Consider the following 48,691-nt stretch of genomic DNA (forward strand, 5'->3'; position numbering starts at 1 on the left):
CTGGACGCCGGCCTGATCTGGATCGGCCCGCCCCCGCAGGCCATCCGCGACCTCGGTGACAAGGTCGCCGCCCGGCACATCGCGCAACGCGCCGGTGCTCCGCTCGTCGCCGGTACGCCGGATCCGGTGTCGGGTGCCGACGAGGTCGTCGCCTTCGCCGAGGAACACGGCCTGCCGATCGCGATCAAGGCCGCCTTCGGTGGCGGCGGCCGCGGCCTGAAGGTCGCCCGCACCCTGGACGAGGTGCCCGAGCTGTACGACTCGGCGGTGCGCGAGGCCGTCGCCGCGTTCGGCCGCGGCGAGTGCTTCGTGGAGCGCTACCTCGACAAGCCGCGCCACGTCGAGACCCAGTGCCTGGCCGACTCCCACGGCAACGTGGTGGTCGTGTCGACCCGTGACTGCTCGCTGCAGCGCCGCCACCAAAAGCTCGTCGAGGAGGCGCCCGCGCCGTTCCTGTCCGACGCGCAGGTCGAGGAGCTGTACGCGGCCTCGAAGGCGATCTTGAAGGAGGCCGGCTACGTCGGCGCCGGCACGGTCGAGTTCCTGGTCGGCGCCGACGGCACGATCTCCTTCCTGGAGGTCAACACGCGCCTCCAGGTCGAGCACCCGGTCACCGAGGAAGTCGCCGGGATCGACCTGGTCCGGGAGATGTTCCGGATCGCCGACGGTGAGGAACTCGGCTACGGCGACCCGCAGTTGCGCGGGCACTCCTTCGAGTTCCGTATCAACGGCGAGGACCCGGGGCGGGGCTTCCTGCCCGCGCCCGGCACCGTCACCAAGTTCGAGGCGCCCACCGGCCCCGGGGTGCGCCTGGACGCCGGTGTCGAGTCCGGGTCGGTCATCGGCCCGGCCTGGGACTCGCTGCTCGCGAAGCTGATCGTCACCGGCCGCACCCGTAAGGAGGCCCTGGAGCGGGCCGCCCGCGCGCTGGCGGAGTTCGACGTCGAGGGCATGGCGACCGCCATCCCCTTCCACCGCAAGGTCGTGACCGATCCGGCGTTCGCCCCGGAACTGACCGGCTCCGCCGAGCCGTTCACCATCTTCACCCGGTGGATCGAGACGGAGTTCGTCAACGACATCAAGCCGTTCGCGCCGGGTGGCGCGGACGCCGATGACGAGGACGGGGACCGCGAGACGATCGTCGTCGAGGTCGGCGGCAAGCGTCTTGAGGTCTCGCTGCCCGCCGGGATGGGCATGTCGTTGGCCCGCACCGGCCTGTCGGCGGGTGCCAAGCCCAAGCGCCGCGCGGCCAAGAAGTCCGGCCCCGCCGCCTCCGGCGACACCCTCGCCTCCCCGATGCAGGGCACCATCGTCAAGGTCGCCGTCGAGGAGGGCCAGGAGGTCAAGGAAGGCGACCTCGTCGTCGTCCTGGAAGCCATGAAGATGGAACAGCCCCTCAACGCGCACAAGTCCGGCACCATCAAGGGCCTGTCCGCCGAGGTCGGCGGCTCCCTCACCTCCGGCGCCGCCATCTGCGAGATCAAGGACTGACGCCGCTCGACCGGCATACAGGAAGGGCCCGTTGAACCGACACCGGTTCAGCGGGCCCTTTCCCGTTCCCCCTGGAAAGCTCAGGTCTGCGCGACGCGTGCCCAGCCGGTGCCGTTGCGGGCGATGGACAGGCCCACCGCGCCGAAGCCCACGGCCAGGGCGGCGAACCCGACGATGGCCAGCGCCTCCACGCCGCTGATCCATCCGGCGACGTTGAGGGGCATCGCCACGATCACCGCCCACGCGGCCCACACCGGGACGGCCCGGCTGCGCAGCAGCGCGACGCCCATCAGGATCGATCCGATGACGTGGCCGGCGACGAACCCGATGATGGCGACGTTCAGTTGGGGCAGCGACTCGATGCCCTTCTGGAGGGTGAGCAGGGCCGGTTGGTCGATCCCCTTGTCGAGACCCGCGAGGGTGACGGCGTCGGTGGACGGGGTGCCGTTGATGAGGAGGACGGCGCCGCCGAACAACAGCGTCGCGGCGAGGCCGAGTTTCGGCGAGCGGGCCATCGCGTAGACGCCGACGACGAGGACGGCTGCGGTGAGCACCAGCGAGGCGGCCAGCCAGATCCACAGGTCGGCCTTCATCTGCCCGGTGTGCTCGGCGATGCCCCGCACCATCCCCTTGTCGTCCGCGTCGAGCCCGTACGGCTCGAAGAGGAACGCCAGGATGAACAGGACGGGCCCCAGGAGCGCCACCACGGCCATGGTGGTGCGGGCGGGGCCCACCCGTCCGGCGGTGGCTCCGGAGCGGGCCGCTGGTACGTGCGCGGGCGACGGTGTGGCGGTCATGGCGTTCCCCCTGTGCCTTGATGCCCTCGGTGCCTTGAGGCCTTGGCTGCCACCAGTGAAGCCGCGCCCTCCCGCCCGGGCCATCCGTCAATTCTGAGGGGCGCCCGCGGCCCGCGCGCGGTGCGGGGCTCACTCCCCGAGCAGCCCCAACTCCCGTCCCGTGCGCAGTAGTGCGGCGGTGTGACCCGCCGCCAGCTTGCGGTGCAGGGATGCCACATAGCCTCGTACGGTCGTCAGGGAGATGCCCATCGCGCGGGCGGCCTCGGCCGGGGTGCGGCCCGCGTCGATGTGTTCCAGCGTGCGGTGCTCGCGCTCGGTGAGGCCGAGGCGCCGGGCGGCTGCGCGGCCCGGCGCCAGGTCGTGCAGGAGCACCAGGCGCGGCACGCCGGGCACCGCGCACGGCACGACCCGCACACGCGTGTGCGCCACCCGGAACGTGCCGGGGGCGGCAAGGCGCGGATCGTCGCGCACGAGCGGCAGCAGGGCCTCGGCGACGCTGTCCAGGGGCTGGAGGGAGCCGTCCTCCCCCGCGGCGACCGCACCGTGGCCGGGGCGTCCGACGGAGTCGAGCGCGGCGGCGGCCAGGGCGAGCATCCGCTGCCGCTCCAGGAGCAGCCGCTCGGCGGCGGCGATGCGCGGGTGGGCGTAGCCGAGCAGCTCGCGCTGGTGCTCGGTGAAGTCGCTGCCGCCGCGCACCAGGGCGTAGCCGACGACGCCGGCCGGCTCGCGGCTGCTGGCGACGAGGTGGCGGCGCATGCCGAAGGGGCGGAAGTCGAGGTTGTAGCAGTGGGTGCGCTGCCAGTCGAGGTCGGCCGCGACATCGCTGACCCGCCAGGCGCCGCCGGTCCCCGCGACGAGCATGGCCTCGGTCAGCGGGTGGTCCACGGGGTGCTCGTAGATCACGGTCGGGTCGGCGTGGAAGGACTCGGCGGGCAGCGCGAGCGCGCGCACGCCGGGGGCGTGCTCCGCGAACTGGTACCACTGGCCGCCGTCGGCGGGGATGAGGCGGACGAGTTCGCGCACCGCGAGCGCCCGCAACTCCTCGACGTCACCGGTCTGTTCGAGTTCCCGTACGAGCTGCCGCACACCCCGTACGTCGTCGGCGCTGATGTCCATCCCGCACTCCAGGACGTTCCCTGAGTCGACGCTACTGCGGTGGCCGTCCCTCCGCACCGGGCCGGTCGTACCATCAGGCATCCTTGAAGGCCCCGTGCATGCCCAGGGAGGCCCGATGACGTCCGGTACCGAGCAGGACCGTGCCCGTCCCATGCGTGCGGACGCGCGCCGCAACTACGAGCGGCTGCTCGTCCAGGCGCGCAAGGCGTTCGCCGAGCACGGCACCGGGGCGTCCCTGGAGGACGTGGCCCGGGCTGCCGGGGTCGGTATCGGGACGCTGTACCGGCACTTTCCGAACCGGTACGCGCTGATGAGCGCCGTCTTCGAGGACGCGGTCAGCGATCTGCTCGACCGGGCGCGGGCTCTCCTCGACGCTCCGCAGCCGTGTTCGGCGCTCGTGACGTGGCTGCGCGGGATCATCACCCACGCGAGCGAGTACCGCGGGCTTTCGCGGGCCCTCATGTCGGCGTCGCAGGACGCCAGTTCGGCGCTGTCGCGGTGCAGTGATCCGATGCGGGAGGCGGGGCAGGCGCTGCTGTCCCGGGCCCAGGAGTCGGGCGCGGTACGCCATGACGTGTCCATCTCGGACCTCCTGCAACTCACCAATGCGATCGCGCTGGCCGCTGAGGAGACGCCGTCGGACCCGGACCTGGCGGACCGCCTCCTGCGCCTCACGCTGCGGGGTATTACAGCCCCGTGAGGGGCGCGGGGAACTGCGCGACCAGCCACGACGGCGTTGTAGGTGCCGACGAAAGCTCCACCGGCAACGGTGCTGAGCCCTGGGGCTCTGCCCCAGACCCCGCTGCTCAATCGCCGCAGGGGCTTGAATGGCTCAACCGGCACCGGAAGGGCTCAAAAGCATGACTTACCGGCGCCGGAGATCCGCGACCCGGGCTGAACGTTCAGGACCAGCGTCCAGCGTCGCCGCGTTCCTCAACGGGTGGCCCCCGCCGGGGAGTTGGCTTCGGCGCTGGACCGGCAGGGGGACATCCCGGCGCTGCTGGCGCGCCGGGACGGAATCACCGCCCCCGGCCGAGGCCGAGCCCGGACCTGACCCCGCGACGGCGATCTGCACGCCCTGATCGGCCAGCGCCTGCAGTTCCGTGGCGGCGCGGTCGTCATGAGCCGGCGGCTCGTCGGTGACGAGACGCGTGATCACGTCCGTGGGCACGGTCTGGAACATGGTGTCCGTACCGAGCTTGGAGTGATCGGCCAGCACCACGACCTCGGCCGCGGCCTGCACAAGGGCACGGTCGACGGAGGCCGACAGCATGTTGGACGTGGAGAGCCCGCGCTCGGCCGTGAGACCGCTGCCGGACAGGAACGCCCGGGACACTCTCAGGCCTTGCAGGGACTGCTCCGCACCGCTGCCGACCAGTGCGTAGTTGGAGCCCCGCAGCGTGCCACCGGTCATGACGACCTCGACCCGGTTGGCATGGGCCAACGCCTGGGCGACGAGGAGCGAGTTGGTGACGACGGTCAGGCCCGGCACACGCGCGAGCCGGCGGGCCAGCTCCTGCGTGGTCGTCCCCGCGCCCACCACGATGGCCTCGCCCTCTTCGACGAGACCCGCGGCGAGATCGGCGATGGCCGTCTTCTCTGCGGTCGCGAGATGTGATTTCTGCGGAAAGCCGGACTCCCGCGTGAATCCGCCCGGCAATACCGCACCGCCGTGTCGGCGGTCGAGGAGTCCTTCTGCCTCCAGTGCGCGCACGTCCCGCCGTACGGTCACTTCGGAGGTCTGGACGACGCGGGCGAGCTCCCGGAGCGATACCGCTCCGTTGGCCCGCACCATTTCGAGGATCAATTGACGACGTTCTGCAGCGAACACGAAACTGACAGTAACCCCAACGACCGTCTGCTTTCAGCAGTTTGCGCCGAATTACAGGTTCTGTTCGCACAACAACCCTGGAAGTGGTATAGGCGCGACAGGGGTGCCTACCCGTCGCGCCTATGCCGCCCGCATGGGCCGCAACTCACCGTGACCTGCACGGAGTTGATCCCCGCAGGGAGGGATCAGCTCTCCTCGGCGACCTTCCGCGTGTGCAGCTGTCGGGCCACTTCGGCGATCGAGCCCGACAGCGAGGGGTACACGGTGAACGCGTTCGCGATCTGTTCCACCGTCAGATTGTTATCGACCGCGATCGAGATGGGGTGGATCAGTTCCGAAGCGCGCGGCGCGACGACCACACCGCCGACGACGATCCCGGTACCCGGACGGCAGAAGATCTTGACGAAGCCGTCCCGGATGCCCTGCATCTTCGCGCGCGGGTTGCGCAGCAGCGGCAGCTTGACGACGCGGGCGTCGAACTTGCCGGAGTCGACGTCCGCCTGCGAGACGCCGACGGTGGCGATCTCGGGGTCGGTGAAGACGTTCGACGACACCGTCTTCAGGTTGAGCGGCGCCACCGCGTCGCCCAGGAAGTGGTACATCGCGATGCGGCCCTGCATCGCCGCCACGGAGGCGAGGGCGAAGACCCCGGTCACGTCCCCGGCCGCGTACACGCCGGGAGCGGTCGTCCGGGAGACCTTGTCGGTCCAGATGTGCCCGGACTCCTTCACCTTGACGCCGGCACCCTCCAGGCCGAGGCCCTCGCTGTTGGGGATCGCGCCGACCGCCATCAGGCAGTGGGTGCCGGAGATGACCCGGCCGTCGTTCAGGGTGACCTCGACACGGTCGCCGACGCGCTTGGCGGAGGCGGCGCGCGAGCGGGCCATGACGTTCATGCCGCGGCGCCGGAAGACGTCCTCCAGGACGGCAGCCGCGTCCGGGTCCTCGCCGGGCAGCACGCGGTCGCGGGACGAGACGAGGGTGACCTTGGAGCCGAGGGCCTGGTAGGCGCCCGCGAACTCGGCGCCCGTGACACCGGAGCCGACCACGATGAGCTCCTCGGGGAGCTCCTCCATGTCGTAGACCTGCGTCCAGTTGAAGATGCGCTCGCCGTCGGGCTGCGCGTCGGGGACCTCGCGCGGGTGGCCGCCGGTCGCGAGCAGCACGGCGTCGGCGACGAGGGTCTCCTCGCTGCCGTCGGCGGCGGTGACGATCACCTTGCGGGAGCCGTCGAGGTCCTGCTGTCCGTCGAGCCGGCCGCGGCCGCGCAGCACGCGGGCGCCCGCGCGGGTGACGGAGGCGGTGATGTCGTGGGACTGGGCGAGCGCGAGGCGCTTCACACGGCGGTTGACCTTGCCGAGGTCGACGCCGACCACGCGGGCCGGGGAGTCCGGGTCCGGGGTGTCGTCCTCGACGATGATGCCGAGCTCCTCGTACGAGGAGTCGAAGGTGGTCATCACCTCGGCCGTGGCGATCAGGGTCTTCGACGGCACGCAGTCGGTGAGCACCGACGCCCCGCCCAGACCGTCGCAGTCGACGACGGTCACCTCCGCGCCGAGCGAAGCGGCCACCAGTGCCGCCTCGTATCCGCCAGGTCCGCCACCGATGATCACGATCCGAGTCACATGCCCCATTGTCCCGCACGCTTCAAGCCCGCACCGAGCCGGGGCCCCCGTCCGGGTGCCGTCCGCGCGTATCCCCTCTTAAGAGGGCTGGTTCGGTTACCGAGGAGACGGGTGAGCCGTCTGACGTACCCTCGGTCTCATGTCGCTCTACGCCGCGTACGCCGGCAATCTCGACCCGCGGCTCATGACGCGCCGCGCTCCGCACTCGCCGCTGCGCGCGACGGGCTGGCTGAACGGCTGGCGGCTGACGTTCGGGGGCGAGCACATGGGCTGGGAAGGCGCGCTCGCCACCGTCGTGGAGGCGCCCCGGTCGCAGGTCTTCGTCGCGCTCTTCGACATCGCCCCGATGGACGAGGAGTCGATGGACCGCTGGGAGGGTGTCGGGCTCGACATCTACCGGCGGATGCGGGTGCGGGTCGACACCCTTGAGGGCGAGGAGCCCGCCTGGGTCTACGTACTGAACGGGTACGAGGGGGGCCTCCCCTCGGCGCGGTACCTCGGCGAGATCGCCGACGCAGCGGAATCGGCGGGCGCCCCGCACGACTACGTGATGGAGCTCCGCAAGCGCCCGTGCTGATGTGACCGGGGTGCTTTGTCGTCGGGTGCGGGTCCGGTGGGGGCTGGTCGCGCCCCGCGGCGGAGCCGCTAATGACACAGCCCCGCGCCCCTGAAATGCCGACGCTTCGCGTCGCATTTCCCCGATCAAGGCTGAGGCCATCGGGGAGATGCCGCACCGAAGGTGCGCATCTCAGGGGCGCGGGGAACTGCGCGACCAGCCCCCCACCCACCCGCACCCGCCCACGACGGCCCCGCCCCACGGCGCTGAATTCCCGCCCCCAGCGGAGCGCATTCGTCGGAAACGACAAGACAACGATCCCAATCCCGTGAGCCTTGTCATCTACGCGCGTAGGACTTGACCGGCTACCCTCAACCGCGTGAACGCATCTGTGACTCCGGACCACCTCCAGGGCGACCCCTACGCCGCCGCCGACGCCGCCGCCGCCCGCCTGCGCGAGCTCACCGGCGCCGAGACCCACGACGTCGCCCTCGTGATGGGCTCCGGCTGGGCGCCCGCCGCCGAGGCGCTGGGCGCGCCCGCCGCCGAGTTCCCCTTCACCGAGCTGCCCGGTTTCACCGGCGCGGCGGTGGCGGGCCACGGCGGCAAGGTGCGCTCGTACCAGGTCGGCGAGAAGCGCGCCCTGGTCTTCCTGGGCCGCACCCACTACTACGAGGGCCGCGGCGTCGCCTCGGTCGCGCACGGCGTGCGCACGGCCGCCGCGGCGGGCTGCAAGACCATCGTGCTGACCAACGGCTGCGGCGGTCTGCGCCAGGGCATGCGCCCGGGCCAGCCGGTCCTCATCTCGGACCACATCAACCTGACGGCGACGTCGCCGATCGTCGGCGCGAACTTCGTCGACCTCACGGACCTGTACTCGCCGCGCCTGCGCCAGCTGTGCCAGGAGATCGACCCGACGCTGGAAGAGGGCGTGTACGCCCAGTTCCCCGGCCCGCACTACGAGACCCCGGCCGAGGTCCGCATGGCGGGCATCCTCGGCGCCGACCTGGTCGGCATGTCCACCACGCTGGAGGCCATCGCGGCCCGTGAGGCGGGCGCCGAGGTCCTGGGTATCTCCCTGGTGACGAACCTGGCCGCGGGCCTGTCCGGCGAGCCGCTCAACCACGAGGAAGTCCTCCAGGCCGGCCGCGACTCCGCCGTCCGCATGGGCGAGCTCCTGACCCAGGTCCTCGCCAAGATCTGATCCCCGTACGACTCCCCGTACGACTCTCCGTACGCGACTGACGTCCGAAGGAATGCGAACCGTGACCGTATCTGGCAGCGAACTGCTCGACCGGGCCAAGACCTGGCTGGCGGAGGACCCCGACGCCGAGACCCGTGAGGAGCTGGCCAAGCTCATCGAGGCCGGCGATCTGGAGGCCATCGGCGAGCGTTTCTCGGGAACGCTGCAGTTCGGCACGGCGGGTCTGCGCGGTGAGCTGGGCGCGGGCCCCATGCGGATGAACCGCGCGGTGGTCATCCGCGCGGCCGCGGGCCTGGCCGCGTACCTGAAGGCCAAGGGGCAGACGGACGGCGTGGTCGTGATCGGCTACGACGCGCGCCACAAGTCGGCGGACTTCGCGCGGGACACGGCTGCGGTCATGGTGGGTGCCGGGCTGCGCGCCGCGGTGCTCCCCCGCCCGCTGCCCACGCCCGTCCTCGCCTTCGCCATACGGCACCTGGGCGCGGTGGCGGGTGTGGAGGTCACGGCCTCGCACAACCCTCCCCGCGACAACGGCTACAAGGTGTACCTCGGCGACGGCTCGCAGATCGTGCCGCCCGCGGACGCGGAGATCGCCGCCGAGATCGACGCGGTGGTCTCGCTGAACGACGTACCGCGTCCTGACAGCGGCTGGGAGACCCTCGGTGACGAGGTTCTGGAGGCCTACCTGGCGCGTACGGACGCGGTCCTGGCCCCCGGGTCCGCCCGCACCGCACGCACCGTCTACACGGCGATGCACGGCGTCGGCAAGGAGACCCTGCTCGCCGCGTTCGCCCGCGCGGGCTTCCCCGCGCCGGTGCTGGTCGCCGAGCAGGCCGAGCCCGACCCGGACTTCCCGACGGTCGCCTTCCCGAACCCGGAGGAGCCGGGCGCGATGGACCTGTCGTTCGCGACCGCCCGCGCGCTGCCCGAGGCCCCCGACCTGATCATCGCCAACGACCCGGACGCGGACCGCTGCGCCGTGGCCGTCGCGGACGGCGGCGACTGGCGCATGCTGCGCGGCGACGAGGTCGGCGCGCTGCTCGCCGCCCACCTGGTCAAGCGCGGTGTCACCGGCGTGCTCGCCGAGTCGATCGTGTCGTCGTCGCTGCTCGGCCGGATCGCCGAGGCCGCGTCGCTCCCGTACGAGGAGACGCTGACCGGCTTCAAGTGGATCGCCCGCGTCGAGGGCCTGCGCTACGGCTACGAGGAGGCGCTCGGCTACTGCGTCGACCCCGAGGGCGTGCGCGACAAGGACGGCATCACGGCCGCGCTGCTCGTCACCGAGCTGGCGAGCGAGCTGAAGGAGCGGGGGCGCACGCTCCTGGACGCGCTCGACGACCTGGCCCTCGCGCACGGTCTGCACGCCACGGACCAGCTGAGCGTGCGCGTCGAGGACCTGACGGTCATCGCGGACGCCATGCGCCGGCTGCGCGAGCAGCCCCCGGCGCGGCTCGCGGGCCTGGCCGTGACGAAGGCCGAGGACCTGACGGAGGGTGCGAACGGGCTGCCCCCGACGGACGGCCTGCGCTACACCCTGGACGGCGCGCGCGTCATCGTCCGCCCGTCCGGCACGGAGCCCAAGCTGAAGTGCTACCTGGAGGTCGTCGTGTCGGTCGCGGACCGCGCGGGGCTTCCGGCGGCGCGCGAGGCGGCGGCGGAGCGGCTTGCGGAGATCAAGCGGGACCTGTCGGCGGCCGCCGGGATCTGAGGCGCGGCTCCGCGTCACCGGAGGCCCTCCGGGGCACTCCAACGGGTGATTTCTGCGGGTCAGTTGACGCAAGGCGGGGCGACAAGGGCGGGGCGCGACGGGAACGTTGCCCCCGCCCTTGTCGCTTCCCCGACTCCGTCCTGACTCCGTCACCCAACAGACTCCCAGGAGCCGCCGACGTGCCCCCGACCGCCACCGAGGCCCCTCTCCTCCCCCCGGCCCGGCGCAGCCGCCCCACCACGTCGCTCACGTTCGACGGGATCCGCTCCCGCGCCGCCCGCTCCCTGCGCCAGGCCGCCCCCGCGCTGCTCGCGTACACGGCGGTCCGCGTCTTCGCGCTGCTCGTGCTCGGCGTGTGGGCGCACAAGGAGGGCCACGGCATCTGGCCGACGCTCGCCGCCGACTGGGACTCGAAGTGGTACCTGGGCATCGCCGACCACGGCTACGCACGGGAGCTCGGCACCGAGTACGACGCCAACAACCTGGCGTTCTTCCCGCTGTACCCGTACCTCGTGAAGGGCTTCGCGGTCGTGACGCCGGGCTCGCGCGCGAGCGTCGGCCTCGTCCTCGCGGTGGTCTGCTCGTTCCCGGCCGCGTGGGGCGTCTTCGCGGTCGGCAACCGGCTGTACGGCCGCCGCGTCGGCACCCTGCTGACCTTCCTGTGGGCATGCCTGCCGGTCGGCCTGGTCGAGTGGATGGGCTACACCGAGTCGCTGTTCACCGCGTTCGCGGCGTGGTCCCTCTACGCGGTCCTCACCGGACGGTGGCTGTGGGCCGGATCCCTCGCCGCGCTCTCCGGCCTGACCCGGCCCACCGGCATCGCGCTCGCCGCCGCGGTGAGCCTGTGCGGACTCCTCGCCCTGCGCCGCCACTTCTCCTGGCGGGTCCTCACGGGCGCACTGATCGCCCCGCTGGGCTGGCTCGCGTACGTGGGATGGGTCGGGCTGCGGCTCGGCCGCTGGGACGGCTACTTCGCCGTGCAGAAGCTCTGGCACAACGAGCTGGACGGCGGCGTCGAGACGCTGCGCCGGATGCGGGAGTTCCTCGCGTACGACTCGACGCCCGAACTCTTCCTGGTGATCGTGACGGCCACGCTGCTCGCGTCGGTGGTGCTGTTCGCGCTGTCGGTCTGGGACCGTCAGCCGCTGCCCCTGCTGATCTTCACCGGCGTGCTGCTCGCGATCGTGCTCGGCAGCGGCGGCGTCTACTTCTCCCGGGCCCGCTTCCTGCTGCCCGCGTTCCCGCTGCTGCTGCCTCTGGCGCTGGTGATGGCACGGGCGTCGCGGCGGTTCCTGGTGCTCGGGGTGACCGGCGCGGTGCTGTGCGGGGCGTACTGCGGCGCGTACATGGTGCTCGTATGGCCGAGCGCGCCTTAGCCGTTATCCGAGGGCGGCGACGATCACGAGCAGGACCGCGCCCGCGATCGCCGGGGCGATGATCTCGTACGCCCAGCGCACGGTCGGCTCGCCCTGCGACGTGGTGGCCCGCGCGCGGGCCTCGCACAGCTCCCGCAGCTCGTTCATGGCCTGGTCGGCGGAGGGGCGGGGCGCCGGCGGCTCCGGGGTGGCCGAGGGATTGCGGGCCGCCTTGGTCTCGGCGCGCATCTGGCTGCGCTGCGCCTTGCGGCGGGCGCGCAGGGAGACCGGGATCGACCAGAGCTGGTACTTGGCGCCCTGCTGGTCGAGCACCTCGTTCGAGTAGCTGGAGCGGAAGCCTCCGACGGCGGCCCACGGGAGCGTGATCACGCGGAACGGGTTGCGGATGCGGAGGCGGTCGTCGTTGCCGTAGACGGCGGGGCGGATGGTGAACGCGATCACCAGCGGCACGGCGAACAGCAGCCCCGCGAGGGCCAGCCACGGGGTGCGGCCGTCGCCGCTCACCACCGCGTCGAACCCGAGCCAGGCGCCGATGACGAGCAGCACGACGCCTCCGGCGATGCCGGCGGGTGACCGGTAGATGCGGTCCGGGGACGTGGTTTTGCTCTCCATGCCCCCGATTCTGCCTGACGCTGCGCTGAGCTGGAGCAGTCGGGCCCGGACGCCGGCCCCCTCCCACCTCCGCGCCCCCGCATCGGCCCCATCAAGCCCTCCGGCGCCTGCGCAGCGGACCTGGGCCAATCAAGCCCTCCGGCGCCTGCGCAGCGGGCCTGGGCAAATCAAGCCCCTGCGGCGATTGAGCAGCGGGGTCCGGGGCAGAGCCCCGGGCCTCAGCGCCGTTGCCGGGTGCCCTTTCGTCGGCGGGTGCCACTCCGTCGTGGCTGGTCGCGCAGTTCCCCGCGCCCCTGGCGGGGCGATTGAGCCGCGGGGTCTGGGCGGAGCCCCCAGGCCTCAGCGCCGTTGCCGGGTGCCCTTCGTCGGCGGGTGGCACGCCGTCGTGGCTGAGCGCGCAGTTCCCCGCGCCCCTGGCGGGGCCGGCCGCAAGCCCCGCACATAGCGGAGCGCCCCTGTACAGCCGCTACGCGCGTAGATATGCTCCCCTCGTGACCATGCCCACTGCACCCGCAACCGCCAAAGAACACGCGCTGGCCGACGCCACCGCCTCCGAGGCCACTCTGCGCCGATTCCTCCAGGGACTGCCTGGCGTCGACGCGGTGGGCCTGGAGGCGCGGGCCGCTGCCCTGGGGACCCGTTCCATCAAGGCCGCGGCGAAGGCGTACGCCATCGACCTCGCCATCTCGATGATCGACCTGACGACCCTTGAGGGCGCCGACACCCCGGGCAAGGTCCGGGCCCTCGGCGCGAAGGCCGTCAACCCGGACCCGACGGACCGCTCGACCCCGCGCACCGCGGCCGTCTGCGTCTACCCCGACATGGTGGCCACCGCGAAGGCCGCCGTCGCCGGCACCGACGTGAAGGTCGCCTCCGTCGCCACCGCCTTCCCGGCGGGCCGCGCCGCGCTCGACGTGAAGCTGGCCGACGTGCAGGACGCCGTCGAGGCAGGGGCCGACGAGATCGACATGGTCATCGACCGCGGCGCCTTCCTCGCCGGCCACTACATGAAGGTCTACGAGGAGATCCGCGCCGTGAAGGAGGCCTCCGGGTCCGCCCGGCTCAAGGTCATCTTCGAGACCGGCGAGCTGTCGACGTACGACAACATCCGGCGCGCGAGCTGGATCGGCATGCTGGCCGGGGCGGACTTCATCAAGACGTCGACGGGCAAGGTCGGGGTGAACGCCACTCCCGCCAATACCCTCCTCATGCTGGAGGCCGTGCGCGACTTCCGCGCCGCCACCGGCATCCAGATCGGCGTGAAGCCCGCCGGCGGCATCCGTACCTCGAAGGACGCCGTGAAGTTCCTCGTGCTCGTGAACGAGACGGCGGGCGAGGACTGGCTCGACAACCACTGGTTCCGGTTCGGCGCCTCCAGCCTCCTGAACGACCTGCTGATGCAGCGTCAGAAGCTGGCCACCGGACGCTACTCCGGTCCCGACTACGTGACGGTGGACTGATCACCCATGGCAAACGCATTTGAGTACGCGCCCGCGCCCGAGTCGCGGTCCGTCGTCGACATCGCACCCTCGTACGGGCTCTTCATCGACGGCGAGTTCACCGAGGCCGCCGACGGCAAGGTCTTCAAGACCGTCTCGCCGTCGACCGAGGAGGTCCTCTCCGAGGTCGCGCAGGCCGGCGAGGCCGACGTGGAGCGTGCCGTGAAGGCCGCCCGCAAGGCGTTCGAGAAGTGGAGCGCCCTGCCGGGCGCCGAGCGCGGCAAGTACCTGTTCCGCATCGCGCGCATCATCCAGGAGCGCGGCCGCGAGCTGGCCGTCCTGGAGACGCTCGACAACGGCAAGCCGATCAAGGAGACCCGCGACGCGGACCTCCCCCTGGTCGCCGCGCACTTCTTCTACTACGCGGGCTGGGCCGACAAGCTCGACCACGCGGGCTTCGGCCCGAACCCGGCGCCGCTCGGCGTCGCCGGCCAGGTCATCCCGTGGAACTTCCCGCTGCTCATGCTGGCGTGGAAGATCGCCCCGGCGCTCGCCACGGGCAACACGGTGGTCCTCAAGCCCGCCGAGACGACCCCGCTGTCCGCGCTCTTCTTCGCCGACATCTGCCGCCAGGCGGGCTTGCCGAAGGGCGTCGTCAACATCCTTCCGGGATACGGCGACGCGGGCGCCGCGCTCGTCGCGCACCCGGACGTGAACAAGGTCGCGTTCACCGGCTCCACCGCCGTCGGCAAGCAGATCGCCCGTACCGTCGCCGGTACGGACAAGAAGCTGACCCTGGAGCTCGGCGGCAAGGGCGCCAACATCGTCTTCGACGACGCCCCGATCGACCAGGCCGTCGAGGGCATCGTCACGGGCATCTTCTTCAACCAGGGCCAGGTCTGCTGCGCGGGTTCACGCCTGCTCGTCCAGGAGTCCGTGCAGGACGAGGTGCTCGACGCGCTCAAGCGGCGCCTGTCGACCCTGCGCCTCGGCGACCCGCTCGACAAGAACACCGACATCGGCGCGATCAACTCCGCGGAGCAGCTCGCCCGGATCACCGCGCTCGCCGAGACCGGTGAGGCGGAGGGCGCGGAGCGCTGGTCCGCGCCGTGCGAACTCCCGTCGTCCGGCTACTGGTTCGCGCCGACGCTCTTCACGAACGTCACGCAGGCGCACACCGTCGCCCGCGACGAGATCTTCGGCCCGGTCCTGTCGGTCCTGACGTTCCGTACGCCGGAAGAGGCCGTCGCCAAGGCGAACAACACGCAGTACGGGCTCTCGGCCGGCATCTGGACCGAGAAGGGGTCGCGGATCCTCGCTGTCGCCAACAAGCTGCGCGCGGGTGTCGTCTGGGCCAACACGTTCAACAAGTTCGACCCGACCTCGCCCTTCGGCGGCTACAAGGAGTCGGGCTTCGGCCGCGAGGGCGGCCGTCACGGCCTGGAGGGGTACCTCAGTGTCTGACCGTTTGAGTGTCCTCAAGACCTACAAGCTGTACGTGGGCGGGAAGTTCCCGCGTTCCGAGAGCGGCCGGGTGTACGAAGTGACCTCCAGCAAGGGTGAGTGGCTCGCCAACGCCCCTCTCTCCTCCCGCAAGGACGGCCGCGACGCCGTCGTCGCCGCGCGCAAGGCGTTCGGCGGCTGGTCGGGCGCGACCGCGTACAACCGCGGCCAGGTCCTCTACCGCGTCGCCGAGATGCTGGAGGGCCGCCGCGAGCAGTTCGTGCGCGAGGTGTCCGAGGCGGAGGGCATCGGCAAGTCGAAGGCGGCGGCCGTCGTCGACGCGGCCGTCGACCGCTGGGTCTGGTACGCGGGCTGGACCGACAAGATCGGGCAGGTCGTGGGCGGGGCGAACCCGGTCGCGGGCCCGTTCTTCAACCTCTCCACGCCGGAGCCGACGGGCGTCGTCACCGTCCTCGCGCCGCAGGAGTCGTCCTTCCTGGGCCTGGTCTCCGTGATCGCGCCGGTCATCGCCACCGGCAGCACGGTCGTCGTGATCGCGTCGGAGAAGGCCCCGCTGCCCGCGCTCTCGCTCGGCGAGGTGCTCGCCACGTCGGACGTGCCCGGCGGCGTCGTCAACATCCTGTCCGGCAAGGCCGCGGAGATCGCGCCGTCGCTCGCCGCGCACCAGGACGTCAACGGCATCGACCTGACCGGCGCCGGCGCGGAGCTCGCGAAGGAGCTGGAGATCGCGGCGGCGGACAACCTGAAGCGGGTGCGTCGTCCCCAGCCTGTGGAGGACTTCACGGCGGACCCGGGCACGGACCGCCTGACGTACTTCCTGGAGACCAAGACGGTCTGGCACCCGACGGGTTCGCTGGGCGCGTCCGGGTCCTCGTACTAGCGGCCCCTCCCTCAGGTCCCGAGGCCCCTGCCCCTCCTCCGTCCAGGAGGGGCAGGGGCCTCGCCGCTTTCCGCGGAGTCAGATCTCCAGGCGCCGCGCGATCCCGTCGAGCACGCAGTCGAGGCCGAACTCGAAGGCCCAGGCGGGGTCGTCCTTGCGGGTCGCGCTGTGCGCGTAGGCGCGGTAGACCGGGTAACGGCCGGTGTCCAGCAGGTAGTTCATCTGCGGCGCGAGTTCCCGCCGGGTCTCGTCGCCGCTGCCCCACCCGTGCTCCTCCATGAACCGGGCGAGGGCCACCTCCGACTGCGTCGCCCCGTGGACGTACGAGGCGACGGTGCGGAACGCGGCCATCATCGCGTCGGCGTCGAGCCCCAGGCCGTCGAGGGACGCCAACTGTCGCTCCGCGACGGCCATCCGCGTCGGTGTGAGCACGAAGAGCGGCGCGGGCAGCTGGATCATCCACGGGTGGCGCAGGGTCACGTCCCGCGTCCGTACGGCGAACGTGCGCAGCACCTCCCGCCAGCCGGTCACGTCGTCGGGGATCACCAGCTCCGCCGAGACCCCGTCCACCATCAGCGCGAGCAGGTCGTCCTTGCCGGAGACGTGGCGGTAGGCGGCCATGGGCGCGACGCCGAGTTCCGTGGCGATCCGGCGCATGGTCACGGCCGCGAACCCCTCCGCGTCCGCCACGGCGACGGCGACCTCGGCGATCCGCCGCGCGGTGAGCCCGGCGCGCGGCGCGGCAGGCCGCTCGACGCGCTCCCAGAGGGACACGTCGGGCGCTGCCGTCTTCTTCGTGGCCACCGGCGGGCTCCTCGGGTTCGGTCGGTTCGGTCGGTTCGGTCAGGCATGCGGGCGTGTACATCGTATCCACGGTGGACGCCGTACACATCGATGTGTACGTTGTACGCACAGCAGAGTGTACGCCGTACACATACAGGGGGTTCCCATGTCCAGCTCCGATCCGCTGCGCGTCGCCGTCCTCGTCGGCTCCACTCGCGAGGGCCGCTTCGCGCCGGTCGTCACGCGGTGGCTGACCGGCCAACTCGCCCAGCGCGCCGATCTGTTCGCCGACGTCGTCGACCTCGCCGAGACACCGCTGCCGACCGTCCTGCCGGCCTTCGGCGAGCAGCCGCCGCCCGGCACGGCCGAGGCCCTCGCGACGGTCTCGCCGCGCCTCGCCGCCGCCGACGCGTTCGTCCTCGTCACGCCCGAGTACAACCACAGCTTCCCGGCGTCCCTGAAGAACGCGATCGACTGGCACAACACGGAGTGGCACGGCAAGCCGGTCGCCTTCGTCTCGTACGGGGGCCTGTCCGGCGGCCTGCGCGCGGTCGAGCAACTGCGCGTCGTCATGGCCGAGTTGAACGCCACGACCATCCGCAACACGGTCAGCTTCCACAACGCCTACGGGGCCTTCGACGCCGACGGCCGCGTCGACGACCCGGCCGTGGACGCCGCGGCCAAGGCGATGCTCGACCAGCTGACCTGGTGGGCGCACGCCCTGCGCGACGCCAAGTCCCGTCGCCCGTACGCGGCTTGAGGGCGGCCATGACGACGCTCATGGAGCAGACGGCCGAGGAGCGGGCGACACCGCCCCGGTTCGTGATCGCCGGACTGCTGCTCGGCATCGTGCTCGCCACCCTGGACGGCACGATCGTCGGCACGGCCCTGCCCGTCATCGTCGACGACCTCGGCGGCCTCGACCACCTGTCGTGGGTGGTCACCGCCTACCTCCTCGCCACGGCCGTGACCACCCCGCTGTGGGGCAAGGCCGGCGACCTCTACGGCCGCAAGGGCGGTTACCTCGCCTCGATCGCCGTCTTCCTCGCCGGGTCCGTGCTGTGCGGACTCGCCCAGGACATGGGGCAGTTGATCGCGTTCCGGGCGGTGCAGGGCGTCGGCGCGGGCGGCCTGTTCGTCGGGGCGCTCTCGCTCGTCGGCACGCTGCTCGGGCCCGCGGGGGCGGGGCGCTCGCAGTCCGTCATCGGCGTCCTGCTGCCCGCCGCGATGATCGGCGGACCGCTGCTCGGCGGCTTCCTCACCGACCACCTGGACTGGCGGTGGGTGTTCTACGTCAATGTGCCCGTCGGGGCCCTCGCCCTCGCTGTCGTCGGGGTGGGCGTGCGGGTGCGCACCGAGCGCGTGAAGGCCCGCGCCGACCTCGCGGGCGCGGCGCTGCTCACCGCCGCGATCCTCGCCCTGACACTGCTGTCGTCGTGGGCGGGGACGACGTACGCCTGGCTGTCACCGCCGATCGGGGCGCTCGCCCTGGTCTCGGTGGCGGCGCTCGCGGGGTTCGTCGCGGTGGAGCGGCGCGCGGCCGAGCCGGTGATCCCGCCCCGTCTGTTCCGCGACCGCAACTTCGGGGTGGCGCAGGTACTGAGCTTCACCGCGGGGGCGGCCATGCTCGCGGCCGCCACCTATCTGCCGCAGTACACGCAGCACGTACGGGGCATGTCGGCGACCGGGAGCGGGCTGCTGCTGCTCCCGCTGATGCTCGGCATGATGGGCGCCCAGCTGACCATCGGGCGGCGGGTGGGCGACGGCGGCCGCTACCGGCACTATCCGCTCGCGGGCGGCGCCGTGGCGACGGCCGGCGCACTGGCCCTGCTGCTGCTCGGCACGGGGACGGCGACCTGGGCGGCGTCCGCCCTGACGCTGGTCCTGGGCGTCGGCCTCGGCTGCCTGCTCCAGCCCGCGCTGCTGATCACCATGAACAGCGCCGAGCCCCGCGACATCGGCGCGGCGAGCGGCACGCAGACGCTGCTGCGGACCGTCGGGGGCTCGCTCGGGGTCGCGGTGCTCGGGTCGGTGTTCGCCCAGCGGGCGCACGAGGGCTCCGGCCCCGCGGGCATCGTCGCCGGCCTGCACGGGGTCGCGGTCGGCACGGCGGCGCTGTGCGCGGTGGCGTTCGCGGCGGCCGCCCTCGTACGGGAAGTCCCTCTGCGTGCCCGGCGCGCCTGAGATCAGCCGGGCAGCAGGCCGGTGGCGGGGCCGACCACCGGCAGGTCGTCCAGCGAGCCGCCCGACGTCAGCGGGGCCGTGACCGCGGCCGTGCTGACCGGCTTGAAGTCGGCGACCTGGGTGCCGAGGGAGTTGTCGAGCGGGTCGACGGCCGTGCCGGCCAGCGGGTCGAGCCGCAGGGTCTTGGCGGGGGCGAGGCCGCCCGCGGTCGACGCGTGGAGCGCGCCGGTCAGCGCCTGGCCCGCGCCCACGGAGCCGCCGTCCCCGCCCGGCGCGGACAGGCCGGCCGCCTGCGCCGGGTGCAGGGGCTCGGCGCTCGCGGCGGCGCCGCCCGCACCCACGGCGGCACCCGCCGCGGCCAGGGTCAGACCGGCGCACAGCAGTGAACGCCGGGAGCCGGAAAGGGACTTGGGGGCTGCGTGTCGAGCCATGATGTTTCCGCCTGAGCCTCTCGGAGGACGAGTAACCGTATGGCGACGTAGCGTAGTTGACGTGGTCCGCGCCACAACGCCACCACGCGGGGTCGGCGTTCCGCCCCGGATGCCGCACACTGTTCTCTCGTGAGTTCGCATCCTCCGATACCGACCCGGGTCGTCCTGCTCGCCGGCCCCTCCGGGTCGGGCAAGTCGTCGTTCGCCACCCGCTCCGGGCTGCCCGTGCTCTGCCTCGACGACTTCTACAAGGAGGCCGGCGACCCGACGCTGCCGCTGGTGCCCGGCACCTCGGACATCGACTGGGACTCACCGCTGTCCTGGGACGCGGACGTGGCGCTCGCCGCGATCGTCGAGCTGTGCGAGAAGGGGCGTACGAACGTCCCGGTGTACGACATCGCGACCAGCTCCCGGGTGGGCGAGGAGGCGCTCGACATCGCGCGCACGCCCCTGTTCATCGCCGAGGGGATCTTCGCCGCGGACATCGTGGAGCGGTGCCGGGAGCTCGGGGTGCTCGCGGACGCCCTGTGTCTGCGCGGACGGCCCTCGACGACGTTCCGCCGCCGGCTCCTTCGCGACCTCAAGGAGGGCCGCAAGTCGGTCCCGTTCCTGCTGCGGCGCGGCTGGCGCCTGATGCGCGAGGAGCGCTCGATCGTGGCGCGTCAGGTGGCGCTCGGCGCGCACGCCTGCGGCAAGGAGGAGGCCCTCGGCCGGCTGGCGGCCGCCGCGGCCGGACGCTGCGTGAAGGCACGCGCCGCGTAACCACGCGCGGGAGAACACAGAAACGGGACCGGAAAGACCCCCCGGCCTCCCGATCCCGCCTCGATCCCCCCCTGGATCCCCCCCCCCGGGTCCCCCGTGATCCCCCCGGATCCCCCCGGTTGTTGCCACCCCGCTCCCCCGAGCGGGGCCCCCGTGTCCCCCGGCCTCAGGCGACGAGCTCGCCGAAGGATTCCTCCTGGTCCCGGCCGAAGCTCAGGACCTCGTCGTCGCGCAGCCGGCGCAGCGAGCGCCAGATGCTGGACTTGACCGTGCCGACGCTGATGTCGAGGATCTCGGCGATCTCCGGGTCGGTGCGGCCCTCGTAGTAGCGGAGCACGAGCATCGTGCGCTGGAGTTCGGGCAGCCGGGCCAGCGCCTGCCAGAGCACCGCGCGCAGCTCCGTACCGCGCATCGCGTCCGTGTCGCCGGCCGTCTCCGGCAGCTCCTCGGTCGGGTACTCGTTCAGCTTGCGGCGGCGCCACGCGCTGATGTGCAGGTTCGTCATGGTGCGGCGGAGGTAGCCCCCGACCGCGGCCTTGTCGCTGATCCGGTCCCAGGCCCGGTACGTCGAGAAGAGGGCGCTCTGGAGCAGGTCCTCGGCCTCGAAACGGTCACCGGTCAGGTGGTAGGCGGTTGCGTACAGGGAGGCGCGGCGCTCCTGGACGTAGGCCGTGAACTCGGCCTCCGACAAGGAAGGACGCTGCTCCCCCGATTCCTCCCTGTACGCGGCTCCCCCGTGAGCTCCCCCCTCGGAGACCGCCTGGTACGCGTCAACCACCGTCATGTAACCGGCGTGCTGACGCCCGGTGCCGCGAGCGCACCCCCGCCCGCTCACGGCACCGGACTTCTCGTGACGCTCGGCGACCGTCCGGCCCAGGTCGTGCAGACGCGTGACAACTGCGCTTGAGGTGGTGCTGTGCAGCGTGTTCATCTCGCGCCCCCCGTCGTGGAGTTCCGGTACTTCCCTGCGGTCGTTCCCTGCGTCATCGCGGTCGTTCGTTGCGATGTCCAAAAGCTTGCCCGGGCGACTTCATGACGGTGTCCGTCGACTGTCACAGACCTGTCACAGCGGCCTGTGCGTGTGCGGGTCGCGTGCGAGACCTCACCGGCGGTCGAACTAAAGGCCTCTGATGGGCCAGAATGGCGCTCGTGCCTTCCCTGTTGCTGATCGAGGACGACGACGCCATCCGCACGGCCCTGGAGCTGTCTCTTACGCGCCAGGGCCACCGGGTCGCCACCGCTGCCACCGGTGAGGACGGTCTGAAGCTGCTGCGCGAGTCGCGGCCGGATCTGATCGTTCTCGATGTGATGCTGCCCGGCATCGACGGGTTCGAGGTGTGCCGGCGCATCCGGCGCACGGACCAGCTGCCGATCATCCTGCTCACCGCGCGCAGCGATGACATCGATGTGGTCGTCGGTCTGGAGTCGGGCGCCGACGACTACGTGGTCAAGCCGGTGCAGGGGCGGGTGCTCGACGCCCGTATCCGTGCCGTGCTGCGCCGCGGCGAGCGGGAGGCCAACGACGCGGCGTCGTTCGGCTCCCTCGTCATCGACCGCGCGGCGATGACCGTCACCAAGAACGGCGAGGACCTCCAGCTGACGCCCACCGAGCTGCGGTTGCTGCTGGAGCTGAGCCGGCGGCCGGGCCAGGCCCTGTCCCGGCAGCAGCTGCTGCGTCTGGTCTGGGAGCACGACTACCTCGGTGACTCGCGGCTCGTCGACGCGTGTGTGCAGCGGCTGCGCGCGAAGGTCGAGGACGTGCCGTCATCGCCGACCCTGATCCGTACCGTGCGCGGCGTCGGCTACCGGCTGGACACGCCTCAGTGACGGAGCCGCACGACAAGCCCCGCGGTGTCGCCGCGACGAAGAAGGCGTTCCTGTCCGGGCTGCGCTTCACCAGCCTGCGGCTGCGCCTCGTCGTCGTGTTCGCGCTCGTCGCCCTGACGGCCGCCGTCTCCGCGTCCGGCATCGCGTACTGGCTCAACCGCGAGGCCGTCCTGACCCGCACCCAGGACTCGGCGCTCAGCGACTTCCAGCAGGAGATGCAGAACCGGGCCGCCGTCCTGCCCGAGCACCCCACGCAGGGCGAGCTCCAGCACGCGGCGAACCTGATGGCCGACAGCAGCCAGCACTTCAGCGTGCTGCTCATCGGCGAGGACGAGAACGGCAAGCGGGTGCAGGGCAATTCGGATCTCGACGCCTTCACCATCAACGACGTACCGCAGTCCTTGCGGCACGCCGTGAACGACAAGCAGCCGGTCGACGACGGCAACAAGTACGCGTACCACCTGTACTGGCAGCGCTCCACGCAGGACGACACCCCGTACCTGGTCGGCGGCGCGAAGGTGGCCGGCGGGCCGACCGGCTACATGCTCAAGTCCCTGGAGCCGGAGGCCAAGGACCTCAACTCCCTGGCCTGGTCGCTCGGGATCGCCACCGCGCTCGCCCTGATCGGCTCGGCGCTGCTCGCGCAGGCCGCCGCGACGACCGTGCTCAAGCCGGTGCACCGGCTCGGTGTCGCCGCGCGCCGGCTCGGCGAGGGCAAGCTGGACACGCGGCTTCGCGTCTCGGGAACCGACGAACTCGCCGAGCTGTCGAGGACGTTCAACAAGACGGCCGAGAACCTGGAGAAGAAGGTCGCGGACATGAGCGCCCGCGACGAGTCCTCGCGCCGCTTCGTCGCCGACATGTCGCACGAGCTGCGGACGCCGCTGACCGCGATCACCGCCGTGACCGAGGTCCTGGAGGAGGAGCTCGACGCGGAGACGGGGTCCGTGGACCCGATGATCGAGCCCGCCGTGCGGCTCGTGGTCAGCGAGACCCGGCGCCTGAACGACCTCGTCGAGAACCTGATGGAGGTCACCCGCTTCGACGCGGGCACCGCCCGGCTCGTCCTCGACAACGTCGACATCGCCGACCAGATCACCGCCTGCATCGACGCCCGCGCCTGGCTGGACGCCGTCGACCTCGACGCCGAGCGCGGCATCATGGCCATGCTCGACCCGCGCCGCCTCGACGTGATCCTCGCCAACCTGATCGGCAACGCACTCAAGCACGGCGGATCGCCGGTGCGGGTGGCCGTCCGGATGGAGGGCGACGACCTCGTCATCGCCGTACGGGACCACGGCCCGGGCATCCCCGAGGACGTGCTGCCGCACGTCTTCGACCGGTTCTACAAGGCGAGCGCCTCCCGCCCGCGCTCGGAGGGCAGCGGCCTGGGCCTGTCCATCGCGATGGAGAACGCCCACATCCACGGCGGCGAGATCACCGCGGCCAACTCCCCCGACGGCGGCGCCGTGTTCACCCTGCGCCTGCCGCGCGACGCGTCGGCGCTGACCGAGTCGGCGCGGGACGACGCCCACGACCCCGACTCCGCGCCCCAGGAAGACGGTGGCGTCAAGTGAGGCTGCGTACAAGGCTGTTGAGCCTGCTCGGGCTCAGCGCCGTTCTGCTCTCCGGCTGCGGGATCCGCTCCACGGAGGTACCGACCGACTTCGGCGCCGCGCCCACGCGCGTGGGCTGCTCCCTGTCGGGCGCCGACGACATGCGGGCCCGCGCGGGCGGCGAGTTCCCGGTGCAGGTGTATCTCGTGTGCACCTCGCAGCTGGTGACGGTCGACCGTACGGTGACGCTGGAGCGCGACTCGTCCTCCGACCGCGTCCTGGTCGCGCAGGCGCTGCTCGCCGAGCTCGGCAAGTCGCTGACGGCGGCCGAGAAGGAGGCCGGCTACTCGACGGACGTCGCGGCCGCCACCAAGGTCTCCGGGCCGCTCAAGGGCGACCCGGTCGACGCGCTGCGCCTGAGCACGCCGCCGGACGACCTCTCGCCGAACGCGCTGGCCCAGATCGTCTGCACGTTCGCGAACAGCAAGGTGACGACGGACGGCAGCGACCACGTCGTCCTCGGCGGCCCGTCGGGCGACCCGCTGCGCTCCTACGAGTGCACGGACGCGGTGAAGGCGCGGCCCGGTCTGATCCCGGCGCCGGCCGAAACCGTCGGCTGACACCTCCCGCCCCCGGGGTGACATACGTCATCGCGGATCCCCCGGAACCGATCCTCCCGCCCCCGGCGTCTTGGGGGGCGTGCAGCGCCATCGCTCGGGCGGCCACGGGGCCGCCCTCCGCTTCCGTACGGCAGGGATCGCTCTCCTCGCCGTGCATCTCCTTTTCGTCGGATGGCTCACGCTGCGCCCGCTGGACGTGCCGTGGGTCAGCCCCGCGAATCTGCATCCGCTGGCCGGCATCCGGGCCGATCTGGCGCTCGGCTGGCGCGAGGGGGCGAGGCGCATCGCCGAAGGGCTCGCCCTGCTCGCCCCGCTGGGTGTGCTGCTGCCGCTGGCCGGCGGGCGGCTCCATGTGTCGGTGTGGGGTTCGCTGGTGCGTACGGTCGCGGCCGGCGCCCTGATCTCCCTCGGCATCGAGCTCCTCCAGACCGGGGTGCCGGGGCAGGTCGTGGATGTCGACTCGCTGCTCCTGAACACGGTGGGGGTGGCCGTCGGGTATCTGGCCGTCGTGCCCGCCCTCAGGGCCAGGATCCGCCGGGGGGCCGAGTGCCCGCCCCTCCCCCTGGAGGAGCCGGCTCAGGGTCCGACCCCGACGATTCCCAGGGTCGGCATCGCCCCGTGAGCTGACGCTTTGCCCGCTTCGTGACCGTAACTTCGAATACGTAAGCACGACACACACCGAAGTCTTCACGGTTCGCGAAGGAGCCCACCATGACCGCCCTTGCCCGCCCCACGAACGGACGGATGATCGGCGGAGTGTGCGCAGCGCTGGCACGGCGCTTCGGCACCTCCGCGACGACGATGCGCGTGATCTTCCTGCTGTCCTGTCTGCTGCCGGGCCCGCAGTTCCTGCTCTACATCGCCCTGTGGATCATGTTCCCGAGCGAGGGCAAGGCCCGCCAGGCCTGGTGACCCGGCCCGAAGTCCAGACGCCGAAGGGGCGCGCCCGCGATGTGCGGGCGCGCCCCTTCGGCGTGCGTGGAGTCAGCGGAGTCAGCCGACGATCGGCAGACCGCCCGCGACCGGCAGACCCTGCGTCGGCAGCGCCTGGTGGACCGGCAGGCCGCCGAGCAGTCCGGAGACGGGGTCACCACTGTCGCCGGAGAGCGCGGCGGGGGCCGCCTCGGCGGTGCTGAGGCTGCTGCCCAGCGCGTTCTGACCGGCGGCCAGCGACTCGGGGGCACCGGCGGGCAGGGTGCTCGCCGCCTGCTCGACGGGGAGCATCGAGGTGACGGATCCGACGGCCCCGGCGGCGTCGGGCACAGCCGGGGCGGCGTTCGCGGCACCGGCGCCGGCGGCGGCGAAGGCGGCGCCGAGAGCGGCGACACCGAGGGTCTTGGCGGCAGACTGCTTCATGGGTCCCTTGTTCCTGGTTCCTTGGTGACGGGGTTCTGATCGGCAAACACCGGACATCGCCATGGAGTTACTGCCCCGACCCCGCGCCCGCGCTCCGCACGCGCTCGGCCATCAGGGCGGAACCCCAGGTCAGCGGCGCGCGGCCGCCCGGTTGCGCAGGGGACGGTAATACTTCGATCACCGTCAACCTGGCGTTGACCGGGCGGCCCGGGAACCCCGGAACGCCTACTGGAAGAGCCACTCCGCGCGCAGCTCGGCGTAGCGCGGCTTGATCACGTCGTTGATCATGGCGAGGCGCTCGTCGAACGGGATGAACGCCGACTTCAGGGCGTTGGTCGTGAACCACTCGAAGTCGGTGAGCGTGTAGCCGAACGCGTCGGCGAGCAGGCCGAACTCTCGGCTCATCGACGTCCCGGACATGAGGCGGTTGTCCGTGTTGATCGTCACGCGGAACCGCAGGGCGCGCAGCAGGCCGATCGGGTGCTCGGCGATCGAACTGGCCGCGCCCGTCTGGAGGTTGGAGGACGGGCACATCTCCAGCGGGACGCGCTTGTCGCGGACGTAGGAGGCGAGGCGGCCGAGTTGGACGGTGCCGTCGGTCTCGACCTTGATGTCGTCGATGATGCGCACGCCGTGGCCGAGACGGTCGGCGCCGCACCACTGGAGGGCCTGCCAGATCGACGGCAGGCCGAAGGCCTCGCCCGCGTGGATCGTGAAGTGGTTGTTCTCGCGCTTGAGGTACTCGAACGCGTCGAGGTGGCGGGTGGGAGGAAAGCCCGCCTCGGCGCCCGCGATGTCGAAGCCGACGACGCCCGCGTCGCGGTAGCGGTTGGCGAGTTCGGCGATCTCCAGAGCGCGGGCCGCGTGCCGCATGGCGGTCAGGAGCGCGCCGACGCGGATGCGGTGGCCGTTGGCCTTGGCGCGCCGCTCGCCTTCCCTGAAGCCCTCGTTGACCGCCTCGACGACCTCTTCGAGGGTGAGGCCCCGCTCCAGGTGCTGCTCGGGGGCGTAGCGGACCTCGGCGTAGACGACGCCGTCCTCGGCGAGGTCCTCGGCGCACTCGGCGGCGACGCGGACCAGCGCCTCGCGCGTCTGCATGACGGCGCAGGTGTGGGCGAACGTCTCCAGGTACCGCTCCAGGGAACCGGAGTCGGCGGCCTCGCGGAACCAGGTCCCGAGCTTGTCGGGGTCGGTCTCCGGCAGATTCTCGTAGCCCTGTTCGCGGGCCAGGTCGACGACGGTGCCGGGGCGCAGGCCGCCGTCGAGGTGGTCGTGGAGGAGCACCTTGGGCGCGCGGCGGATCTGCTCCGGGGTCGGAACCTGGGGGCTGCTGGGGTTCGCGGTGGTCTGGCTCGTCATTTCGGCACTGTAGTCCCTACGCGCGTAGATCGGACCGAGTCGCCGAAAGAAAGTGATCCGGACATGCTCCGCCGATACGTAACAGTGACCCTGCGGACGGGTGGCGTACATCACGGCTTCTGACACTGTTCTGTCATGCAGCAGGAAGCGACGCCGGTCCGCGCGGCCGGACTCGGCAAGGCGGCGGGGCCCGTCCCCGGAGCGGTCAGCGGCGTGGTGCTGCTGCTTCCCGGGGGCGACGAGACCTCCACCCGCAGACCGTCGCCGCTCACGGCCCCGTCCCTGCGGCGCCTGGCGCGCCGCCTCACGCGCGCGGGCCGCGAGGACGGCCTGGTCACGCATGTCGTGCAGTACCGCTTCCGCGGCTGGAACGGTCCGCAGGCAGAGCTCGCCCGGGACGCCGCGTGGGCCGCCGACGAGGTCGTACGACGCTACGGCGACGTGCCGGTCTGCCTGGTGGGCCGGGACATGGGCGGGCGCGCGGCCCTGCACGCGGGCGGGCACCCGGCCGTCAACTCCGTTCTGGCGCTCGCCCCTTGGCTGCCGGAGGACGATGTCGCGGCGCCGCCCGAACCGGTGAAGCAGCTCGCGGGCCGACGGGTCCTGATCGTGCACGGCACCGACGACCGGCGCACCGACCCGGAGCTGTCGTTCCGGCTCGCGGGGCGGGCGAAGAAGGCGAACCGGGACGTGTGCCGATTCGAGGTCCACTCGGACGGGCACCGCCTGGCGCAGCACCGGGCCGAAGTGACCGCCCTGGCCGTCGACTTCGTCCGCGGCACGCTCTTCGGCCATCCGTTCTCGCGGCCGCTCCAGGACGCGCTCGCGGCGCCGCCGCCGCTGGGCCTGCGGATGCCGCTGGCGTCGGGGTTCGGTCAGTCGCTCGGGCGGTAGTCCAGCGCGCCGAGGATCAGTGACGCGTCCTTTCGGCCGGCGGCGACGAGGACCGTGCGGTCGCCGTCGGCGCACTCGATGACGACGCCGCGGTGCTTGGTGTCGGACCACCAGCCGTCGGGGTCGCCGGCCGACAGGGCCCGTACGCGGCGCACCGTGAGCGTCGGCGGGAGCGGGGCGAGCGCGACGCTGCCGCTGGGGTCGGGGGTGGCCGCGGGGGCGCCGTCGCCGATCACCAGGTGGCCGTAGCCCGGCCTGCTGTAGGGCACGTCCCCGTGCACGGCGGCCCTGACGACCCGGCGCCCGGTGGGCGGCACCGGGACGACGCGGCGGGCGGCGCGGGCCGTACGGCGCGCGATCCCCCAGCAGAGCAGGACGGAGGCGAGGACGACCGGTACGGCGGCGAGCGCCGTGAACCGCGACGCCTGCCACACGTCGTCGCCCATGAGCGTGACGGCGAGGCCGACGCAGCCGGTCCCGATGCCCGCGACGAGGCCCGCCGCGATCTGCCACGGGTACCCCTCGGGCGCGGCCCGGCGCCGCTGCCACCATGCGGCCCACAGGACCCCGAGTCCGGTGCCGAGGGCGAGGACCGCGAACGCGCCGGGCAGGCGGCCGTCCGTGAACGGGAAGCGCCACATGCGCTGCGTGGCGGAGCCGGACGTGACCGCGCGCGGCTCGCCCTTCCAGTACGTCACGCGGACCCTGTCGCCGACGCCCACGGCCGCGTAAACGGGCGTGCGTCCCGCCAGCCGGACGCGGTGCGCGGTGTCCGTGCCGCGGTCGGTGAGCCGCAGGTAGTAGCGGCTGCTCTTGCGGCCGCTCTCCGTCTCCTTGCCGGTGACGGTCGCGGGCACGGTCGTGGTGCAGGGCCGGGCTGCGGGGCACGGCGGGGCCGTTTCGTAGGCGCGGTTGTCCGCCTCCGCGGGCAGGACGAGGGCGAAGAGGACCGCGCCGAGCGCGAGGAAGAGCAGGCCCCAGCGAGCCCGCAGCCGGCGCCGCGGTCCGTTCCCCTCGCTCGTGTGCGCCATGTCCGCCGTCCGCCCTGTCACTCCGTCCCCGCCTGTTCCGGCAGCAGTCTCCCCCGCCGGGACAGCAGGAACTTCTTGAAGGCCGCGACGGGTGGCGTGTCCGGGTGGCCGTCCAGCCAGGCGACGCCGATCTCGCGGACGGCGCGCTGGCCGGTGACCGCGAGTTCCACGACTCCGGGGCGGGGTACGGCGGGCGGCGGCAGGAGGGCCACGCCGAGGCCCGCCGCGACGAGGCCGCGCAGCGTCTCCGCCTCCTCGCCCTCGAACGCGATACGGGGCTTGAACCCGGCCTCCGCGCACAGGTCGTCGGTGATGCGGCGCAGGCCGTAACCGGGTTCGAGGGTGACGAAGACCTCGTCGGCCGTCTCGGCGAGGCGGATGCGCTTGCGGCCGGCGAGGCGGTGGTCCTCGGGGACGACCAGGCGCAGCCGCTGTTCGTCGAGGCGCCGGGCGACCAGGCCGGGGGCGTCCGGGACGGGCGAGGTGAGGCAGAGGTCGAGTTCGCCGGCGCGCAGCTTCTCCAGCATCGCCTCGCCGTAGTTCTGGACGAGGCTGAAGCGGATGCGGGGGTGGTCGGCGCGGAAGGCGCGGATCAGGCCGGGGACCGTCTCCGTGCCCATCGTGTGCAGGAAGCCGAACGCGACCTTGCCGGACTCGGGGTCGGCGTCGGCGCGGACGGACTCGGCGGCCTTGCCGACCTCGCCGAGCGCGCGCTCGACCGAGCCGAGGAAGGTGCGGCCCGCGGGGGTGAGCGAGACGGTGCGGCCGTGGCGGGCGAACAGGTCGACGCCCAGGTCGTGTTCGAGCCGCACCATGGCGCGCGAGAGCGTCGACTGCGGGACCTGGAGCTCCTGCGCGGCGCGCGTGACGTGCTCGGTGCGGGCGACGGCGGCGAAGTAGGAGAGCCGCGGCGCGAGGAGGGTGACCATGTCTTCTGTGTCACTGGACGGTGACAGGCGCGGCTGTGACCTGTGTTGATGCTCCATGGGAACGATTATGGAGTGTCTGTGCATTGGACGCATGAGTCGGCCGGTCCTACCTTCGTGGCATGTCTCCTGCCAGTAGCCAGGCGGCCGCCACCCACGCGGTCGCCGCCCCCGTCGTCCCCGCGTCCGATGCCGATACGCGCATGCGTCCGGGCGGTCCCGGCTACCGCCGGATGAGCTTCGCCCTGTTCCTCGCGGGCGTCGCCACCTTCGCCCTCCTCTACTCCACGCAGGCGCTGCTGCCGCTGGTCTCCGACGACTTCGGGGCGAGCGCGTCCACGGCGAGCTGGACGGTGTCGGGAGCGACGTTCGCGCTGGCGCTGTGCGTGCTGCCGCTGAGCGCGCTCTCCGAGCGGTTCGGGCGGCGCACGATCATGACGGCGTCGCTGACGGTCGCCGTCACGGTCGGGCTCCTGGTCCCCTTCGCGCCGTCGCTCGGCGTGCTGATCGCGCTGCGCGCGTTGCAGGGCGCCGCCCTGGCCGGTCTGCCGGCGTCCGCGATGGCGTACCTGGCGGAGGAGGTGCGGCCGAAGGCGCTGGTCGCGGCGATCGGCCTGTTCGTGGCGGGCAACTCCATCGGCGGGATGAGCGGCCGGGTCATCGGCGGCTGGATCGCTCAGGCGTGGGGCTGGCGGGTCGCCGTCGGGACGATCGGCGTGATGGCGGTGGTGTGCGCGGTCGCGTTCCGCATGCTGCTGCCGGAGCCGAAGCACTTCAGCCCCGGATCGCTGCGGCCCCGGGCGCTCGCGCAGACGGTGGGCGGCCACCTCGCGAACCCGCTGCTGCGCCGCCTGTACGTGATCGGCGCGCTGTTCATGACGGTGTTCGGCGCGGTGTACACGGTGATCGGCTACCGGCTGACGGCCGCGCCCTTCTCCCTGCCGCAGGGCATCGTCGGCTCGATCTTCCTGGTCTACCTGGTGGGCACGGTGTCGTCCGCCGCGGCGGGCAGGTTCGTCGCGCGGCTCGGGCGGCGCGGCACGCTGTACCTGGCGGCGGGCACCACGACCGCGGGCCTGCTCCTGGCCCTGGTGCCCCGACTCCCCGTCGTCCTGCTCGGGTTGATGCTGATCACGGCGGGCTTCTTCGCCGGGCACGCGACGGCCTCGTCGGCGGTCAGCCACACGGCCACGCACGGCAGGGCGCAGGCCTCCGCGCTCTACCAGTCCGCCTACTACGTCGGCTCCAGCGCGGGCTCGGCGGTCGGCGCGATCGCCTTCCACGCGGGCGGCTGGGCCGGGACGGTGTGCCTGGGCCTCGTGGCGGTGCTCGGCGTCGTCTCGATCACGGCGTGGGGCACGTACGCGGCCCGCGCGCAGCGGCGTCACACGACGGCGGGCGCACTCGCGGCGCACTGACCACACCGGCCTCCCACGTTTCCCCTTCGGCCCTCGGACCTGCGCATTTCGCTGGTCCGGGGGCCGTTGTCAGTGGGCTGCGGTAGCTTGCGTTGTGCTGGGAATCACAGCCGCGATGGGGGCGTTGGACAATGAGCGACACCGCTACGAAAGCCGGACTCGACGACCTGGAGAAGCACCGGGTCGAGCTGACCGGGTACTGCTATCGGATGCTGGGCTCGGCGTTCGAGGCCGAGGACGCCGTGCAGGACACGATGGTGCGGGCCTGGCGCAGCTTCGACAAGTTCGAGGGCCGCTCCAGCCTCCGCTCCTGGCTGTACCGCATCGCGACGAACGTGTGCCTGGACTTGTTGAACGCGGGGAACAAGCGGGCCCGTCCGATGGACCTGACCGCGGCCGCGCCGCTCGCGCAGGCCGCGCTCAACCCCCGCCCGGACAATGTCTGGTTGGAGCCCATGCCCGACGCCCGTGTGCTGCCGACCGTGCACGACCCGGCGGAGGCCGCCGTCGCCCGTGAGTCGGTGCGGCTCGCCTTCGTCGCGGCGCTCCAGCAACTGCCCTCGAAGCAGCGGGCGGTGCTCATCCTGCGCGAGGTCCTCGCGTGGAAGGCCAGCGAGGTCGCCGAGCTGCTCGACACCTCGGTGGCGTCGGTGAACAGCGCGCTCCAGCGGGCGCGGGCGACACTCGCGGAGGCGCCACCGGCCGACTCGGCGACGGCGGACCCGCTCGACGACGAGCAGCGCAAGCTCCTGGACCGCTACGTCGCGGCCTTCGAGGGCTACGACATGAAGGCGCTCACCGAACTGCTCGCCGAGGACGCGGTCATGACGATGCCGCCGTTCGACCTGTGGCTGCAGGGGACGGACGACATCACGGGCTTCATGCTGTCGCTCGGCCACGAGTGCGAGAACTCGCGGCTGCTGCCCGTCTCGGCCAACGGGACACCGGCGTTCGCCCACTACAAGCCCGACCCGGACAACGGCGGGTTCAAGCCCTGGGCGATCCAGGTCCTGGAGATCTCAGAGGGCCGGATCGCCGGCTTCCACTGCTTCCTGGACCTCAGCGACCGGTGGTTCCCGCTCTTCGGCGTCCCCGAGCACCTCGACGCATAGGCCCAACAGGGCGTCGAGTCCGGCGAGTTGGAGGACGAGGGCCAGTTTCGGGGACGGGTCGCGCAGTCTGATCCGTCCCCCGGCCCGGCGGGCGGCGAGCTGCATCCGGGCGAGGGCGTCGATCGTGGCGAGGTCGGTGCTGGTCACGCCGGACACGTCGCACACGACGTCGGCGCCCGGCGCGCCGGTTCGTGCGGCGGCGCGGACGCGGTCGCACCACTGCGGTGCGTCGCCGGGGCGGATCGGCCCGGCGACGACCACGACGGAAGAGGCCCCGGAGGCGGGCCCGGAGGGAGACGAGGAAGCAGCCACGTAGACAAGACCGGACGGCGCGGCGGAACTCATCGGCGCGCGGGCCGTGGCGCGGGCGTGTGCTGGGTCACGTTGACGGGGATCAACGTTGACCTGCGGTTCCTTCGCGGCCGAGGGTGGGACCCGTGCAGGGGGTTCTCAACGGGTTCGCGGTCATCGCGCTCGTCATCGCGGTCGGCTACGTCATCGGCCGGCGCGGCTACCTGGGGGAGAACGGCCGGGAGGTCCTGACCAGGCTGGCCTTCCACGTGGCGACCCCGGCGCTGCTCTTCACCATGCTGGCGAAGGCGGACCTGGCGCTGATCCTCTCGCCGAGCCTGCTGGTCACGGCGTTGTCGACGGTGGCGGTCGCAGGGGTCTTCGTGGCGGTCGCGGTCGTCCGCCGGTGGGGCGTGGGCCGTACGACGATCGGTGCGCTCTGCTCCAGTTACGTGAACTCGGGGAATCTCGGCATCCCGATCGCGGTGTACGTGCTCGGCGACGCCTCGCTGGTGGCGCCGGTGCTGCTCTTCCAGCAGATCGTGGTGACGCCCGTCGCGCTGACGATCCTCGATCTGGCGGAGGCGTCGGGGACGCGGCAGACGTGGTGGCAGCGGCTGCTCACCCCGTTCCGCAATCCGATCGCGATCGGCGCGCTGTCGGGGGTCCTGGCGTCGGCGACCGGTGTCACGGTCCCCTCCCCCGTCCTCGACCCGCTCGAACTGATCGCGAACATGTCGGTGCCGGCGATCCTGATCGCGTTCGGGATATCGCTGTGCGGGAGTTCATGGCCGGGCGGCCGGGGCGCGGACCGCGTCCCCGTGCTGCTGTCGACGGCGCTGAAGGCGGTCGGTCAGCCGGTGGCGGCGTGGGCGCTGGCCTCGTACGTCTTCGGCCTGCACGGCGATCGCCTGCTGGACGTCGTGGTGACGTCGGCGCTTCCGGCGGCCCAGAACCTGTTCACGTACGCGAGCCGCTACCAGGTGGGCGAGCGTCTCGCCCGGGAGTCGATCCTGCTGTCGACGATGGCTTCGGTGCCGGTGCTCGTGGTGGTGGCGGCGATCTTGGGGTGACCTACGGCGTGGGGAACTCGCCGGTGTCGATGGTCAGCCCGAAGGGTTCGGGAAGGGTCAGCGGGTCCCCGAACTTCACGACGCTCAGAGGCCGGTACACGTCGTCGTGCGGTTCCCCGGACAGCGTCGACGTGGGGCCTTCGGGGGCCCAGCGGTCGACGAGCAGGTAGTACGGGATGCCTGCGGCGGCGTATGCGGCGCACTTGCTGATGCGGTCGTTCCGGGCATTGGACTTCGAGGTGATCTCGACGACGAGTTCGGCCAGCGCCGCCGGGATGTGCGAGTCCGACTCCACGTCGTCCAGCGTCGGCGCCACGAGCAGGTCCGGGATGAGCATGCCCATGCGGGACGGCACGGCGACAGCCAGGGTCTGGAAGATCTCCCAGTCGTCAGGGATCACGGAGTACAGACGCCGCTGCATGCGCGCCGCGATCACGTTGTGCTGGTAAGCAGGCGAAGGTGACACGGTGATGGTCCCGTCGATGATCTCCACCTTGCTGCCCTCAGGCCATTCCATCTCCTCCCAGAACCGGACCAGTTCGTCCCAGCTCTGCTCGGGGTCATGGCGGACGGTGAGTGCGCTCATGGCGATCTCCTATCAGTGCGTCACCGAGACCAGCATGCCGAACGGGACCGGCGCAGGTCCACCAGTCCCGTTCACCCGTACGAGGAAACCCCAGGTCAGCCGATACGTTCCAGCACGATCGGCCCCGCCGTGAACTCCGTGCCCGCGGGTGCGATGTCGTACGAACCCTCCAAGGCCTCGACCGCGTACGCGAAGCGTTCGGGGGTGTCCGTGTGCAGGGTCATCAGTACCTGGCCCGCGAAGACGGAGTCGCCGGGCTTGGCGTGGAGTTCGACGCCGGCGGCGGCCTGGACCGGGTCCTCCTTGCGGGCGCGGCCGGCACCGAGGCGCCAGGCGGCGAGGCCCGCCGAGAGGGCGTCGAGGCGGGTGAGGACGCCGGAGGCGCGGGCCGTCACGACGTGCGTCTCGCGGGCCACGGGGAGCGCCGCGTCCGGGTCGCCGCCCTGGGCCGCGATCATCCGGCGCCAGGCGTCCATCGCCGAGCCGTCGGCGAGCGCCTTCGCCGGGTCGGCGTCCTTGAGGCCGGCCGCGTCGAGCATCTCGCGGGCGAGGGCCAGGGTCAGTTCGACGACGTCGGCGGGGCCGCCGCCCGCCAGCACCTCGACGGATTCCCGGACTTCGAGGGCGTTGCCCGCGGTCAGGCCGAGCGGCGTGTTCATGTCCGTCACCAGGGCAACGGTCGGCAGGCCGTGGTCGCGGCCCAACCCGACCATCGTGCGGGCGAGTTCGCGGGCCTGGTCGAGCTGCTGCATGAAAGCACCGGTGCCGACCTTGACGTCGAGGACCAGCGACCCCGTACCCTCCGCGATCTTCTTCGACATGATCGAGGAGGCGATCAGCGGGATGCAGTCCACGGTCGCGGTGACGTCGCGCAGCGCGTAGAGCTTCTTGTCGGCGGGGGCGAGGCCGCTGCCCGGGGCGCAGATGACCGCGCCGACGTCCTCCAGGGTGCGCATCATGGCGTCGTTGGAGATGTCCGCCCGCCAGCCGGGGATCGACTCCAGCTTGTCGAGGGTGCCGCCGGTGTGGCCGAGGCCGCGCCCGGACAGCTGCGGCACGGCGGCGCCGCACGCCGCGACCAGCGGGGCGAGCGGCAGCGTGATCTTGTCGCCGACGCCGCCCGTGGAGTGCTTGTCGGCGGCGGGGCGGGCGAGGACGGAGAAGTCCATCCGCTCCCCGGAGTTGATCATCGCGGCGGTCCAGCGGGCGATCTCCGCGCGGTCCATCCCGTTCAGGAAGATCGCCATGGCCAGGGCCGACATCTGCTCGTCGGCGACCTCGCCGCGCGTGTACGCGTCGACGACCCAGTCGATCTGCTCGTCGGTGAGGCGGCCCCGGTCCCGCTTGGCGCGGATGACGGAGATGACGTCCATGGCAGATCCTCCAAGGGTTCATGGCAGGCGCGATGCGATCTCTGGCACGCCGACTCTACGCGCATAGACGCCTCGCGTGAAGGTGATGTCACATACGGCCGGGCCCATCCGTCATCTCCTTCGGAACCCCATCACCGTCATCGAGGAGGACCCGATGTCCACCGACCAGGCCGCCGCCAACAAGGCGCTGTTCGCCCGCTTCCACGACGCCATGAACTCCGGTGACGCGGAGGTCTTCGCCAAGGCCGTCGACCAACTCGTCGCCCCCGACGTGCTGTTCCACTCGCCGACCCCGACCGGGATGACCGGCGCGCAGGCCCTGAAGCAGGTGTGGGTCGTCCTGCTGCGCGCCTACCCGGATCTGCACGTCTCCGTCGAGGACGTGATCGCCGAGGGCGACAAGGTCGTCTTCAGGAACCGGGTGACCGGCACGCACCGGGGCGAGTTCCGCGGGATCGCCCCGACCGGGAAGGCCGTCGCGTACGACGAGATCTTCGTCTTCCGCTTCGACGGCGAGCGCATCGTGGAGATCTGGGGGGTCGTCGACGTCCTCGCGCAGCTGCGCCAGCTCGGCGCGCTGCCCGGCGGTCCCGCCTGACGGCCCCCGCGGATCGTCCCCCGCCGCGCGGTCCCTACCGTCCGGCCAGCGGCACCTCGCAGGCCTCCGAGAAGCCCTGCGAGGTGATGCCGTGGGCCGTGTTGCCCCGGGTCGAGAAGTTGACGAAGGCGATGTACGTGGTGAGTTCGACCATCGCCGCCGGGCCGAGCCGCTCCAGCAGGCCCGCGTACAGCTCGTCGGTGACCGTGGGCGGCGTGTTCGTCATCGCCTCGGCGTACTCCATGACGTCCCGCTCAAGGGGCTCGAAGACGTCGGAGTCGCGCCAGCGCGGGACCTGGCTCGCCTTGGTCAGGTCGAGCTTGTCGTTCTGCGCCTGGAAGTAGCCGATGTCGAGGCACCAGCTGCAACCGACCTGCGCGGCCACCGCCATGTGCGCGTACGACTTGAGGCTCTCGTCGGCCGCGTCCCACTGGGCGACGAGGCGGCCGAGCGCGAGGCCGTCCTGGGCGACGCGCGGGTTGTGCCAGAGCACTTCGGCGGGCTCCATGACCGCGCCGAGCTGCTCGACCATGCCCGCGCGGAGTTCGGCGGGGAGTTCGGCCTTGGGGATGCGGAGTTCTGCCATGGTGTCGTGTCCTCCTCGGACGGGTTCTTCGCTGCCGGTGTGCTGGTTCGGCATGAAGACGCCGGCCGGGGCGGGCCTGTGACAGCACAGAGGGCCGTCTCCCCGATCCGTATCGGAAAGACGGCCCTCAAGAGGACGTGCGCGCAGCTCAGTCGAGGTGCTCGGGCCCGAACGCGTCCGGCAGCATCTCGCCCAGCGTCCGTACGCCCGACGCCGTCTCCAGGAGCAGCTCGCGGCCCCCGAACTCGTACAGGAGCTGACGGCAGCGGCCGCACGGCATCAGGATGTCGCCCTTGCCGTCCACGCACGTGAAGTGCGTCAGGCGGCCGCCGCCGGTGGCGGTCAGCTGCGAGACGAGGCCGCACTCGGCGCACAGGCCGAGTCCGTACGACGCGTTCTCCACGTTGCAGCCGGAGACCGTGCGGCCGTCGTCGACGAGGGCCGCCGCGCCGACCGGGAACCCCGAGTACGGGGCGTACGCGCGGGACATGGCGTCACGGGCCGCGGCCCGCAGCGCCTCCCAGTCGGCTTGCGAGGTCACTTGCCCTGTCCCTTCCGGTACGGCTGTCCGTCCGCCTTCGGCATCCTCAGGCGCTGGGCCGAGAGTGCCAGAACGAGGAGGGTCAGGACGTACGGCATGGCCGTGGCGACCTGGCTGGGCACCGAGTCGGTGGAGGCGTACCAGAAGAAGAGCAGGACGGAGACGGCGAGCGTGACGACGCCGCCCACGTACTTCTTCTTCCAGATCAGCCAGGCCACCGCGAGCAGCGCCAGGATGGCGATCAGCAGGAGCAGCGCGTGGGTGTTCTCCGTGCCGCCGCGGACCTTGAGGGTGTCGCTGTAGCCGAACAGGCTCGCGCCGAGGGCGAGTCCGCCGGGCATCCAGTTGCCGAAGATCATCGCGGCGAGGCCGATGTAGCCGCGGCCGCCGGTCTGGCCCTCCAGGTAGTAGTTGGAGGAGACCATCGACAGGAACGCGCCGCCGAGGCCCGCGAGGGCGCCGGACACCAGCACGGCCATGTACTTGTACTTGATCACGTTCACGCCGAGGGACTCGGCCGCGACCGGGTTCTCACCGCAGGAGCGCAGACGCAGACCGAACGGCGTGCGCCACAGGATCCACCAGGACAGCGGGAGCAGCGCGACGGCGATCAGGGTCAGCCAGGAGACGCCCGTCATGACGCCGCCGAGCAGGCCAGCGACGTCGGAGATCAGGAACCAGCCGTGCTTGTTGAGGTCGGCCAGGGCGTCGGCGAGGCCGGGCACGGTGAACTCGCCGAGGCTCGGCACCGGCGGGGACTGACGCGTCGTGGCGTTGTCCATGCCGTCGTAGATCATCGCCGACAGGTAGCGGGTCGCGCCCAGGGCCAGGATGTTGATGGCCACACCGGAGACGATGTGGTTCACGTTGAAGGTGACGGTGGCGATGGCGTGCACCAGGCCGCCGATCGCGCCGCCGATCAGGGCGACGCAGACGCCGACCCACGGGCCCCACTGGTAGCCGGCCCAGGCGCCGAACCAGGTGCCGAGGATCAGCATGCCTTCGAGGCCGATGTTGACCACGCCGGCCCGCTCGGCCCACAGGCCGCCGAGGCCCGCCATGCCGATGGGGACGGCGAGCTGAAGCGCCGTGGACATCTGGCTGACCGAGGTCAGGCTGTCCGCGCCGGTGATGATGCGGACCGCGGAGACCAGGCAGAGCAGTCCGGCGACGAGCAGGAGCAGGACGGGGAGGCTGAGCTTGCGCCGCGCCGCGGGGGCGGCGGCAGGCGTCTTGTCGAGGGCGGGTGCCGTACTCATCAGGCGGCCACCTCCTGCTTCTTCTCGTTGGAGTCGGAGGTGCCGAGGACGTGGCCCGCGGCGAGTTCGGCGCCGACGCGCGACTGCTGGCGGCGGGTGCCCCAGACGCGTACGGCCTCGTAGGAGACGACCACGGAGATCACGATCAGGCCCTGCATGATCGTGGCGATCTCGGAGCTGTAGCCCTGGAGGTCCAGCGGGTCGGCCGCGTTGAACAGCCAGGAGAGCAGGAGCGAGGCGAGGGCCATGCCGGCCGGGCTGTTGCGGCCGAGCAGCGCCACGGTGATGGCGTTGAAGCCGAGCGAGGCCGGGAAGGAGTCGGAGAAGGTGTGCGTCGAGCCGAGCAGCGTCGGCAGACCGGCGAGACCGGCGACCGCGCCCGACAGGAGCATGGCGGTGAGGATCATCTTCTTCGCGGAGACACCGGACGCGGCGGCCGCGGACTCCGAGGCACCGGAGGCGCGCAGGTCGAAGCCGAAGCGGGTGCGGTTCAGCATCACCCAGTAGACGACGCCGAGGACCACGGCGACGACGACGAAGCCGTAGATCGTGCCGACCGAGTCGCCCATGTTGATGCCGGGGAACCAGCCGGCCTTGTCCATCTCGCCGGTGGTGCGGTTGTTGCCGACGGCGACACCGAACGCGTCCTCCAGCGTCAGGTACGCGATGACGGAGGCCGCGATCGAGTTCAGCATGATCGTCGAGACGACCTCGCTGACGCCGCGGGTCACCTTGAGCACGCCCGCGATGCCGGACCAGATGGCGCCGGTCACGGCGGCCGACAGCATCAGGAGCGGGATCTGGAGGAACGCCGGGAAGGCGATGTGCGCGCCGACGATGGCCGCGACACAGGCGGCGAGCCGGTACTGGCCCTCGACGCCGATGTTGAAGAGGTTCATCCGGAAGCCGATGGCGACCGCGAGCGCGCCGATGTAGAGACCGGCGGCGTCGTTGATGATGAGGACCTGGACGTCGGAGAACGTCGCCTGCTCGAACATGATCGAGAACGGGTCGAACGGGTTCTCACCCGACGCCGCGAGCACGATCGCGGTCAGGGCGAACGCCACGACCAGGGCGATGACCGGCCCGGCCACCGCGAGAAGGACCCTCTCGGAGTCCCAGCGCTTGAAGGTGTTCATAGGTCAGGCACCGTCTTCCGTGTGCTCCAGGTGGCCCGAGGCCGCACCGGTCATGGCGGATCCCAGCTCTTCCGGGGTGATCGAGGCCGGATCGGCGTCGGCGACCAGGCGGCCGTCGTAGATGACCCGGAGGGTGTCGGAGAGGCCGATCAGTTCGTCGAGGTCGGCCGAGATCAGGAGGACGGCGAGACCCTCGCGGCGGGCCTCGCGGATCTGGTCCCAGATCTGCGCCTGCGCGCCGACGTCCACACCGCGGGTGGGGTGAGCGGCGATCAGGAACTTGGGGGCGTGGCTCATCTCGCGGCCGACGATCAGCTTCTGCTGGTTGCCGCCGGACAGCGAGGCCGCGGTGACGTCGATGCCGGGCGTGCGGACGTCGTACTCCTTGACGATCCGCTCGGTGTCGGCCTGCGCGGACTTCGGGTCGAGCCAGAAGCCCTTGCTGTTGGGCTTCTCGGTGACGTGCCCGAGGATGCGGTTCTCCCACAGCGGCGCGTCCAGGAGCAGGCCGTGGCGGTGGCGGTCCTCGGGGATGTAGCCGACGCCCGACTCGCGGCGCCTGCGGGTCGGCCAGGCGGTGACGTCGTCGCCGAGCAGCTTGATGACGCCGCTGTCCGCGCTCTCCAGGCCGATCAGGGCCTCGATGAGCTCGGTCTGGCCGTTGCCCTCGACGCCCGCGAGGCCGAGCACCTCACCGGCGTGGATGGTGAACGTGATGCCGTCGAGCAGCGGCTTGCCGCCGTGCGGGGCCGCGAGGCGCAGGTCCTCCACCTCGACGACCGGGCGGTCCGTGACCGTCGACTCGGCCGTCTCGGGGGTGGGCAGTTCGCTGCCGACCATCAGCTCGGCGAGCTGCTTGGGGGTCGTCTCGGCGGGGACGGCCGTGCCGACCGTGGTGCCGCGCCGGATGACGGTGATCTCGTCGGCGACGGAGAGGACTTCGCCGAGCTTGTGCGAGATGAAGATGACCGAGAGGCCCTCGGCCTTGAGCTCGCGCAGGTTGTCGAAGAGCGCGTCGACCTCCTGCGGGACGAGCACGGCGGTCGGCTCGTCGAGGATCAGGGTGGTGGCGCCGCGGTAGAGGACCTTGAGGATCTCCACGCGCTGGCGGTCGGCGACGCCGAGGTCCTCGACGAGGACGTCCGGGCGCACGCCGAGGCCGTAGCGCTCGGATATCTCGAGGATCTTGCGGCGGGCCTTGCCGCCGATCCCGTACAGCTTCTCGCTGCCGAGGACGACGTTCTCCAGGACCGTGAGGTTGTCCGCGAGCATGAAGTGCTGGTGGACCATGCCGATGCCGCGGGCGATCGCGTCGGCGGGCGAGGAGTACGAGACCTGCTCGCCGTCGATGGCGATGGTGCCCTCGTCCGGCTTCTGCATGCCGTAGAGGATCTTCATCAGGGTGGACTTGCCCGCGCCGTTCTCACCGACGAGGGCATGCACGGTGCCCTTGGTCACGGTGAGGCAGATGTCGTGGTTGGCGACGACACCGGGGAAGCGCTTGGTGATGCCCTTGAGTTCTACGGCGACGACGGCCGGCGGGGAGCTTGACGTGGCGATGGCGCACTCTCCTGGGAAAGGGGGTCGCCTACACGCGTAGCGCCCCAACAGCGGTGTGCGAGAAGTGAGTTCGTGCGATGCCGAGCAGGATCGCACGAACGGGGCGCGGGGAAGAAGGTCCCTGTATACGACGGACGTACACGTGGGAACCGCTCTCCCCCGCGCCCTGCTGCTCGGGTGGTGTTACTTGACCGGCACCTGGATCGTGCCGTCGACGATGCCCGCCTCGGCCTTCTTCAGGGCCGCCTGGAGCTTGGCGTCGTTCTTGAACTCCGGGTTGGAGTCGGCGAGGGCGACCTCACCGGACTTCAGGTTGCCGGTGACGACACCGGTCTCCGGCTTGCCGTCCTCGACGGACTTGGCCAGCTTGTAGATCGACTCGGCGACGCCCTTGGTCGCGGAGGTGATGATGTACTTCTTGTAGGCGGCGAGCGCCTTCTGGTTGTACTGGTCGGAGTCGACGCCGATCGCGTACTTCTTCGCGCCGGCGGCGGCCTCGATGACGCCCTGACCGGACAGGCCCGCGGCGTGGTACACCACGTCGGCGCCGTCCTCGATCTGCTTCTCGGCGGCGGCCTTGCCGAGGTCCGGGGAGGCGAAGCCCTTGGCCGGGTCCTCGTCGAGGTACTGGACCTTGACCTGGACGTTCTTCTTGGTGTCCTTGACGCCCTTGGTGAAGCCCGCCTCGAACTTGTTGATCAGCGCGTTGTCCACGCCGCCCACGAAGCCGACGGTGTTCGACTTGGTCTTCATGGCGGCGGTGACGCCGGCCAGGTAGGAGACCTCGTTCTCCTGGAAGACCAGGTCGGCGATGTTCTTGCCGGTCTTCGAGGCGTCGTCGACGATGCCGAAGGTGGTCTTCGGGTACTTCTTCGCGGCCTGCTCCACGGCCGGGGCGTAGGAGTAGCCGATGCCGACGACCGGGTTGTAGCCCATCTTCGCCAGGTTGATCAGGCGGGCCGCCTTGTCGTCGTCGGACTCGCCGTCCTTCGGCTCCTGGTCGGCGGTCTTGTAGCCGAACTCGCTCTCGGCCTTCTTCAGACCCTCGTAGGCGGCGTCGTTGAACGACTGGTCGCCCTTGCCGCCCACGTCGTAGGCGATGGCGAGACCGAGGTCCTTGCCGCCGGCGGACGACGACGAGGCGTCCGAGGACGTGCCGCCACAGGCGGAGAGGGCGAGGGCGAGCGAGGCGGTGGCGGTGCCTGCGACCGCTATGCGGGAAACCCGGCGCATGAGAAGTGCTCCTTCGTACAAGCGCCGGAACAGCAGGGACCGACGCTGAGTTCGCCGCAGAGTAACGCGCGTAGACAAAACATAAAACCCTGATTGTCCAACCTGTTACCGGCCGGGTGCGAGACCCCCGACACACAGCAAACAGGCGTTGCCGAAAGCAAAGAAAGGCGGGCGCGGAAGGGATTCCGCGCCCGCCTTGGACGTTGTACGTATGACGTGCGGTTGACCTACTTCTTCTTGGGCTTGGTGTCGACCTTGATCGAACCGTCGACGATGCCCTGCTTGGCCTTGGCGACCGCGTCGGCGAGGCCGGCGATGGTCTTGAACTTCGGGTTGGACTCGGAGGCGCCGACGCCGTCGACCTTGAGGTCGAAGGTCTGCACACCGGTCAGCGGCTTCTTGTCGTGGACCGACTTGGCCAGGGCGTAGACGGAGCCGCCGACCTCCTTGAGCGCGGAGGTGAGGATGTAGTCCTTGTACGCGGCGAGCGTCTTCTGGTTGTACTGGTCGGAGTCGACGCCGATGACCCACTTCTTCTGCGTCGCGGCGGCCTTGATCACGCCCTGCCCGGAGAGGCCGGCCGCGTGGTAGATCACGTCGGCGCCGTCCTCCAGCTGCTTCTTGGCGGCGGCCTCACCGAGGTCGGGGCTGGCGAAGCCCTTCGCGGGGTCCTCGTCGAGGTACTGGACCTCGACCTTGATCCCCTTCTTGGTGTCCGCGACGCCCTGCTCGAAGCCGGCCTCGAACTTGTTGATCAGTTCGTTGTCGACACCGCCGACGAAGCCGACGTGGTCGGTCTTGGTGGCCTTGGCCGCGGCGACACCGGCGAGGTACGAGGACTCGTTCTCGGCGAAGACCAGGGAGGCGACGTTGTCGCCCTTCACGACCGAGTCGACGATGCCGAAGGTGGTCTTCGGGTACTTCTTCGCGACCTTCTCGAGCGCCGGGCCGTAGGCGTAGCCGATGCCGACGACCGGGTTGTAGCCGGCCTTCGCCAGGTTCCCCAGGCGCTGCGCCTTGTCGTCGTCGGACTCGCCGTCCTTGGGCTCCTGGTCGGCGGTCTTGTAGCCGAACTCCGCCTTCGCCTTCTCCAGGCCCTCGTAGGCGGAGTCGTTGAACGACTGGTCGCCCTTGCCGCCGACGTCGTACGCGATGGCGAGGCCGAGGTTCTCCTTCTTGCCGCCGCTCGAGCTGTTGTCACTGCTGGTACCGCCACAAGCGGTGGCGGCGAGCGCCAGGCCGGTGACGCCGACGGCGATCTGCGTAAGCCGCGGTATTCGACGCATCAGGAAGCCCCTATCTCCAACACGCCTTCTGTGGCGCTCAGTTCGGCGCACCATAACGCGCGTAGAAAGCCCGAGGAATGCCCTTCGGAGCCGCCGTTACCGATTCGTGCCGCTGGCCGGTTACGCCCCGGTGACGGACTCCGGCGAAGGGGGTCGAACCGGCCACGTGGCTCAGTCGTGCGGGTCGCTCAGGCCTGTCCGCGCATCAGGCCTGTCCGCGCATCAGGCCTGTCCGCGCATCAGGCCTGTCCGCGCATCAGGCCTGTCCGTCCATGAGGGCCGCGGCGGTGAAGAGTTCGACGCCGACCGTGATCGCGTACTCGTCCGCGTCGAAGTCGCCCTGGTGCAGATCGCGGGACGTCCGGTCGCCCGGGGTCTTCACGCCGAGCCGGGCCATCGCGCCGGGCACGTGCTCCAGGTACCAGGAGAAGTCCTCGCCGCCCAGGCTCTGCGGGGTGTCCTCGACGGAGTCGGGGCCGAGGCGCGCGGCCATGGCGTCCCTCAACAGGTCCGTCACCGCCGGGTCGTTGACCACGGGCGGGACGCCGCGGATGTAGTTCACGACGGGCTTGGCGCGGTAGAGGTCGGCGATCTCCTGGATCGCGGCGTGCACCAGGTCGGGGGCCTGCCGCCACGCGTCGAGGTCGAGGCAGCGCACGGTGCCGGACAGCTCGGCGTGCTGCGGGATGACATTGCAGGCGTGGCCCGTCTCCAGGCGGCCCCAGGTCACGGAGAGGCCGGAGCGGGCGTCGACGCGGCGGGCGACGAGCGCCGGGACGTCGGTGGCGACCTTGGCCGCGGCGACGACCAGGTCGGTGGTCAGGTGCGGGCGGGCGGTGTGGCCGCCGGGCCCGTCGAGCGTGACCTCCAGGCGGTCGCACGCCGACGTGATGGCGCCGTGCCGCAGCCCGATCCGGCCGGCGTCGACCTTCGGGTCGCAGTGCACGCCGACGATCTTCCGTACGCCGTCGAGGACTCCGCACTCGATCACGTCGGGGGCGCCGCCGGGCAGCACCTCTTCGGCGGGCTGGAAGATCAGCCGTACGGGGTGCGGGAGTCGGCCCTTGCGGTGCAGGTCGGCGAGGACGAGCCCGGCGCCGAGCACGACGGTGGTGTGCACGTCGTGGCCGCAGGCGTGCGCGCGGTCGGGCACGGTCGAGCGGTACGCGCAGTCGCTCTTGGTGTCCGGGATGGGCAGCGCGTCGATGTCGGCGCGCAGCGCGAGCATGCCGGGGCCGCCGCGCCACTCGCCGCCGCCCTCGACGCCGATGTCGCAGACGAGACCGGTGCCGATGCCGAGGACGCGCGGTACGAGCCCCGCCTTCTCCAGGCGGGCCTTGAGCGCGGCGGTCGTGCGGAACTCCTGGTTGCCGAGCTCGGGGTACATGTGCAAGTCGCGGCGGAAGGCGACCAGTTCGGCGCGCAGGGCCTCGGGCAGCACGCCGGGGAGCGTGCTGCCGGGGGCGGCTTCCCCGGGCTGTTCGGCCTCGGACTCTCGGGACATCAGATGGTTCACCCTGTGAAGGGTAGGGCGATGCAGGGGCCAACTAACCCGCGATCAACAAAAGTTCAGCCGGATTGACGTAAGAAATCTGGCCGGGCTACGCATGTGGATCGGAGGAGGTGGGTAGAACGTCTCTTTCCACCTGCGGTTTCAGCGCCTGTCGCGTACGGAAGGCCCGGCGCACGCCTCCCGTTGCGAACGCCAGCCCCACGAGCCCCGCGCTCACCACCGTCACGCCCCGGTAGCCGGCGCCCGCGCCGATCGCGAGTCCGCCGAGCCACGGGCCGAGCGCGGCGCCGGTGTTGAGGGCCGCCGTGGCGAGTCCGCCCGCGAGGCCGGGGGCGCCGGACGCCGCGTACAGGGCCCGGGCGATGAGCGTGGAGCCGACGGCGAAGGACAGGGCGCCCTGGACGAAGGCGAGGGCGAGGACGGCCGGGGCGTTGCCCGCCGCCGCGGCGAACAGGACCCAGCCCGCGGCGAGCGCCGCTCCCCCGCCCACGAGGACCGGCACCGGGTGCGCGTCCGAGAGGCGGCCCGCCGCGGTGACCCCCACGAACGAGCCGAGGCCGAAGAGGGCGAGGAGCGCGGGGACGCCGCCGGGAGCCAGCCCTGTCACCTCGGTGGCGAGCGGGGCGAGGTAGGTGAAGGTGCAGAAGGTGGCCGCGTTCACCAGGGCGCCGAGCGCGAGGACGGTGGCGAGGCCGGGGGCGCGCAGGGCACGGAGTTCGGTGCGTACGGGGACGGGTGCGGCTCCGGAGCGGGCCGGGATCGAGCGGGCCACGACCACGAGCGCGGGGACGCACAGCGCGGCGACGGCCCAGAAGGCGGCCCGCCACCCGAGGAACTGGCCCAGCAGCGCGCCGCCCGGCACCCCGGCGACGCAGGCGAGGGTCGTGCCGCCGAGGAGGACGGAGGTGGCGCGGCCCTTCGCGCCGGGCGGGACCATGGCGGCGGCCGCGGCGAGGGCGACCGCGAGGAACCCGGCGTTGGCCAGGGCGGCGACGACCCGGGTCGCGAGCAGGACTCCGTAACTGCTGGTCAGCGCGCCCACGACGTGGACGAGCAGGAAGACCGCGAGGAAGCCGGTGAGGGCGGCGCGGCGCGACCAGCGGACGGCGAGCACCGCGGTCAGGGGTGCGCCGACGATCATGCCGACGGCGAAGGCGGAGGTGAGCGACCCGGCGGCGGGGACGGAGACGCCCAGGTCGTGGGCGATGTCCGGGACGAGGCCGGACAGCATGAACTCGGAGGTTCCTTGCGCGAACACGGCAAGGGCGAGGAGGTACAGCGGAACAGGCACAGCGGACTCCGTGACCGTACAGAGAAGTGACGAGGTGGTCGCGGTACGGCGGTCCGGGCGGTGGCGGCGGCGCGCGTCGGCGGAGGCGGGGCCCTGGCGGGCGCGGCCTCAGCACTTCACGGGCGGGAAGGCCACCGGACGGCTGCCGGTGGCCGGAGTCTGTCGGACTCGGGGCTGTTCACGGGGCCAGGGTAGGGGGCCCGCCCCGCGCCGGGCCACCGGGTTTCGCGCGGTCCGCGTCAGTCGAAGAGGGCGATGATCCCGTTCACCCAGATCGCGAGGGACGCGAGGGCCACCACCAGGCAGCCGCCGACGGCCAGTGCCTCGCGGACCGTCCACGGCTCCGAGGGCTCCGCGTGCTCCCCTGCCGGGCCGTCCAGGTAGGAGGCGGGGTCGTCCCAGTCGACGGGGTGGCCCCGTTCCTCGGCGCAGGCGGCCCGCAGGGCGCCCAGCCGCTCCCGCGCGAAGGCGGTGGCGGCCTCGGTCTCGGGGCCGCGCCAGGCGATGGCCTTCATCCGCCGGCCCGCGGACCCGTACCGCGCCTCGAAGGCGGCGGTCTCCTCGGCGTTCCGGTCCTCTTCGAGGTACATCCAGCGCCCGGCCTCGGCGGCGTCGCCGTAGAGCCGGTACACCTCGGCCAGGCGGCGGCGGAGCGTCGGATCGTGCGGGAACGACGAGACGAGACCGCGCAGGCGCTGGCGTGCGACGGGGACCCGGCCGGCGGCCAGGTCCGCGTCGACTCGGGCGAGGGTCTCTCTCAGAGGCATGCACGCATGATCGGCCACCGTGCCGCGCCGCGTCGACCCGGAAGCTCACACCGTCCGCACGCCGCGCGCCGACCCCGCGATCCCCGCGAGGAACCCCTGCGCGTGGTCGGAGACGCCCTGCTTCAGCCAGGCCGGGTCGATCTCGCAGACGGCGACCTTCACGTCCGTACCCGCGAGGGCGATGGGCAGGGTGTGCACGACGGTGGACGGGAAGCTGAGGATCGTGCGGCCGATGGGGCCGCGCCGGGCGATGAGCTCCAGGGGGAGGTCGGGGCGGACGATCTGGAGGCCGGTCTCGACGGCGAGGCGGTGGAGCTTCTCCGCGCTCTCGCGGCGGTGGGCGAAGTAGCGGGTGGCGCCGTGGGCCGCGGCCAGGCCGCGGACCGCCTCCAGATAGCGGTCCAGGTCGACAACTCCCGTCTCCACCAGGGACGTTCCGACGAGGTCGGCGCCGCGCGTGAGACGGGGCGGGCCGAAGCGGGCGCGGGTCCAGGCGTAGTCGTTCGCGGTGATGTCGACGCCGTCGGGCGCCTCGTCGACCGGCATGGACGTGAACAGGGAGACCTTGCTGCGGCCCTCCTGCGGCGTGAGTCTGCGACGGGCGGCGGACGAGACGGGGCCGAAGGCGATGTCACGCGGCCCGGGGCGGCCGCCGCGCCGGTGCCAGCGCACCAGCCGTTCGCCGCGGGCGAGTTGGGAGACGAACTCCATCGTGGCCGTGCCGTCGTCGACGACGACCAGGTCGCGGGCGCCGCGCCCAATGAATGTATGCAGCGTGAGCAGCAGTTGGACGTAGCGGGAGAACGGGTCGCCGATGACGACGCGGTCCGCGCTGCGCAGGGGGCCCGCGAGCCCGCCGATGGTCCGGAAGGGGGCGGACGCGCCGCCGCGCGCCTCCTCCCAGCGCACCAAGTGACCCTCGGCGCGCGCGAGTTCCGCCATGCGGCGCAGTTGTCCGCGGGTCATGGGGTCGTTGGGCGACAGGACGACGACGGTCGCCGTGGCCTGGGCGTGGTGGGCCCACTCCAGGACGTTCAGGAGCTGCACCGGGCTCTCGACGAAGCACAACGTACTGCTCGACATGCTGCGGCCCTCCCGGGGGACGCCGTGGCGGGGGGGGGGGGGCCCCCGGGCCCCCCCCCCCCCCCCGGGGGGGGGGGGGGGGGGCCGGGCGCCCCCCCGCCCCCCCCCCCGGCCCCCCCGCCCCCCCCCCCCCCCGCCCCGGCGCCCCCAGGGG

General features: G+C 71.8%; 48 protein-coding genes. 22 read left to right on the forward strand and 26 right to left on the reverse strand.

From position 1 onward, the window contains the following. A partial coding sequence (locus AB0L37_RS36000; protein WP_365515525.1) for a biotin/lipoyl-containing protein occupies nucleotides 1–1,491 on the forward strand: 1,491 nt, incomplete at its 5' end. A gap of 80 nt (nucleotides 1,492–1,571) precedes the next feature. Here the strand turns inward: AB0L37_RS36000 and AB0L37_RS36005 are convergent. Next, the gene (locus AB0L37_RS36005; protein ID WP_365515528.1) at nucleotides 1,572–2,288 is read right to left on the reverse strand and encodes a hypothetical protein; all 717 of its coding nucleotides are present in this window, start codon (nucleotides 2,286–2,288) and stop codon (nucleotides 1,572–1,574) included. A gap of 129 nt (nucleotides 2,289–2,417) precedes the next feature. Further along, nucleotides 2,418–3,404, reverse strand: coding sequence for a helix-turn-helix transcriptional regulator (locus AB0L37_RS36010; protein WP_365515530.1), 987 nt, complete (start codon nucleotides 3,402–3,404; stop codon nucleotides 2,418–2,420). A 115-nt stretch (nucleotides 3,405–3,519) separates the two neighbouring features. Between AB0L37_RS36010 and AB0L37_RS36015 the strand changes: the two genes are divergently transcribed. Further along, nucleotides 3,520–4,104: a TetR/AcrR family transcriptional regulator gene (locus AB0L37_RS36015; protein ID WP_365515533.1), complete on the forward strand. Its 585-nt coding sequence runs from the start codon at nucleotides 3,520–3,522 to the stop codon at nucleotides 4,102–4,104. Between the two features lie 165 nt (nucleotides 4,105–4,269). Here the strand turns inward: AB0L37_RS36015 and AB0L37_RS36020 are convergent, their stop codons facing one another. Beyond that, nucleotides 4,270–5,235 (reverse strand): DeoR/GlpR family DNA-binding transcription regulator, encoded by a 966-nt coding sequence (locus AB0L37_RS36020; protein WP_365515536.1) that lies wholly within the window; start codon nucleotides 5,233–5,235, stop codon nucleotides 4,270–4,272. A gap of 185 nt (nucleotides 5,236–5,420) precedes the next feature. Continuing rightward, complete coding sequence (locus AB0L37_RS36025) at nucleotides 5,421–6,869, reverse strand: NAD(P)H-quinone dehydrogenase (protein ID WP_365515539.1); 1,449 nt, start codon at nucleotides 6,867–6,869, stop codon at nucleotides 5,421–5,423. A gap of 130 nt (nucleotides 6,870–6,999) precedes the next feature. Here AB0L37_RS36025 and AB0L37_RS36030 point away from each other — a divergent pair, with 130 nt between their 5' ends. From AB0L37_RS36030 to AB0L37_RS36045, 4 genes are all read left to right on the forward strand, one after another. Then, on the forward strand, nucleotides 7,000–7,437 hold the full coding sequence (locus AB0L37_RS36030; protein WP_338699876.1) for a gamma-glutamylcyclotransferase: 438 nt from the start codon (nucleotides 7,000–7,002) through the stop codon (nucleotides 7,435–7,437). Between the two features lie 358 nt (nucleotides 7,438–7,795). Beyond that, nucleotides 7,796–8,620, forward strand: a complete 825-nt coding sequence (locus AB0L37_RS36035) for a purine-nucleoside phosphorylase (RefSeq protein ID WP_365515542.1) — start codon at nucleotides 7,796–7,798, stop codon at nucleotides 8,618–8,620. Between the two features lie 52 nt (nucleotides 8,621–8,672). After that, complete coding sequence (locus AB0L37_RS36040) at nucleotides 8,673–10,328, forward strand: phospho-sugar mutase (RefSeq protein WP_365515545.1); 1,656 nt, start codon at nucleotides 8,673–8,675, stop codon at nucleotides 10,326–10,328. 179 nt (nucleotides 10,329–10,507) lie between these two features. Further along, nucleotides 10,508–11,704 (forward strand): hypothetical protein, encoded by a 1,197-nt coding sequence (locus AB0L37_RS36045; RefSeq protein ID WP_365515548.1) that lies wholly within the window; start codon nucleotides 10,508–10,510, stop codon nucleotides 11,702–11,704. A 3-nt stretch (nucleotides 11,705–11,707) separates the two neighbouring features. On the opposite strand, the gene AB0L37_RS36050 is transcribed toward AB0L37_RS36045, so the two are convergent. Then, nucleotides 11,708–12,316, reverse strand: a complete 609-nt coding sequence (locus AB0L37_RS36050) for a PH domain-containing protein (RefSeq protein ID WP_365515551.1) — start codon at nucleotides 12,314–12,316, stop codon at nucleotides 11,708–11,710. A gap of 497 nt (nucleotides 12,317–12,813) precedes the next feature. Between AB0L37_RS36050 and deoC the strand changes: the two genes are divergently transcribed. From deoC to AB0L37_RS36065, 3 genes are read left to right on the forward strand one after another with little or no spacing between them, the layout of a single operon-like run. Next, the gene (gene deoC / locus AB0L37_RS36055) at nucleotides 12,814–13,776 is read left to right on the forward strand and encodes a deoxyribose-phosphate aldolase (protein ID WP_365515656.1); all 963 of its coding nucleotides are present in this window, start codon (nucleotides 12,814–12,816) and stop codon (nucleotides 13,774–13,776) included. 6 nt (nucleotides 13,777–13,782) lie between these two features. Next, the gene (locus tag AB0L37_RS36060) at nucleotides 13,783–15,219 is read left to right on the forward strand and encodes an aldehyde dehydrogenase family protein (RefSeq protein ID WP_365515554.1); all 1,437 of its coding nucleotides are present in this window, start codon (nucleotides 13,783–13,785) and stop codon (nucleotides 15,217–15,219) included. After that, nucleotides 15,212–16,099 (forward strand): aldehyde dehydrogenase family protein, encoded by an 888-nt coding sequence (locus tag AB0L37_RS36065; protein ID WP_365515557.1) that lies wholly within the window; start codon nucleotides 15,212–15,214, stop codon nucleotides 16,097–16,099. The genes AB0L37_RS36060 and AB0L37_RS36065 overlap by 8 nt, the downstream gene beginning before the upstream one ends. 78 nt (nucleotides 16,100–16,177) lie before the next feature. On the opposite strand, the gene AB0L37_RS36070 is transcribed toward AB0L37_RS36065, so the two are convergent. Further along, nucleotides 16,178–16,903, reverse strand: coding sequence for a TetR/AcrR family transcriptional regulator (locus AB0L37_RS36070; RefSeq protein WP_365515560.1), 726 nt, complete (start codon nucleotides 16,901–16,903; stop codon nucleotides 16,178–16,180). A gap of 145 nt (nucleotides 16,904–17,048) precedes the next feature. Between AB0L37_RS36070 and AB0L37_RS36075 the strand changes: the two genes are divergently transcribed. Further along, the gene (locus AB0L37_RS36075; protein WP_365515562.1) at nucleotides 17,049–17,642 is read left to right on the forward strand and encodes an NAD(P)H-dependent oxidoreductase; all 594 of its coding nucleotides are present in this window, start codon (nucleotides 17,049–17,051) and stop codon (nucleotides 17,640–17,642) included. An 8-nt stretch (nucleotides 17,643–17,650) separates the two neighbouring features. Further along, nucleotides 17,651–19,066 carry a DHA2 family efflux MFS transporter permease subunit gene (locus AB0L37_RS36080; RefSeq protein WP_365515565.1) on the forward strand — a complete coding sequence of 472 codons (1,416 nt, stop codon included), beginning with the start codon at nucleotides 17,651–17,653 and terminating at the stop codon, nucleotides 19,064–19,066. A gap of 2 nt (nucleotides 19,067–19,068) precedes the next feature. Here AB0L37_RS36080 and AB0L37_RS36085 read toward each other — a convergent pair whose 3' ends face one another. Beyond that, nucleotides 19,069–19,497 (reverse strand): hypothetical protein, encoded by a 429-nt coding sequence (locus AB0L37_RS36085; RefSeq protein ID WP_365515568.1) that lies wholly within the window; start codon nucleotides 19,495–19,497, stop codon nucleotides 19,069–19,071. 129 nt (nucleotides 19,498–19,626) lie between these two features. On the opposite strand from AB0L37_RS36085, the gene AB0L37_RS36090 reads away from it, so the two are divergent. Further along, the gene (locus AB0L37_RS36090) at nucleotides 19,627–20,259 is read left to right on the forward strand and encodes an ATP-binding protein (RefSeq protein WP_365515571.1); all 633 of its coding nucleotides are present in this window, start codon (nucleotides 19,627–19,629) and stop codon (nucleotides 20,257–20,259) included. A 166-nt stretch (nucleotides 20,260–20,425) separates the two neighbouring features. On the opposite strand, the gene AB0L37_RS36095 is transcribed toward AB0L37_RS36090, so the two are convergent. Then, the gene (locus tag AB0L37_RS36095) at nucleotides 20,426–21,190 is read right to left on the reverse strand and encodes a SigE family RNA polymerase sigma factor (RefSeq protein WP_365515574.1); all 765 of its coding nucleotides are present in this window, start codon (nucleotides 21,188–21,190) and stop codon (nucleotides 20,426–20,428) included. Nucleotides 21,191–21,408: 218 nt separating this feature from the next. Between AB0L37_RS36095 and afsQ1 the strand changes: the two genes are divergently transcribed. The 5 genes from afsQ1 to AB0L37_RS36120 all read left to right on the forward strand — a co-directional run bounded on the left by afsQ1 (nucleotide 21,409) and on the right by AB0L37_RS36120 (nucleotide 25,174). Further along, complete coding sequence (gene afsQ1, locus AB0L37_RS36100) at nucleotides 21,409–22,086, forward strand: two-component system response regulator AfsQ1 (RefSeq protein ID WP_365515577.1); 678 nt, start codon at nucleotides 21,409–21,411, stop codon at nucleotides 22,084–22,086. Further along, on the forward strand, nucleotides 22,083–23,663 hold the full coding sequence (locus AB0L37_RS36105; protein WP_365515580.1) for a HAMP domain-containing sensor histidine kinase: 1,581 nt from the start codon (nucleotides 22,083–22,085) through the stop codon (nucleotides 23,661–23,663). Before afsQ1 ends, AB0L37_RS36105 begins: the two co-directional genes overlap by 4 nt. Continuing rightward, nucleotides 23,660–24,262, forward strand: coding sequence for a hypothetical protein (locus AB0L37_RS36110; RefSeq protein WP_365515582.1), 603 nt, complete (start codon nucleotides 23,660–23,662; stop codon nucleotides 24,260–24,262). The genes AB0L37_RS36105 and AB0L37_RS36110 overlap by 4 nt, the downstream gene beginning before the upstream one ends. A 79-nt stretch (nucleotides 24,263–24,341) precedes the next feature. Continuing rightward, on the forward strand, nucleotides 24,342–24,884 hold the full coding sequence (locus tag AB0L37_RS36115) for a VanZ family protein (protein WP_365515585.1): 543 nt from the start codon (nucleotides 24,342–24,344) through the stop codon (nucleotides 24,882–24,884). An 89-nt stretch (nucleotides 24,885–24,973) separates the two neighbouring features. Further along, nucleotides 24,974–25,174, forward strand: a complete 201-nt coding sequence (locus tag AB0L37_RS36120) for a PspC domain-containing protein (protein ID WP_365515588.1) — start codon at nucleotides 24,974–24,976, stop codon at nucleotides 25,172–25,174. Nucleotides 25,175–25,255: 81 nt separating this feature from the next. Here AB0L37_RS36120 and AB0L37_RS36125 read toward each other — a convergent pair whose 3' ends face one another. Together AB0L37_RS36125 and AB0L37_RS36130 are read right to left on the reverse strand one after the other, a co-directional pair. Further along, complete coding sequence (locus tag AB0L37_RS36125) at nucleotides 25,256–25,618, reverse strand: ATP-binding protein (protein ID WP_365515591.1); 363 nt, start codon at nucleotides 25,616–25,618, stop codon at nucleotides 25,256–25,258. A gap of 225 nt (nucleotides 25,619–25,843) precedes the next feature. Further along, on the reverse strand, nucleotides 25,844–26,977 hold the full coding sequence (locus AB0L37_RS36130) for an adenosine deaminase (RefSeq protein WP_365515594.1): 1,134 nt from the start codon (nucleotides 26,975–26,977) through the stop codon (nucleotides 25,844–25,846). Nucleotides 26,978–27,112: 135 nt separating this feature from the next. Between AB0L37_RS36130 and AB0L37_RS36135 the strand changes: the two genes are divergently transcribed. Beyond that, on the forward strand, nucleotides 27,113–27,871 hold the full coding sequence (locus AB0L37_RS36135) for an alpha/beta hydrolase (protein WP_365515597.1): 759 nt from the start codon (nucleotides 27,113–27,115) through the stop codon (nucleotides 27,869–27,871). Here the strand turns inward: AB0L37_RS36135 and AB0L37_RS36140 are convergent. Both AB0L37_RS36140 and AB0L37_RS36145 read right to left on the reverse strand, forming a co-directional pair. Then, on the reverse strand, nucleotides 27,853–28,902 hold the full coding sequence (locus AB0L37_RS36140) for a hypothetical protein (RefSeq protein WP_365515599.1): 1,050 nt from the start codon (nucleotides 28,900–28,902) through the stop codon (nucleotides 27,853–27,855). The two genes, AB0L37_RS36135 and AB0L37_RS36140, sit on opposite strands and share 19 nt — an antisense overlap. Before the next feature lie 17 nt (nucleotides 28,903–28,919). Next, complete coding sequence (locus AB0L37_RS36145) at nucleotides 28,920–29,888, reverse strand: LysR family transcriptional regulator (RefSeq protein ID WP_365515602.1); 969 nt, start codon at nucleotides 29,886–29,888, stop codon at nucleotides 28,920–28,922. A 62-nt stretch (nucleotides 29,889–29,950) separates the two neighbouring features. Here AB0L37_RS36145 and AB0L37_RS36150 point away from each other — a divergent pair, with 62 nt between their 5' ends. Together AB0L37_RS36150 and AB0L37_RS36155 are read left to right on the forward strand one after the other, a co-directional pair. Next, nucleotides 29,951–31,246: an MFS transporter gene (locus tag AB0L37_RS36150; RefSeq protein ID WP_365515605.1), complete on the forward strand. Its 1,296-nt coding sequence runs from the start codon at nucleotides 29,951–29,953 to the stop codon at nucleotides 31,244–31,246. Nucleotides 31,247–31,377: 131 nt separating this feature from the next. After that, nucleotides 31,378–32,358: a sigma-70 family RNA polymerase sigma factor gene (locus AB0L37_RS36155; RefSeq protein WP_365515608.1), complete on the forward strand. Its 981-nt coding sequence runs from the start codon at nucleotides 31,378–31,380 to the stop codon at nucleotides 32,356–32,358. On the opposite strand, the gene AB0L37_RS36160 is transcribed toward AB0L37_RS36155, so the two are convergent. Further along, nucleotides 32,266–32,703 carry an STAS domain-containing protein gene (locus tag AB0L37_RS36160; RefSeq protein ID WP_365515611.1) on the reverse strand — a complete coding sequence of 146 codons (438 nt, stop codon included), beginning with the start codon at nucleotides 32,701–32,703 and terminating at the stop codon, nucleotides 32,266–32,268. The genes AB0L37_RS36155 and AB0L37_RS36160 overlap by 93 nt on opposite strands. 92 nt (nucleotides 32,704–32,795) lie before the next feature. Here AB0L37_RS36160 and AB0L37_RS36165 point away from each other — a divergent pair, with 92 nt between their 5' ends. Further along, complete coding sequence (locus AB0L37_RS36165; protein ID WP_365515614.1) at nucleotides 32,796–33,722, forward strand: AEC family transporter; 927 nt, start codon at nucleotides 32,796–32,798, stop codon at nucleotides 33,720–33,722. Nucleotide 33,723: 1 nt separating this feature from the next. Here AB0L37_RS36165 and AB0L37_RS36170 read toward each other — a convergent pair whose 3' ends face one another. Next, a complete protein-coding gene (locus AB0L37_RS36170) occupies nucleotides 33,724–34,308 on the reverse strand; it encodes a Uma2 family endonuclease (RefSeq protein ID WP_365515617.1) in 585 nt (194 codons plus the stop codon). 95 nt (nucleotides 34,309–34,403) lie between these two features. Further along, complete coding sequence (locus AB0L37_RS36175) at nucleotides 34,404–35,681, reverse strand: thymidine phosphorylase (RefSeq protein ID WP_365515620.1); 1,278 nt, start codon at nucleotides 35,679–35,681, stop codon at nucleotides 34,404–34,406. Between the two features lie 154 nt (nucleotides 35,682–35,835). Between AB0L37_RS36175 and AB0L37_RS36180 the strand changes: the two genes are divergently transcribed. Then, a complete protein-coding gene (locus AB0L37_RS36180; RefSeq protein ID WP_365515623.1) occupies nucleotides 35,836–36,279 on the forward strand; it encodes an ester cyclase in 444 nt (147 codons plus the stop codon). A gap of 34 nt (nucleotides 36,280–36,313) precedes the next feature. Here the strand turns inward: AB0L37_RS36180 and AB0L37_RS36185 are convergent, their stop codons facing one another. From AB0L37_RS36185 to AB0L37_RS36235, 11 genes are all read right to left on the reverse strand, one after another. Beyond that, entirely contained in the window at nucleotides 36,314–36,865 is a 552-nt protein-coding gene (locus AB0L37_RS36185) for a carboxymuconolactone decarboxylase family protein (RefSeq protein ID WP_365515626.1), read from the reverse strand. Nucleotides 36,866–37,013: 148 nt separating this feature from the next. Next, on the reverse strand, nucleotides 37,014–37,406 hold the full coding sequence (locus AB0L37_RS36190; protein ID WP_365515629.1) for a cytidine deaminase: 393 nt from the start codon (nucleotides 37,404–37,406) through the stop codon (nucleotides 37,014–37,016). Next, nucleotides 37,403–38,665: an ABC transporter permease gene (locus tag AB0L37_RS36195; protein ID WP_365515632.1), complete on the reverse strand. Its 1,263-nt coding sequence runs from the start codon at nucleotides 38,663–38,665 to the stop codon at nucleotides 37,403–37,405. The genes AB0L37_RS36190 and AB0L37_RS36195 overlap by 4 nt, the downstream gene beginning before the upstream one ends. Next, complete coding sequence (locus AB0L37_RS36200; RefSeq protein WP_365515635.1) at nucleotides 38,665–39,804, reverse strand: ABC transporter permease; 1,140 nt, start codon at nucleotides 39,802–39,804, stop codon at nucleotides 38,665–38,667. Before AB0L37_RS36200 ends, AB0L37_RS36195 begins: the two co-directional genes overlap by 1 nt. Before the next feature lie 3 nt (nucleotides 39,805–39,807). Further along, nucleotides 39,808–41,364 (reverse strand): ABC transporter ATP-binding protein, encoded by a 1,557-nt coding sequence (locus AB0L37_RS36205; RefSeq protein WP_365515659.1) that lies wholly within the window; start codon nucleotides 41,362–41,364, stop codon nucleotides 39,808–39,810. Between the two features lie 183 nt (nucleotides 41,365–41,547). Continuing rightward, nucleotides 41,548–42,597, reverse strand: coding sequence for a BMP family ABC transporter substrate-binding protein (locus AB0L37_RS36210; protein WP_365515638.1), 1,050 nt, complete (start codon nucleotides 42,595–42,597; stop codon nucleotides 41,548–41,550). Nucleotides 42,598–42,824: 227 nt separating this feature from the next. Continuing rightward, entirely contained in the window at nucleotides 42,825–43,883 is a 1,059-nt protein-coding gene (locus AB0L37_RS36215) for a BMP family ABC transporter substrate-binding protein (RefSeq protein ID WP_365515641.1), read from the reverse strand. A 256-nt stretch (nucleotides 43,884–44,139) separates the two neighbouring features. Continuing rightward, nucleotides 44,140–45,387 carry an amidohydrolase gene (locus tag AB0L37_RS36220; RefSeq protein WP_365515644.1) on the reverse strand — a complete coding sequence of 416 codons (1,248 nt, stop codon included), beginning with the start codon at nucleotides 45,385–45,387 and terminating at the stop codon, nucleotides 44,140–44,142. A 97-nt stretch (nucleotides 45,388–45,484) separates the two neighbouring features. Then, nucleotides 45,485–46,687, reverse strand: a complete 1,203-nt coding sequence (locus AB0L37_RS36225; RefSeq protein ID WP_365515647.1) for a Cmx/CmrA family chloramphenicol efflux MFS transporter — start codon at nucleotides 46,685–46,687, stop codon at nucleotides 45,485–45,487. Between the two features lie 239 nt (nucleotides 46,688–46,926). Beyond that, nucleotides 46,927–47,454 (reverse strand): DUF6584 family protein, encoded by a 528-nt coding sequence (locus AB0L37_RS36230; RefSeq protein ID WP_365515650.1) that lies wholly within the window; start codon nucleotides 47,452–47,454, stop codon nucleotides 46,927–46,929. A 45-nt stretch (nucleotides 47,455–47,499) separates the two neighbouring features. Further along, on the reverse strand, nucleotides 47,500–48,537 hold the full coding sequence (locus AB0L37_RS36235; protein WP_365515653.1) for a hypothetical protein: 1,038 nt from the start codon (nucleotides 48,535–48,537) through the stop codon (nucleotides 47,500–47,502). Nucleotides 48,538–48,691: the final 154 nt, after the last annotated feature.

Source organism: Streptomyces sp. NPDC052225 (assembly GCF_040679615.1).
Taxonomy (GTDB): Bacteria; Actinomycetota; Actinomycetes; order Streptomycetales; family Streptomycetaceae; genus Streptomyces.

Excerpts from the sequence above, each read along its gene's own strand:
- AB0L37_RS36220 (WP_365515644.1), bottom strand. The coding sequence starts at position 45,387 with ATGTCCCGAGAGTCCGAGGCCGAACAGCCCGGGGAAGCCGCCCCCGGC.
- AB0L37_RS36125 (WP_365515591.1), bottom strand. The coding sequence starts at position 25,618 with ATGAAGCAGTCTGCCGCCAAGACCCTCGGTGTCGCCGCTCTCGGCGCC.
- AB0L37_RS36235 (WP_365515653.1), bottom strand. The coding sequence starts at position 48,537 with ATGTCGAGCAGTACGTTGTGCTTCGTCGAGAGCCCGGTGCAGCTCCTG.
- AB0L37_RS36015 (WP_365515533.1), top strand. The coding sequence starts at position 3,520 with ATGACGTCCGGTACCGAGCAGGACCGTGCCCGTCCCATGCGTGCGGAC.
- AB0L37_RS36185 (WP_365515626.1), bottom strand. The coding sequence starts at position 36,865 with ATGGCAGAACTCCGCATCCCCAAGGCCGAACTCCCCGCCGAACTCCGC.
- AB0L37_RS36080 (WP_365515565.1), top strand. The coding sequence starts at position 17,651 with ATGACGACGCTCATGGAGCAGACGGCCGAGGAGCGGGCGACACCGCCC.
- AB0L37_RS36010 (WP_365515530.1), bottom strand. The coding sequence starts at position 3,404 with ATGGACATCAGCGCCGACGACGTACGGGGTGTGCGGCAGCTCGTACGG.
- AB0L37_RS36210 (WP_365515638.1), bottom strand. The coding sequence starts at position 42,597 with ATGCGCCGGGTTTCCCGCATAGCGGTCGCAGGCACCGCCACCGCCTCG.
- AB0L37_RS36085 (WP_365515568.1), bottom strand. The coding sequence starts at position 19,497 with ATGGCTCGACACGCAGCCCCCAAGTCCCTTTCCGGCTCCCGGCGTTCA.
- AB0L37_RS36145 (WP_365515602.1), bottom strand. The coding sequence starts at position 29,888 with ATGGAGCATCAACACAGGTCACAGCCGCGCCTGTCACCGTCCAGTGAC.
- AB0L37_RS36025 (WP_365515539.1), bottom strand. The coding sequence starts at position 6,869 with ATGGGGCATGTGACTCGGATCGTGATCATCGGTGGCGGACCTGGCGGA.
- AB0L37_RS36180 (WP_365515623.1), top strand. The coding sequence starts at position 35,836 with ATGTCCACCGACCAGGCCGCCGCCAACAAGGCGCTGTTCGCCCGCTTC.
- AB0L37_RS36195 (WP_365515632.1), bottom strand. The coding sequence starts at position 38,665 with ATGAGTACGGCACCCGCCCTCGACAAGACGCCTGCCGCCGCCCCCGCG.
- AB0L37_RS36030 (WP_338699876.1), top strand. The coding sequence starts at position 7,000 with ATGTCGCTCTACGCCGCGTACGCCGGCAATCTCGACCCGCGGCTCATG.
- AB0L37_RS36155 (WP_365515608.1), top strand. The coding sequence starts at position 31,378 with ATGAGCGACACCGCTACGAAAGCCGGACTCGACGACCTGGAGAAGCAC.
- AB0L37_RS36040 (WP_365515545.1), top strand. The coding sequence starts at position 8,673 with ATGCGAACCGTGACCGTATCTGGCAGCGAACTGCTCGACCGGGCCAAG.
- AB0L37_RS36135 (WP_365515597.1), top strand. The coding sequence starts at position 27,113 with ATGCAGCAGGAAGCGACGCCGGTCCGCGCGGCCGGACTCGGCAAGGCG.
- AB0L37_RS36215 (WP_365515641.1), bottom strand. The coding sequence starts at position 43,883 with ATGCGTCGAATACCGCGGCTTACGCAGATCGCCGTCGGCGTCACCGGC.
- AB0L37_RS36095 (WP_365515574.1), bottom strand. The coding sequence starts at position 21,190 with ATGAACACGCTGCACAGCACCACCTCAAGCGCAGTTGTCACGCGTCTG.
- AB0L37_RS36075 (WP_365515562.1), top strand. The coding sequence starts at position 17,049 with ATGTCCAGCTCCGATCCGCTGCGCGTCGCCGTCCTCGTCGGCTCCACT.
- AB0L37_RS36175 (WP_365515620.1), bottom strand. The coding sequence starts at position 35,681 with ATGGACGTCATCTCCGTCATCCGCGCCAAGCGGGACCGGGGCCGCCTC.
- AB0L37_RS36160 (WP_365515611.1), bottom strand. The coding sequence starts at position 32,703 with ATGAGTTCCGCCGCGCCGTCCGGTCTTGTCTACGTGGCTGCTTCCTCG.
- AB0L37_RS36120 (WP_365515588.1), top strand. The coding sequence starts at position 24,974 with ATGACCGCCCTTGCCCGCCCCACGAACGGACGGATGATCGGCGGAGTG.
- AB0L37_RS36200 (WP_365515635.1), bottom strand. The coding sequence starts at position 39,804 with ATGAACACCTTCAAGCGCTGGGACTCCGAGAGGGTCCTTCTCGCGGTG.
- AB0L37_RS36150 (WP_365515605.1), top strand. The coding sequence starts at position 29,951 with ATGTCTCCTGCCAGTAGCCAGGCGGCCGCCACCCACGCGGTCGCCGCC.
- AB0L37_RS36170 (WP_365515617.1), bottom strand. The coding sequence starts at position 34,308 with ATGAGCGCACTCACCGTCCGCCATGACCCCGAGCAGAGCTGGGACGAA.
- AB0L37_RS36050 (WP_365515551.1), bottom strand. The coding sequence starts at position 12,316 with ATGGAGAGCAAAACCACGTCCCCGGACCGCATCTACCGGTCACCCGCC.
- AB0L37_RS36060 (WP_365515554.1), top strand. The coding sequence starts at position 13,783 with ATGGCAAACGCATTTGAGTACGCGCCCGCGCCCGAGTCGCGGTCCGTC.
- AB0L37_RS36130 (WP_365515594.1), bottom strand. The coding sequence starts at position 26,977 with ATGACGAGCCAGACCACCGCGAACCCCAGCAGCCCCCAGGTTCCGACC.
- AB0L37_RS36140 (WP_365515599.1), bottom strand. The coding sequence starts at position 28,902 with ATGGCGCACACGAGCGAGGGGAACGGACCGCGGCGCCGGCTGCGGGCT.
- AB0L37_RS36005 (WP_365515528.1), bottom strand. The coding sequence starts at position 2,288 with ATGACCGCCACACCGTCGCCCGCGCACGTACCAGCGGCCCGCTCCGGA.
- AB0L37_RS36230 (WP_365515650.1), bottom strand. The coding sequence starts at position 47,454 with ATGCCTCTGAGAGAGACCCTCGCCCGAGTCGACGCGGACCTGGCCGCC.
- deoC (WP_365515656.1), top strand. The coding sequence starts at position 12,814 with ATGCCCACTGCACCCGCAACCGCCAAAGAACACGCGCTGGCCGACGCC.